This is a genomic window from Streptomyces sp. NPDC047022 (assembly GCF_040644155.1).
Taxonomy (GTDB): Bacteria; Actinomycetota; Actinomycetes; order Streptomycetales; family Streptomycetaceae; genus Streptomyces.
Genome location: NZ_JBEYVV010000007.1, coordinates 85,144 through 142,814, shown reverse-complemented (window position 1 = coordinate 142,814; position 57,671 = coordinate 85,144). Strand labels below are relative to the sequence as shown.

The following is a 57,671-nucleotide window of genomic DNA, read 5'->3' as shown; positions in this document are numbered from 1 at the left end:
ACCATCGCCCTGGCCCTGGCCCCCAAGTCCAACGCGGCGACGACGGCGATCGGCGCGGCCATGGAGGACGTCCGCAAGGGGCTCGCGGGACCTGTGCCCCCGCATCTGCGCGACGGGCACTACAAGGGCGCCGCCAAGCTCGGCCACGCACAGGGGTATGTGTACCCGCACGATCTGCCCGAGGGCATCGCCGCCCAGCAGTACGCCCCGGACGCGCTGGGGGACCGCGAGTACTACACACCGACCCGGCACGGCGCGGAGGCGCGGTACGCGGACGCCGTGGAATGGACCCGCAAGCACCTCGGTCGGAGGCAGTCGTAGCCACCCTGTAGACTTCCTCGAAGCGCTGAGTCCCGTGTCCGGCCCCGGCCGGCACCACCAGAACGGGACAACCAGCCGGAACCCCGCCGCCGCTCGCGGCACGGGGATCCAGGAGCGTCGCGCACCGTCGAACGGTGTCGCGGGCAGCCCACCACCTCCCCGGCGGCGCCGGGGTACGGGTCGGTGGGCCACTCGCGTGCTGCACGTATGTGCCCAGACCAGGGAGCGGCTGCCCGGCAGGTCCCACGCGGACCCGCAGGGTTTCCCCGGCTGCGGATGCGACCTCCCCTAACCCTGGTGAAGCCGTATTCGCATCAGAAACATGAGGTGTTTGGTTCATGGCGAACCAGTCCCGCCCCAAGGTCAAGAAGTCGCGTGCCCTCGGTATCGCGCTGACCCCGAAGGCCGTCAAGTACTTCGAGGCCCGCCCCTACCCGCCGGGTGAGCACGGCCGTGGCCGCAAGCAGAACTCGGACTACAAGGTCCGTCTGCTCGAGAAGCAGCGTCTGCGCGCGCAGTACGACGTGTCCGAGCGCCAGCTCGTCCGCGCCTACGAGCGTGCCTCCAAGGTCCAGGGCAAGACCGGTGAGGCCCTGATCATCGAGCTGGAGCGCCGTCTCGACGCCCTGGTCCTGCGTTCGGGCATCGCCCGCACGATCTACCAGGCCCGCCAGATGGTCGTTCACGGTCACATCGAGGTCAACGGCCAGAAGGTCGACAAGCCGTCGTTCCGCGTCCGTCCCGACGACGTCGTGATGGTCCGCGAGCGCAGCCGCGAGAAGACCCTCTTCCAGGTCGCCCGCGAGGGTGGCTTCGCCCCCGAGGGTGAGACCCCGCGCTACCTCCAGGTGAACCTCAAGGCCCTGGCGTTCCGCCTGGACCGTGAGCCGAACCGCAAGGAGATCCCGGTCATCTGCGACGAGCAGCTCGTCGTCGAGTACTACGCCCGCTGATCACTTTCCCAGCGGACACGGGACTTCCCACGCCTCAGCCCGCCGTCTCCCCGCCCTTCCGGGCGGCGAGCCGGCGGGCTGACGCATTTCCCGGTCTCAGGCCGGTTATTCGGGTACGGACCGGCCCCTGTGGCGCGATAGGCTCGGGAGACGACTTTTCGATGTTCAGACACGCTCTGGTGTTCAGGGCGTTCTGATGTTCAGACACGTTCCAGGGAGCGGGTGCGCACGGTGTCCGGTGGAGAGGTTGCCGGGATTCTCGTGGCCGTCTTCTGGGCGATCCTGGTCTCCTTCCTCGCTCTCGCGCTGGTGAGGCTGGCCCAGACGCTCAAGGCGACGACCAAGCTGGTGGCGGAAGTGACCGACCAGGCCGTCCCCCTGCTGGCGGACGCCTCCACCGCGGTGCGTTCCGCGCAGACCCAGATCGACCGGGTCGACGCCATCGCCTCCGACGTCCAGGAAGTGACGTCGAACGCGTCGGCGCTGTCGACCACCGTCGCCTCCACCTTCGGCGGCCCCCTGGTCAAGGTCGCGGCGTTCGGCTACGGAGTGCGCCGGGCGATCGCCGGCCGCCGCGACAGCACGCCCGCCAAGGCGCCCCGGCGTACCGTCATCGTGGGCCGCACCGTCCCGTCCCCGCGACGGAGGACGCGGAACACCCGGGAAGAGAGAGACTGACCGAGAGATGTTCCGCCGTACGTTCTGGTTCACCACGGGCGTGGCCGCCGGTGTGTGGGCCACCACCAAGGTCAACCGCAAACTGAGGCAGCTGACCCCCGAGAACCTCGCCGTGCAGGCGGCGAACAAGGCACTCGACGCGGGGCACCGGATGAAGGACCGGGCGCTGGACTTCGCGTCCGACGTCCGCGCCGGCATGGCCCAGCGGGAGGCGGAACTCGACGACGCGCTCGGCCTGAACGCGCCCGTCGACGACCGCGAGATCCCCGCACCCCGGCGCCACGCCGCCATCGAGAACCGCAACAGCCCGAAGCACATCGACAGCTCGACGTACTCGTACAACCGGAATGAGGACCACTGATGGAGTCGGCTGAAATCCGCCGTCGCTGGCTGAGCTTCTTCGAGGAGCGTGGCCACAAGGTCGTGCCCTCGGCGTCGCTCATCGCGGACGACCCGACTCTGCTGCTCGTCCCGGCGGGAATGGTGCCCTTCAAGCCCTACTTCCTGGGTGAGGCCAAGCCGCCCGCGCCGCGCGCCACTTCGGTCCAGAAGTGCGTCCGTACGCCGGACATCGAAGAGGTCGGCAAGACCACGCGGCACGGCACCTTCTTCCAGATGTGCGGCAACTTCTCCTTCGGTGACTACTTCAAGGAAGGCGCCATCAAGCTGGCCTGGGAGCTGCTCACCACGTCCCAGGACAAGGGCGGTTACGGCCTTGAGCCGGAGAAGCTGTGGATCACCGTCTACCAGGACGACGACGAGGCCGAGCAGATCTGGAAGGACGTCATCGGCGTCCCCGCCGAGCGCATCCAGCGTCTGGGCAAGAAGGACAACTTCTGGTCCATGGGCGTGCCCGGTCCGTGCGGCCCGTGCTCCGAGATCAACTATGACCGTGGTCCTGAGTTCGGCGTCGAGGGCGGCCCGGCCGTCAACGACGAGCGGTACGTGGAGATCTGGAACCTGGTCTTCATGCAGTACGAGCGCGGCGAGGGCATCGGCAAGGAGGACTTCGAGATCCTCGGCGACCTGCCGAGCAAGAACATCGACACGGGCCTCGGCCTGGAGCGCCTCGCCATGATTCTGCAGGGCGTGCAGAACATGTACGAGACGGACACCCTGCGCGTCGTCATCGACAAGGCCACCGAGCTGACCGGCGTCCGCTACGGCGACAAGCACGACTCGGACGTCGCGCTCCGCGTCGTCGCCGACCACATGCGGACCTCGACCATGCTCATCGGCGACGGTGTCACCCCGGGCAACGAGGGCCGCGGATACGTCCTGCGCCGCATCATGCGCCGCGCCATCCGCAACATGCGGATCCTGGGCGCCACCGGCCCGGTCGTGGCCGACCTGCTCAACGTCGTCATCGAGACGATGGGCCGGCAGTACTCCGAGCTGGTCACCGACCGGGGGCGCATCGAGACGGTCGCCCTCGCCGAGGAGGCCGCGTTCCTCAAGGCCCTCAAGGGCGGCACGAACATCCTCGACACGGCCGTGACGGAGACCAAGGCCGCCGGCCGGACCGTCCTGTCGGGCGACAAGGCGTTCCTGCTCCACGACACATGGGGCTTCCCGATCGATCTCACGCTGGAGATGGCCGCCGAGCAGGGCCTGAGCGTGGACGAGGACGGCTTCCGCCGCCTGATGAAGGAGCAGCGGGAGCGCGCCAAGGCCGATGCCCAGGCCAAGAAGACCGGCCACGCCGACATGGGCGCCTACCGCGAGATCGCCGACGCCGCCGGCGAGACCGACTTCATCGGCTACACGGACACGGAGGGCGAGTCGACGATCGTCGGTCTCCTCGTGGACGGTGTCTCCTCCCCGGCCGCCACGGAGGGCGATGAGGTCGAGATCGTCCTGGACCGTACCCCGTTCTATGCCGAGGGCGGCGGCCAGATCGGCGACACGGGCCGGATCAAGGCCGACTCCGGTGCGGTGATCGAGATCCGCGACTGCCAGAAGCCGGTTCCGGGCGTGTACGTCCACAAGGGTGTCGTCCAGGTGGGCGAGGTGACCGTCGGCGCCAAGGCCCACGCCACGATCGACGCCGGGCGCCGCAAGGCCATCGCCCGTGCCCACTCGGCCACGCACCTGACGCACCAGTCCCTGCGTGACGCGCTCGGCCCGACGGCCGCCCAGGCCGGTTCGGAGAACCAGCCGGGCCGGTTCCGCTTCGACTTCGGCTCCCCGTCCGCCGTGCCGACGGCGGTGATGACGGACGTCGAGCAGAAGATCAACGAGGTGCTCGCCCGGGACCTGGACGTGCGGGCCGAGGTCATGGGGATCGACGAGGCGAAGAAGCAGGGCGCCATCGCCGAGTTCGGTGAGAAGTACGGTGAGCGGGTCCGTGTCGTGACCATCGGCGACTTCTCCAAGGAGCTGTGCGGCGGCACACATGTGCACAACACCGCCCAGCTGGGCCTGGTGAAGCTGCTCGGCGAGTCCTCCATCGGCTCCGGTGTCCGTCGTATCGAGGCCCTGGTCGGTGTGGACGCCTACAACTTCCTGGCCCGCGAGCACACGGTGGTCAACCAGCTGACCGAGCTGCTGAAGGGCCGTCCGGAGGAGCTGCCGGAGAGGGTCTCCTCGATGCTCGGCAAGCTGAAGGACGCCGAGAAGGAGATCGAGCGGTTCCGCGCGGAGAAGGTGCTCCAGGCCGCCGCGGGTCTGGCCGGGTCCGCCAAGGACGTCCAGGGTGTGGCCGTGGTCACGGGCCGGGTTCCGGACGGCACCACGCCGGACGACCTACGCAAGCTGGTCCTCGATGTGCGGGGTCGTATCCAGGGTGGCCGGGCCGCCGTGGTGGCCCTGTTCACGGTCAACAACGGCAAGCCGCTGACGGTCATCGCCACCAACGAGGCCGCCCGCGAGCGCGGACTCAAGGCCGGAGACCTGGTGCGCACGGCGGCCAAGACCCTCGGCGGCGGCGGTGGCGGCAAGCCGGACGTCGCCCAGGGCGGCGGCCAGAACCCGGGCGCCATCGGCGAGGCCGTCGAGGCCGTCGAACGCCTGATCGCCGATACCGCCAAGTAGGAACCGGCCCGGAGCATGAGAAAGCTCACGAACATGAGGCCACGAGCGTGAGGCCAGGAGCATGAGAAGAGGACGCCGGCTCGCGATCGACGTCGGTGACGCCCGGATCGGGGTCGCCTCGTGCGACCCCGACGGGATCCTCGCCACTCCGGTGGAGACGGTCCCGGGACGGGACGTCCCGGCGGCCCAGCGCAGGCTGAAGCAGCTCGTCGAGGAGTACGAGCCGATCGAGGTCGTCGTCGGGCTCCCTCGCTCCCTCAAGGGGGGCGAGGGCCCCGCCGCGGTCAAGGTCCGCGGCTTCGCCCAGGAGCTCGCCCGTTCGATCGCGCCCGTTCCGGTCAGGCTCGTGGACGAGCGGATGACCACGGTGACGGCCAGCCAGGGACTGCGCGCCTCGGGCGTGAAATCCAAGAAGGGCCGCTCGGTGATCGACCAGGCCGCGGCCGTTGTGATCCTTCAGCAGGCGCTGGAATCCGAGCGAGTGTCAGGGAAATCTCCCGGCGAGGGCGTCGAAGTGGTCATCTGATCGCGATACGGTAACGTTCCGCGCGGTGCGATCGCTGTTTCGAACAGCTGACGCACAGCAAAAGAGGCGGAACGCAGGCCGGGCCACCGACGCCGGCATTCGCCGCCTCGCGGCTCTAGGGGATCGATGACTGAGTATGGCCGGGGCCAAGGCTCCGAACCGTGGCATCCGGAGGACCCGTTGTACGGGGACGTCGGATGGAGAGGTCAGCAGCCCGGGGCGGCCCAGTCACCTCACGGTGCGCAGCCGCAGCACTACCCCCAGCAGCCGCAGCAGCAGCACTACGGCGGCTGGGGCGGCGAGCACGCTCAGCAGGGCGCGTACGACCAGAACCACTACGGCCAGAACCACCAGGGCGTCCAGCAGTATCCGGGCCAGGGCCCGCAGTACCCGCAGGGGCAGCCCCAGAACGGCCGGCAGTACCCGCAAGGTGCCCAGCAGTACCCGCAGGGCGGCCAGCAGTACCCGCAGGGCGGCCAGCAGTACCCGCAAGGCGGCCAGCAGTACCCCGGGCAACAGCAGCCGCAGCAGGGGTACGGCGACGCGGGCTGGGGCAGCGGGCCGCAGGGCCAGATGCGCTACCCCGGGGGCCCGCCGGACCCGTACGGAGCACAGGGCGGCACGTACGGCGGTGAGAGGCCCGATCTCTACCCGGCGCCCGAGGCGTATCCACAGACCGAGCCGCCGACCCGGCGCCGTGCCGAGCCCGAGCCGGAGACCGACTGGGATCCCGGCCCCGACCAGGGCGAGCATGCCTTCTTCGCGGGCGAGGGCGGCGATGACGCCGACGACGAGTTCGAGGGCGGCGACGGCGAACGGCGGGGCCGTGGGGGCAAGGGCAAGAAGCGCCGCAACGGATGCGCCTGCCTGGTGGTCGCCCTGGTCATGGTCGGCGGCATCGGCGGAGCCGGATATTTCGGCTACCAGTATTACGAAAATCGTTTCGGCCCGGCCCCCGACTACGCGGGTTCGGGGAACAGCGAGCAGGTCACCGTCACCATCCCGAAGGGTGCCACCGGTTCCGTCATCGGGCAGATGCTGGAGCAGGCCGGTGTCGTCAAGAGCGTCCGCGCGTTCGTGTCCGCGCAGGAGCAGAACCCGAAGGGCAAGGCCCTCCAGGCGGGCACCTACACGCTGCACAAGCAGATGTCCGCGGCGTCCGCCGTCGAGCTGATGCTCAGCCCGGCGAGCAAGGACAACCTGATCATCGCGGAGGGGTGGCGCAACACCAGAATCTACTCGGCGATCGACGACCGTCTGAAGCTCAAGGCGGGCACCACCAAGACCATCGCCCAGAAGGACTGGAAGTCCTTCGGCCTGCCCGATTGGGCAGACACCGGCAAGGACATCAAGGACCCGCTGGAAGGGTTCCTCTACCCGTCCAGCTATGCGGTCGCCAAGGGCATGAAGCCCGAGACCGTCCTCAAGCAGATGGTCGACATGTCCAAGCAGAAGTACGCGGAATACGGCATCCAGGCCAAGGCACAGAGCCTCAACCTGCAGAATCCGCTCCAGGTCCTGACCGTGGCGAGCCTCGTCCAGGCCGAGGGCAAGTACAAGCACGACTTCGAGAAGGTCGCCACCGTCGTGTACAACCGGCTCAAGCCGAACAACACCGAGACCAACGGACGGCTCGACTTCGACTCGACGGTCAACTACCTGCGCGGCCAGTCCAAGCTCGACACGGGTTCCGTCAACGCGCTGCGGCAGATCGACGACCCGTACAACACCTACCGCATACAGGGCCTGCCGCCCGGACCGATCGACAACCCCGGTGAGGTCGCGATCAAGGCGGCGCTCGATCCCGCCAAGGGGAACTGGTACTACTTCGTCTCGATCAACGAGAACGAGACGCTCTTCGCGGAGACCAACGCGGAACAGAACCGCAACCGGGAGAAGTACCTCGAAGAGCAGAAGAAGGGTCAATGACGGGCACCGTCAGCAAGCGCCGGGCCGCCGTCCTCGGCTCCCCGATCGGGCACTCCCTCTCCCCGGTGCTGCACCGCGCCGCGTATGACGCGCTGGGGCTGAAGCACTGGTCGTACGACAGCTTCGAGGTCGACGAGGAGGCGCTGCCCGCCTTCGTGGAGCGGCTCGGGCCCGAATGGGCCGGGCTGTCGCTGACCATGCCGCTCAAGCGGGCCGTCATCCCGCTGCTCGACTCGGTCAGCGACACCGCCGCCTCGGTGGAGGCCGTGAACACCGTCGTGTTCACCGAGGACGGCAGACGCCTGGGGGACAACACCGACATCCCCGGGATGGTCGCCGCGCTGCGCGAGCGCGGCATCGAGCAGATCGACTCCGCCGCGATCCTCGGCGCGGGCGCCACCGCGTCCTCGGCGCTGGCGGCACTCGCCCGGATCTGCACCGGGGAGGTCGTCGCCTACGTCCGCAGCGAGGCGCGGGCCGCCGAGATGCGGCAGTGGGGCGAACGGCTCGACGTGGACGTCCGCACCGCCGACTGGTCGGACGCCGAGCGCGCGCTGCGCGCCCCCCTCGTCGTGGCCACCACACCGGCCGGGACGACGGACGTACTGGCCGCCGTGGTCCCCGAGAGCCCCGCGACCCTCTTCGACGTGCTGTACGACCCCTGGCCCACCCCGCTGGCCGCTCGCTGGTCGATGTACGGCGGCGCCGTCGTCGGCGGCCTCGACCTGCTGGTGCACCAGGCCGTGCTCCAGGTCGAGCGGATGACGGGCATCGGCCCGGCCCCGCTGGACGCGATGCGCAAGGCGGGGGAGCACGCCCTGGCGGCCCGCGGGAACTGAACTCCGGCGGCCCGGCGCAGCCCTGTCCGCGTCCGTCTTATGGACCGGCGACCGGCTGCGCCCGCGGGACGTGGGAGGATCTGAGGTGGCGGGCCGGGACCGCGCACTGGTCGCGCCGTCGCCGTACGCGAGGACACGCGTACGCAGGGCAGTACCAGAGCGCGAAGCAGTGAGGAGCACCGTTGAGCAGGTTGCGCTGGCTGACCGCGGGGGAGTCCCACGGTCCCGCACTTGTCGCGACGCTGGAGGGCCTTCCCGCCGGCGTGCCCATCACCACTGAGATGGTGGCGGACCACCTGGCGCGGCGGCGGCTGGGTTATGGGCGCGGTGCGCGGATGAAGTTCGAGCGGGACGAGGTCACCTTCCTCGGAGGCGTCCGGCACGGTCTGACGCTCGGCTCGCCGGTGGCGGTCATGGTGGGCAACACCGAGTGGCCGAAGTGGGAGCAGGTCATGTCGGCCGACCCGGTGGACGAGGAGACCCTCGCCGGGCTCGCCCGTAACGCACCGCTCACCCGGCCCCGGCCGGGCCACGCCGACCTGGCGGGGATGCAGAAGTACGGGTTCGACGAGGCGCGGCCGATCCTGGAGCGCGCATCGGCCCGGGAGACGGCGGCGCGGGTGGCGCTGGGCGCGGTGGCGCGGTCGTACCTGAAGGAGACCGCGGGCATCGAGATCGTCTCGCACGTGGTGGAGCTGGCGTCGGCGAAGGCGCCGTACGGCGTCTACCCCACCCCCGACGACGTGGAGCGGCTGGACGCGGACCCGGTGCGGTGCCTGGACGCGGACGCGTCGAAGGCGATGGTCGCGGAGATCGACCAGGCGCACAAGGACGGCGACACCCTGGGCGGCGTGGTCGAGGTCCTGGCGTACGGCGTTCCGGTGGGCCTCGGATCGCATGTGCACTGGGACCGGCGGCTGGACGCCCGGCTTGCGGCCGCGCTGATGGGCATCCAGGCGATCAAAGGCGTCGAGGTCGGCGACGGCTTCGAACTGGCGCGCGTGCCGGGCTCCAGGGCGCACGACGAGATCGTCAGCACCGATGAAGGCATCCGGCGCGCCTCCGGCCGCTCGGGCGGCACGGAGGGCGGTCTGTCGACGGGCGAGCTGCTGCGCGTGCGGGCGGCGATGAAGCCGATCGCCACCGTGCCGCGGGCGCTGCAGACGGTCGACGTGTCCACCGGCGAGACGACCCAGGCGCACCACCAGCGGTCGGACGTGTGCGCGGTCCCGGCGGCCGGCATCGTGGCCGAGGCGATGGTGGCCCTGGTCCTCGCGGACGCCGTGGCGGAGAAGTTCGGCGGCGACAGCGTGCCCGAGACCCGCCGCAACGTGCGCTCCTACCTCGAGAACCTGGCGATCCGATGAGCGGGCCGCTGGTGGTCCTGGTGGGCCCGATGGGCGTGGGCAAGTCCACCGTCGGGCAACTGCTGGCCGACCGGCTCGGAGTGGAATACCGGGACACCGACGAGGACATCGTGGCCGACCAGGGCCGCTCCATCGCCGACATCTTCGTGGAGGACGGGGAGCCGGTCTTCCGCGCCCTGGAGAAGGAGGCGGTGCACCGGGCCCTCGCCGAGCACCAGGGCGTCCTCGCCCTCGGCGGCGGCGCGATCCTCGACGGGGAGACCCGCGCCCTGCTCGCCGGGCAGCGCGTCGTCTATCTGTCGATGGACGTGGAGGAAGCGGTCAAGCGGACCGGTCTGGGCGCCGCACGCCCGCTGCTCGCGGTCAACCCGCGCCGGCAGTGGCGCGAGCTGATGGAAGCCCGGCGCCATCTGTACGAGGAGGTCGCGACGGCCGTCGTGGCGACGGACGGCCGGAGCCCCGACGAGGTCGGCCAAGCCGCACTGGACGCACTGGAGTTGAAGGAAGCATGAGCGAGGCAGTGACCCGGATCCAGGTCGGCGGCAGCGCGGGCAGCGACCCGTACGAGGTCCTGATCGGCCGTCGGCTGCTCGGCGAACTGGCCGGGCTGATCGGGGACAAGGCCAAGCGGGTCGCGGTCATCCATCCCGAGGCGCTCGCGGAGACCGGTGACGCGCTGCGCGCCGACCTGGCCGAGCAGGGCTACGAGGCCATCGCCATCCAGGTGCCGAACGCCGAGGAGGCCAAGACCGCCGAGGTCGCCGCCTACTGCTGGAAGGCGCTCGGCCAGTCCGGCTTCACGCGCACCGACGTCCTCGTCGGTGTCGGCGGCGGCGCGACCACCGATCTGGCCGGGTTCGTGGCCGCGACCTGGCTGCGCGGGGTGCGCTGGATCGCGATCCCGACCACCGTGCTCGCCATGGTGGACGCCGCGGTCGGCGGCAAGACCGGTATCAACACCGCCGAGGGCAAGAACCTGGTGGGGGCATTCCACCCGCCCGTAGGCGTGCTGTGCGACCTCGCCGCGCTGGACTCCCTGCCGGTCAACGACTACGTCTCCGGGCTCGCAGAGGTGATCAAGGCCGGGTTCATCGCCGACCCGGTGATCCTGGACCTGATCGAGGAGGACCCGCAGGCGGCCCGGACTCCGGCCGGACCGCACACCGCCGAGCTGATCGAACGCTCCATCAAGGTCAAGGCCGAGGTGGTCTCGTCGGACCTGAAGGAGTCGGGCCTGCGCGAGATCCTCAACTACGGTCACACGCTCGGCCACGCGATCGAGAAGAACGAGCGGTACAAGTGGCGGCACGGCGCCGCCGTCGCCGTCGGTATGCACTTCGCCGCCGAACTCGGCCGCCTGGCGGGCCGCCTGGACGACGCCACCGCCGACCGCCACCGCACGGTCCTGGAATCCGTGGGCCTTCCGCTGCACTACCGCTACGACCAGTGGCCCAAGCTTCTGGAGGCGATGCGGGTCGACAAGAAGTCCCGCGGCGACCTGCTGCGCTTCATCGTCCTGGACGGCCTGGCCAAGCCCACCGTGCTGGAAGGTCCCGATCCGGCGGTTCTGCTCGCCGCGTACGGAGAAGTGGGCGAGTAGCCCCGCCTTCCGGGCACTTGAGGCCGTCCCCGGCCGTTCACACAACGGCGGCCGGGGACGGTACCGTTCGGGAGACACGACACGGTCGCGGCACCAGGCGCCTCGAGCACAGACAGACGAGACGGAGTGGCACCGGATGCAGCACGCAGTGGGAGGACCGCTGCCGCCGCCCCATCAGCCGGGGCATGGACCGGCGAGCCCCTGGTCGGCCGCACACCACCCGGTACCCCCCGGCGTACCGCACCCCCAGGTCCCGCCGCCCCACCCGCCCATGCCACCGGCGGCTGAGAGCACAGGTCATGTCCTCCTGCCACCCGGCGGTCCGGTCGGCATGCCCAGTGCCCCGCCCGCCCCGGGCACGCCCGACCCCTCGTCCGCCACACTCGCCGTGCTGCTCATCGGCCCGGCAGGCGCGGGCAAGACCAGCGTGGCCAAGTACTGGGCCGACCACCGCCGGGTCCCCACGGCCCACATCAGCCTGGACGACGTGCGCGAATGGGTGCGTTCGGGCTTCGCCGATCCGCAGTCGGGCTGGAACGACAACTCGGAGGCGCAGTACCGTCTCGCCCGTCGCACCTGCGGCTTCGCCGCCCGCAACTTCCTGGCCAACGGCATCTCGTGCATCCTGGACGACGCGGTCTTCCCGGACCGCCCGGTCGTCGGCCTCGGCGGCTGGAAGCGCCATGTGGGCCCAGGCCTGCTGCCGGTCGTGCTCCTCCCCGGCCTGGAGGTCGTCCTGGAGCGCAACGCGGAACGCACCGGCAACCGCCGCCTCACCGACGAGGAGGTAGCCCGTATCCACGGCCGCATGGCCGGCTGGTACGGCTCGGGCCTGCCGATCATCGACAACTCACAGCTGGACATACCCACCACAGCCCAAGCCCTGGACAAGGCCCTGTCCCACGCCTTGGCAACCCCCCTGACCTGGTAACCGAAAAGCTCCGACACCCCCGGCACAGACAGACAGGGGCGCGGGGAACTGCGCAAATCCCCACGACGCACGCGCGGCGGACGATGCACGGGCACGGCCCGCTAGGGGCGCGGGGAACTGCGCAAAATCCCACGACGCACCCGCGCCCGACGACGCACGGGCACGGCCCGCTGGGGGCGCGGGGAACTGCGCAAAATCCCACGACGCACCCGCGCCCGACGACGCACCGGCACGGCCCGCTAGGGGCGCGGGGAACTGCGCAAAAACCCACGACGCACCCGCGCCCGACGACCGGCACACACCCCGCACGAAGCGGCCCCCCACCCAGCCGCCGCGCGCCACAAATCCCCGGACGCCCGTCCGGCCCTCTGAACCAGCGACATCCGCCGGACACTCGTAGGCTCGGCTCATGTCAGAGGTGTACGCGGCCCGCCGTGAGCGACTGAGGGATCGCTGCAACGCGAGCGGCAGCGCATCCGCGCTGATCTCCCTCCCCGCCAACGTCCGCTATCTCGCGGGAGCCGCGCCCAAGGGCGCGGTGCTGCTGCTGGGCATCGACCAGGACGTCCTGGTGTGCGCGGGCCCCCCGGACGACGAGCTCGCGGACGGCCGCCCGGACGAGGCACTGCGGCTGCACGCGCTTCCGGTCCCCGCCGGCGACACCGCCGTCGCGGCGGCCGATCTGGCCGCCGGGCAGGGTGCGGACTCCCTCGCCGTCGAGGAGCACCACCTCACGGTGGCCCGCCACCGCGCGCTCCAGTCCGTCGCCCCCCGCCTGCGGCTCTCGGACCTCGGCAGCGCGGTCGAGCAGCTGAGGGTCGTCAAGGACGAGGAGGAGATCGCCCTCCTGCGGATCGGCGCGGAGATCGTCGACCAGGCCCTGAGCGAGCTGCTCGAATCGATCCTCGTGGGCCGTACCGAACGCCATCTCGCCCTCGAGCTGGAGCGCCGCCTCGTCGACCACGGTGCCGACGGTCCCGCCTTCATCACCTCCGTGGCCACCGGCCCCAATTCCGGCCGCCGCGGTCACCGACCCACCGACCGGAGGGTGGAGGAGGGCGACTTTCTCTCCGTCTGCCTGGGGGCCACCTACCGTGGCTACCGCTGTGAGATCGGCCGGACGTTCGTCATCGGCACCTCTCCCGCCGACTGGCAGATCGAGCTGTACGATCTTGTCTTCGCCGCTCAGCGCGCCGGACGGCAGGCGCTGATGCCCGGTGCCGCGTACCGGGACGTGGACCGCGCCGCCCGCCATGTGCTGGACTCGGCAGGGTACGGCGGAGGCCTCGCACCCCTCACCGGTCACGGCGTGGGGCTCGAAATCGACGAGGACCCGCAGTTGGCCCCCGCCGCCATGGGTAAACTGGACGCCTGCGTGCCGGTCACCGTCGAACCGGGGGTCCACCTCCCCGGCCGGGGCGGTGTCCGGATCGATGACACGCTCGTCGTGCGCCCCGAGGCGGACGGCGGACCCGAGCTACTCACCATCACGACCAAGGAGCTGCTCGCGCTCTAGGCGATCCCAGGGAAGTACAGGCACGCACCCGTCCTTCCCCGGCGCCGCTCGGCGCGTGCCCCGTGGTCGTACGTCAGTCCAGGAGATTCCGCAACCGTGGCTTCCACGAACGACCTCAAGAACGGCATGGTGCTCAAGCTCGAAGGCGGCCAGCTCTGGTCCGTCGTCGAGTTCCAGCACGTCAAGCCCGGCAAGGGCCCGGCCTTCGTGCGCACCAAGCTCAAGAACGTGCTCTCCGGCAAGGTCGTCGACAAGACGTTCAACGCCGGTGTCAAGGTCGAAACGGCCACCGTCGACAAGCGCGACATGCAGTTCTCGTACAAGGACGGCGACTACTTCGTCTTCATGGACATGGAGACGTACGACCAGCTGCACATCGACCCGAAGGCCGTCGGTGACTCCGCGAACTTCCTCATCGAGGGCTTCACCGCCGTCGTCGCCCAGCACGAGGGCGAGGTGCTCTTCGTCGAGCTTCCCGCCGCCGTCGAGCTGGTCATCGCCGAGACCGAGCCGGGCGTCCAGGGCGACCGCTCCACCGGCGGCACCAAGCCCGCCACGCTGGAGACCGGCCACCAGATCCAGGTCCCGCTCTTCATCACCACCGGTGAGAAGATCAAGGTCGACACCCGTACCAGCGACTACCTCGGCCGGGTGAACAGCTAACCGTGGCTGCCCGTAACACGGCCCGCAAGCGCGCCTTCCAGATCCTGTTCGAGGGGGACCAGCGCGGGGCAGACGTCCTCACGGTCCTCGGTGACTGGATCCGGCACTCGCGGAGCGACACCCGGCAGCCACCGGTGAGCGAGTACACGATGCAGCTGGTCGAGGGCTACGCGGAACACGCGCGGCGCATCGACGAGCTGATCGGGCAGTACGCGGTCGACTGGACGCTCGACCGGATGCCGGTGGTCGACCGCAACATCCTGCGCCTCGGCGCCTACGAGCTGATCTGGGTCGACGAGACTCCCGACGCCGTGGTGCTGGACGAGATGGTGCAGCTCGCCAAGGAGTTCTCCACGGACGAGTCGCCCTCGTTCGTCAACGGTCTGCTCGGCCGGCTCAAGGACCTCAAGCCGTCCCTGCGCCGCGACGAGGCCTGAGAGGCTCCGACAAGGCAAGACAGCCCACGGAATGCGCCGGAGGGGCCCACAGCACCACGCTGCGGGCCCCTCCGGCGCTTTCCCCGGGCCCGTCTGAGACCTGCTGCGACACCTCTGGACCAAACCCCTGCCCGAGGCGGTCCGAGACCCTCCAGGGCCCCTCACAACGCCGCCGGGGTGGCCCGGACCACACGGTCCCGGCCACCCCGGCGGCACGTTTCTGCAAGGCGGAGCGGTCAGCTCTCCTCGTGGGCTACGGCACGACGCGCGTCGGCGTCCAGCACGCCCCAGCTGATCAGCTGCTCGGTCAGGACCGAGGGCGACTGGTCGTAGATGACCGCGAGCGTGCGCAGGTCGTCCTGGCGGATCGACAGCACCTTGCCGTTGTAGTCGCCGCGCTGGGACTGGATCGTCGCCGCGTACCGCTGGAGAGGGCCTGCCTTCTCCGCCGGCACGTTGGCCAGACGCTCCAGGTCGAGGACCAGCTTCGGCGGCGGCTCGGCGGCGCCCCCGGGCGTGGTGCCGGGCAGCAGCTCCTGCACCGGGACCCCGTAGAAATCCGCCAGCTCGGCGAGACGCTGCACGGTGACGGCGCGGTCGCCGCGCTCGTACGAACCGACCACGACCGCCTTCCAGCGTCCCTGGGACTTCTCTTCCACACCGTGGAGGGAAAGGCCCTGCTGGGTGCGGATCGCCCGGAGCTTGGCCCCGAGCTGTTTGGCGTATTCGCTGGACATATAGCTCCCCGGACACGGTGTCGGCGTGCGGCACAGCCGCGCGGCTGGTGACTCACTGTGAGGTTACGCAGCGTGACTCTTTCCCGTCAAGCCGAATGGTCCGGACCGACCCTTCCGTGGTAGGCGGGCCCCGATGCCGCCATCCGGGTGATGGATGACGCCAGGGGGGTGAACGGGCGCGACCGGTGACCTGGTAGCGTGTATGGCGCAATTTCGACGTCCTTTAAGGTCCGTCCCGTGAGGCGGAGAAGGAGGTCCGTTTCGTATGGACACGCAGCATTCCGATGCCCGCCCAGTCCTCGAAGGCCCTGACATCGCGCGGGTGTTGACCCGCATCGCGCACGAGATCGTCGAGCGCGCCAGAGGAGCCGAGGACGTGGTCCTCCTCGGCATTCCGACGCGGGGTGTCTTCCTCGCCCGAAGGCTCGCCGACAAGCTGGAGCAGGTCACCGGCCGCACGATCCCGGTCGGCTCGCTCGACATCACCATGTACCGCGACGACCTGCGCATGCACCCGCCGCGTGCGCTGGCCCGCACCGAGATCCCCGGTGACGGCATCGACGGCCGCCTCGTCGTCCTCGTCGACGACGTGCTCTTCTCCGGCCGCACCATCCGTGCCGCCCTCGATGCCCTCAACGACATCGGGCGACCCCGCGCGGTGCAGCTCGCGGTCCTGGTCGACCGCGGCCACCGGGAACTCCCGATCCGCGCCGACTACGTCGGCAAGAACCTCCCCACGTCGCTGCGGGAGACGGTCAAGGTGCTGCTCGCCGAGGAGGACGGTCGCGACACCGTGCTGCTCGGTGTGAAGCAGGCCGCCCCGGGCGCGCAGCTGTAGCACTCCGGCGTACGTCATCCCCGTACGCCCCGCGAGTGCGCTCGCATACGCGCCTGTATGCCCGAATCCTCCCGATTGAACTGCCTTACGGAGCCTGAAAGATGCAGCGTCATCTCATCTCGGCCGCCGACCTCACCCGCGACGACGCCGTCCTGATCCTCGACACCGCCGAGGAGATGGCCCGGGTCGCGGACCGGCCGATCAAGAAGCTGCCGACCCTGCGCGGCCGCACCGTGGTCAACCTCTTCTTCGAGGACTCCACCCGTACCCGGATCTCCTTCGAGGCCGCCGAGAAGCGGCTGTCGGCAGACGTGATCAACTTCACCGCGAAGGGATCCAGCGTCTCCAAGGGGGAGTCCCTCAAGGACACCGCCCAGACCCTGGAGGCCATGGGAGTCGACGCCGTCGTCATCCGGCACGGCGCCTCCGGCGCCCCCTACCGGCTGGCCACCTCCGGCTGGATCGACGCCGCCGTCATCAACGCCGGGGACGGCACCCACCAGCACCCGACCCAGGCGCTGCTCGACGCCTTCACCATGCGCCGCCGCCTGATCGGGCCGGACGCCGGCCGGGGCCGCGACCTGGCCGGCAAACGCATCACCATCGTCGGCGACGTCCTGCACAGCCGGGTCGCCCGCTCCAACGTCGACCTGCTGCACACCCTCGGCGCCGAGGTCACCCTCGTCGCCCCGCCGACCCTGCTGCCGGTCGGCGTCGGCTCCTGGCCCTGCGAGGTCTCCTACGACCTCGACAGCACGCTGCCCAAGTCCGACGCGGTGATGATGCTGCGCGTCCAGCGCGAGCGCATGAACGCCGCGTTCTTCCCGACCGAGCGTGAGTACGCGCGCCGCTACGGGCTCGACGGCGACCGCATGGCGCGTATGCCCGAGGACGCCATAGTGATGCACCCCGGTCCTATGGTCCGCGGCATGGAGATCACCGCCGAGGTCGCCGACTCCGACCGCTGCACCGCCGTCGAACAGGTGAAGAACGGCGTGTCGATCCGCATGGCCGTCCTGTACCTGCTGCTCGGCGGGAACGAGCCCGCCCTCAGCTCCGCCCGTACCACCGAGGAGAAGTAACAACCATGAGCAAGATCCTGATCCGCGGTGCGCGGGTGCTCGGCGGCGACCCGCAGGACGTCCTGATCGACGGCGAGGTCATCGAGGCCGTGGGCACCGGGCTGTCCGCCGAGGGCGCCGAGGTGGTCGAGGCCGGGGGCAAGGTGCTCCTGCCGGGCCTCGTCGACCTGCACACCCACCTGCGTGAGCCCGGACGCGAGGACTCCGAGACGGTCCTCACCGGTACGCGCGCCGCCGCGAGCGGCGGCTACACGGCCGTGTTCGCCATGGCCAACACGTTCCCGGTCGCCGACACCGCCGGTGTGGTCGAGCAGGTCTACCGGCTCGGCAAGGAGCACGGCTACTGCGACGTGCAGCCCATCGGCGCCGTCACCGTGGGCCTCGAGGGCCGCAAGCTGGCCGAACTCGGCGCCATGCACGAGTCCGCGGCGGGCGTCACGGTCTTCTCCGACGACGGCAAGTGCGTGGACGACGCGGTGATCATGCGCCGCGCCCTGGAGTACGTGAAGGCGTTCGGGGGAGTGGTCGCCCAGCACGCGCAGGAGCCGCGGCTGACCGAGGGCGCCCAGATGAACGAGGGCGTCGTCTCCGCGGAGCTCGGCCTCGGCGGCTGGCCGGCGGTCGCCGAAGAGTCGGTCATCGCGCGCGACGTGCTGCTCGCCGAGCACGTCGGCTCCCGGGTGCACATCTGCCATCTGTCGACCGCCGGGTCCGTCGAGATCGTGCGCTGGGCCAAGTCCCGCGGCATCGACGTGACCGCCGAGGTCACCCCGCACCACCTCCTGCTCACCGACGAACTGGTGCGCTCCTACAACCCGGTCTACAAGGTCAACCCGCCGTTGCGCACCGAGCGCGACGTGAGGGCGCTGCGCGAGGCGCTCGCCGACGGCACGATCGACATCGTCGCCACCGACCACGCCCCGCACCCGCACGAGGACAAGGACTGCGAGTGGGCCGCCGCCGCCATGGGCATGGTCGGCCTGGAGACCGCGCTGTCCGTCGTCCAGGAGACGATGGTCGACACCGGGCTGCTCGACTGGGCGGGCGTCGCCGACCGTATGTCCGTCAAGCCCGCGATGATCGGCCGCGCCACCGGGCACGGCCGTCCCGTCTCGGCAGGCGAGCCCGCCAACCTCACGCTCGTCGACACGGCATACCGTGGGCCCGTGGACCCCGCGGGCTTCGCCTCGCGCAGCCGCAACACTCCGTACGAGGGCCGTGAGCTGCCGGGCCGTATCACCCACACGTGGCTCCGGGGCAAGGCCACGCTCGTCGACGGGAAGCTCACGTGACACCTCTGAACCTTCCGGCTGCCGCACACGGAGCCGTACTCGCCGCCGGAGAGAAGTCGGCCCCGGTGACCGACTGGTCCGCCCGTATCGGCTGGCTCGTGGGACTCCTGCTGTTCGTCGCGCTCGTCTACTGGCTGATGCGCGAGGGCTGGAAATGGCGAGGCACCCTCCAGAGCGACCTGCCCGAGCTGCCGAGCGCGCCGACGGAGCCCGGCGAGGCGAGACTGACGATGAGCGGCCGCTACCACGGCTCCACCACCGCGGGGCAGTGGCTGGACCGCATCGTGGCGCACGGCCTGGGAACCCGCAGCAGGGTGGAGCTCACGCTCACCGACGCCGGACTGGACGTCGTACGCCCCGGGGCGAGCGACTTCTTCATCCCCGCGGCGCGGCTGCGCGAGGCCCGGCTCGACAAGGGCATCGCGGGGAAGGTCCTCACCGAGGGCGGCCTGCTGATCGTCACCTGGGAGCTGGGCGACAAGCTGATCGACTCCGGGTTCCGCTCCGACCGCGCGGCCGAGCACAACGCATGGGTCGACACCCTGAACCAGATGATCAACACAACGGAAGGCGCACGATGACGACCTCCACCAAGGGGGCCTCCAGGGTTCCCGCAGTACTCGTCCTGGAGGACGGCCGGATCTTCCGCGGCCGTGCCTACGGGGCCGTGGGGGTGACCTTCGGCGAAGCCGTGTTCTCCACCGGGATGACCGGCTACCAGGAGACCCTCACCGACCCGTCGTACCACCGCCAGGTCGTCGTGATGACCGCCCCCCACGTCGGCAACACCGGCGTCAACGACGAGGACCCCGAGTCGAAGCGGATCTGGGTCGCGGGTTACGTCGTACGCGACCCCGCGCGCGTGCCCTCCAACTGGCGGGCCAAGCGCTCGCTGGACGAGGAGCTGCGCCACCAGGGCGTCGTCGGCATCAGCGGCATCGACACCCGGGCGCTCACCCGCCATCTGCGCGAGGGCGGCGCCATGCGCGTCGGCATCTTCTCGGGCAACGCGCTCCCCGACGAGGGCACCATGCTCGCCGAGGTGCGCCAGGCCCCCGAGATGAAGGGCGCGGACCTCTCCGCCGAGGTCGCCACCGAGCGGACGTACGTGGTCCCCGCGATCGGTGAGAAGAAGTTCACCGTCGCCGCGATCGACCTCGGCATCAAGGGCATGACCCCGCACCGCATGGCCGAGCGCGGCATCGAGGTGCACGTACTGCCCGCCACGGCGAGCGCCGACGACGTGTACGCGGTGAACCCGGACGGTGTCTTCTTCTCCAACGGCCCGGGCGACCCGGCCACCGCCGACCACCCGGTCTCCGTCATGCGGGGCGTCCTGGAGCGCGGGACGCCCCTGTTCGGGATCTGCTTCGGCAACCAGATCCTGGGCCGCGCACTCGGCTTCGGCACCTACAAGCTGAAGTACGGCCACCGCGGCATCAACCAGCCCGTGCAGGACCGTACGACCGGCAAGGTCGAGGTCACCGCGCACAACCACGGCTTCGCCGTCGACGCTCCGCTCGACACGGTGTCCGACACCCCCTACGGCCGCGCCGAGGTCTCCCACGTCTGCCTCAACGACAACGTGGTGGAGGGCCTCCAGCTGCTGGACCGGCCGGCCTTCAGCGTCCAGTACCACCCCGAAGCGGCAGCGGGCCCCCACGACGCCGCCTACCTGTTCGACCGCTTCGTCTCCCTGATGGAGGGCCAGCGTGCCTAAGCGCACCGATATCCAGTCCGTCCTGGTGATCGGCTCCGGTCCGATCGTCATCGGCCAGGCCGCCGAGTTCGACTACTCCGGCACCCAGGCATGCCGGGTCCTTCGGTCCGAGGGACTCAGGGTCGTCCTGGTCAACTCCAATCCCGCCACGATCATGACCGACCCCGAGATCGCCGACGCGACGTACGTGGAGCCGATCACCCCGGAGTTCGTCGAGAAGATCATCGCCAAGGAGCGGCCGGACGCGCTGCTGCCCACCCTGGGCGGCCAGACGGCCCTCAACACGGCGATCTCCCTGCACGGCAACGGCGTCCTGGAGAAGTACGGCGTCGAGCTGATCGGCGCCAACGTGGAGGCGATCCACAAGGGCGAGGACCGCGACCTCTTCAAGGAGGTCGTGGCGGAGGTCCGCCGCAAGACCGGGCACGGAGAGTCCGCCCGGTCCGTGATCTGCCACTCCATGGACGACGTGCTCGCCGGAGTCGAGACGCTCGGCGGCTACCCGGTCGTCGTCCGTCCCTCCTTCACCATGGGCGGCGCCGGATCCGGCTTCGCCCACGACGAGGAGGAACTGCGCCGCATCGCGGGCCAGGGACTGACCCTCTCGCCGACCACCGAGGTGCTCCTGGAGGAGTCCATCCTCGGCTGGAAGGAGTACGAGCTGGAGCTGATGCGCGACAAGCACGACAACGTCGTGGTCGTCTGCTCCATCGAGAACTTCGACCCCATGGGCGTGCACACCGGCGACTCGATCACCGTCGCCCCGGCGATGACGCTGACCGACCGCGAGTACCAGGTGCTGCGCGACATCGGCATCGCCGTCATCCGCGAGGTCGGCGTCGACACCGGCGGCTGCAACATCCAGTTCGCGGTGAACCCCGAGGACGGCCGTGTGATCGTCATCGAGATGAACCCGCGCGTGTCGCGCTCGTCCGCCCTGGCCTCGAAGGCGACCGGCTTCCCGATCGCTAAGATCGCGGCCAAGCTGGCCGTCGGCTACACGCTCGATGAGATCCCGAACGACATCACGCAGGAGACCCCCGCCTCCTTCGAGCCGACGCTCGACTATGTGGTGGTCAAGGCGCCGCGGTTCGCGTTCGAGAAGTTCCCGTCCGCCGACAGCACACTCACCACGACCATGAAGTCGGTCGGTGAGGCCATGGCGATCGGCCGCAACTTCACCGAGGCGTTCCAGAAGGCGCTGCGCTCGCTGGAGAAGAAGGGCAGCCAGTTCACCTTCGTCGGCGAGCCGGGCGACAAGTCCACCCTGCTCGAAGAGGCGGTGCGCCCGACCGACGGCCGTGTCAACACCGTCATGCAGGCCATCCGCGCGGGCGCCACGCCCGAGGAGGTCTTCGAGTTCACGAAGATCGACCCGTGGTTCGTGGACCAGCTTTTCCTGATCAAGGAGATCGCGGACGAGCTGGCCGGGGCCGAGCGCCTGGACGCCGGACTGCTCGCCGAGGCCAAGCGGCACGGCTTCTCCGACCAGCAGATCGCCGAGATCCGCGGACTGCGCGAGGACGTCGTTCGCGAGGTGCGCCACGCGCTGGGCGTACGCCCGGTCTACAAGACGGTCGACACCTGCGCCGCCGAGTTCGCCGCGAAGACGCCGTACTTCTACTCCTCCTACGACGAGGAGACCGAGGTCGCCGCCCGGACCAAGCCGGCCGTCATCATCCTGGGCTCGGGACCCAACCGGATCGGCCAGGGCATCGAGTTCGACTACTCCTGTGTCCACGCCTCCTTCGCGCTCAGCGACGCGGGCTACGAGACCGTGATGGTCAACTGCAACCCCGAGACCGTCTCCACCGACTACGACACCTCCGACCGCCTCTACTTCGAGCCGCTCACGCTCGAGGACGTGCTGGAGATCGTCCACGCCGAGCAGCAGGCCGGACCGGTCGCGGGCGTCGTGGTCCAGCTCGGAGGCCAGACCCCGCTCGGCCTGTCCCAGGCGCTCAAGGACAACGGTGTGCCGATCGTGGGCACCTCCCCGGAGGCGATCCACGCAGCCGAGGACCGCGGAGCGTTCGGACGGGTGCTGGCCGAGGCGGGTCTGCCCGCGCCCAAGCACGGCACCGCGACGACCTTCGCCGAGGCCAAGGCGATCGCCGACGAGATCGGCTACCCGGTCCTCGTGCGGCCCTCGTACGTGCTCGGCGGGCGCGGCATGGAGATCGTCTACGACGAGACGCGGCTGTCCTCCTACATCGCCGAGTCCACCGAGATCAGCCCCTCGCGGCCGGTGCTCGTGGACCGGTTCCTCGACGACGCGATCGAAATCGACGTCGACGCGCTCTACGACGGCACCGAGCTCTACCTCGGCGGCGTCATGGAACACATCGAGGAAGCCGGCATCCACTCCGGCGACTCGGCCTGCGCCCTGCCCCCGATCACGCTCGGCGGGCACGACATCAAGCGGCTGCGCGCCTCCACCGAGGCCATCGCGCGCGGTGTCGGCGTGCGCGGTCTGATCAACATCCAGTTCGCGATGGCGGGCGACATCCTCTACGTCCTGGAGGCCAACCCGCGCGCTTCCCGGACCGTCCCCTTCACCTCGAAGGCGACCGCGGTCCCGCTGGCGAAGGCGGCCGCCCGGATCTCGCTGGGCGCGACCATCGCCGAACTGCGCGCCGAGGGGCTGCTGCCCGCGCACGGCGACGGCGGTGAACTGCCCTTCGACGCGCCGATCTCCGTGAAGGAGGCCGTGATGCCGTGGTCGCGCTTCCGCGACATCCACGGACGCGGCGTGGACACGGTCCTCGGCCCGGAGATGCGCTCCACCGGCGAGGTCATGGGCATCGACTCCGTCTTCGGCACCGCCTACGCCAAGTCGCAGGCGGGGGCGTACGGACCGCTGCCGACCAAGGGACGAGCCTTCATCTCGGTGGCCAACCGGGACAAACGCTCGATGATCTTCCCGGCGCGTGAACTGGTCGCCCACGGCTTCGAGCTGCTCGCCACCTCGGGCACCGCCGAGGTCCTCAAGCGCAACGGCATCCACGCCACGATCGTGCGCAAGCAGTCCGAGGGCACCGGCCCGAACGGTGAGCGGACCATCGTCCAGCTGATCCACGACGGCGAGGTCGACCTGATCGTCAACACCCCGTACGGCACCGGCGGCCGGCTCGACGGCTACGAGATCCGCACGGCGGCCGTGGCACGCGGCGTGCCGTGCCTGACGACGGTCCAGGCCCTCGCCGCGGCCGTCCAGGGCATCGACGCCCTCAACCACGGCGACGTAGGAGTGCGTTCGCTCCAGGAACACGCCGAACACCTGACCGCGGCCCGCGACTAGCAGCCCCGAGGGGGACACCGGAAACGGTGTCCCCCTCTTTGTGAGGACACTGAGATGTACAAGATTTTCTTCCGTCTGGTCTTCCAGCGGATGGACCCGGAGCAGGCACACCACCTCGCCTTCCGGTGGATCCGCCTCGCCGCCCGCGTCCCCGTGCTGCGCACCTTCGTCGCGGCCGCCCTCGCGCCGCGCCACAAGGAACTGCGCACGGAGGCGTTCGGGCTGCGGATGCACGGCCCCTTCGGGCTCGCGGCGGGCTTCGACAAGAACGCGGTCGCGATCGACGGGATGTCGATGCTGGGCTTCGACCACGTCGAGATCGGCACGGTGACCGGTGAGCCGCAGCCCGGCAACCCGAAGAAGCGGCTGTTCCGCCTTGTCGCGGACCGCGCGCTGATCAACCGCATGGGTTTCAACAACGACGGCTCCCTGGCGGTGGCGGCCCGTCTCGCGTCGCGCAGCCCGGTCTTCAGGACGACCGTCGGCGTCAACATCGGCAAGACCAAGGTCGTACCGGAGGCCGAGGCCGTCGCCGACTACGTGAAGTCGGCCGAGCGGCTCGCGCCCCACGCCGACTACCTGGTGGTCAACGTCTCCTCCCCGAACACACCGGGCCTGCGCAATCTCCAGGCGACCGAGGCGCTGCGCCCCCTGCTGAGCGCGGTGCGCGAGGCCGCCGACCGTACGGTCACGGCCCGCCGCGTGCCGCTGCTGGTGAAGATCGCCCCCGACCTCGCCGACGAGGACGTGGACGCCGTCGCGGACCTCGCCGTGGAACTCGGCCTCGACGGGATCATCGCCACGAACACCACCATCGCGCGCGACGGACTCGGCCTGAAGTCCGACCCCGCCCTCGTCAAGGAGACCGGCGGCCTGTCGGGCGCTCCGCTCAAGGAGCGCTCCCTGGAGGTGCTGCGCCGCCTCTACGCGCGCGTGGGCGACCGCATCACCCTCGTGGGCGTCGGCGGCATCGAGACCGCGGAGGACGCCTGGCAGCGCATCCTGGCCGGCGCCACGCTCGTGCAGGGCTACAGCGCGTTCATCTACGAGGGGCCATTCTGGGGCCGCGCCATCCACAAGGGCCTCGCGGCGCGCCTGCGCACCAGCCCGTACGCCACCCTCGCCGACGCGGTCGGCGCCGATGTGAGGAAGTCCGCATGACCCTGGAACTGGAACCCTTCGGTGCCCGGCTCCGTCGCGCCATGAACGACCGCGGCCCGCTGTGCGTCGGCATCGACCCGCACGCCTCCCTGCTCGCCGCCTGGGGCCTGAACGACGACGTCGCGGGCCTGGAGCGGTTCAGCCGCACCGTGGTGGAGGCCGTGGCCGGGCGGGTCGCCGTCCTCAAGCCGCAGAGCGCCTTCTTCGAGCGCTTCGGGTCGCGCGGCCTCGCCGTCCTGGAGAAGACGGTCGAGGAGGCGCGGGCGGCCGGAGCACTCGTGGTCATGGACGCCAAGCGCGGCGACATCGGCTCCACCATGGCCGCCTACGCCGAGTCCTTCCTGCGCAAGGACTCCCCGCTGTTCTCCGACGCGCTCACCGTCTCCCCGTACCTCGGCTACGGGTCGCTGAAGCCTGCCGTGGACCTCGCGCGGGAGAGTGGCGCCGGGCTCTTCGTGCTCGCCCTGACCTCGAACCCGGAGGGCGGCGAGGTGCAGCACGCGGTGCGGCCCGACGGCCGGAACGTGGGGGCGACGATGCTCGACCACCTCGCGGCCGAGAACGCGGGCCAGGAGCCCCTCGGCTCCTTCGGGGCGGTCGTGGGCGCCACGCTCGGCGATCTGTCGTCGTACGACCTCGACATCAACGGTCCTCTGCTCGCGCCCGGTATCGGAGCCCAGGGGGCCACTCCGGCCGATCTTCCCGGGGTCTTCGGGACGGCGGTGCGCAATGTGGTGCCGAACGTCAGCCGGGGCGTGCTGCGTCACGGTCCCGATGTCGTCGCGCTCCGTGACGCCGCGGAACGCTTCGCGGAGGAGATCCGGACCGCCGTGGCGGGCCATTGAGCCTTGCGCGGGCAGCGTCCGAGTCCTGCGAAGAGTCCCGCGACATGGGTCTCCGGGGCGGCCTGAGTCTGAATACAGCCTCAAATCCGGGGCAATATGTCCAAAAAGTCCGGCTCAGCGGAGGCTGACCAGGACTTTTCCGCTGTTCTCGCTGACTCAGGCGCACTTGACCGCTAGTCTCCGACGAGAGTCCACGGGCGAGCGTGTTGTTCGTGGCTCCCCAGGTGTGGGGCGACTAGGTTCCTCACCGGTCCGTATCCGATCAGTTCGACATCCGAGGTGACGTAGGCGTGGCTCTTCCGCCCCTTACCCCTGAACAGCGCGCAGCCGCGCTCGAAAAGGCCGCCGCGGCTCGCCGGGAGCGGGCCGAGGTCAAGAATCGACTCAAGCACTCCGGCGCCTCCCTGCACGAGGTCATCAAGCAGGGCCAGGAGAACGACGTCATCGGCAAGATGAAGGTCTCCGCCCTCCTCGAGTCCCTGCCGGGCGTCGGCAAGGTCCGCGCCAAGCAGATCATGGAGCGGCTCGGCATCTCCGAGAGCCGCCGTGTGCGTGGCCTCGGTACCAACCAGATCGCCTCCTTGGAGCGCGAGTTCGGTGGCACCGCCGGCTGAGTCCTGGGGACTCCGGGATTGCTGGAATAATCGCTGCATGAGTGAACGTCCGCGGCTGACCGTGCTCTCCGGCCCCTCCGGGGTCGGTAAGAGCACGGTCGTCGCTCATATGCGCAAGGAACACCCCGAGGTCTGGCTCTCGGTGTCGGCGACGACCCGCAAGCCCCGTCCCGGTGAGCAGCACGGAGTCCACTACTTCTTCGTCACCGACGATGAGATGGACAAGCTGATCGCCAACAGCGAGCTCCTCGAATGGGCCGAGTTCGCCGGCAATCGGTACGGCACGCCGCGGGCCGCGGTGCTGGAACACCTGGAGTCGGGTGTGCCGGTGCTGCTCGAGATCGACCTCCAGGGCGCCCGGCAGGTCCGTGAGTCCATGTCCGAGGCCGCGCTCGTGTTCCTGGCTCCCCCCTCCTGGGAGGAGCTCGTGCGCAGGCTCACCGGGCGGGGCACCGAGCCGCCCGAGGTGATCGAGCGCCGTCTGGAGGCGGCGAAGACCGAGCTGGCGGCCGAGCCCGAGTTCGATGAGACCCTGGTGAACACCTCGGTCGAGGATGTGGCCCGCGAGCTGCTAGCCTTGATGAACGTTGTGTGATCAGGGTTGTGTGATCAGGTCTGATCTTTCCCATCTTTCGGAAGGTAGAGCGTGTCCTCTTCCATCACCGCGCCCGAGGGCATCATCAACCCGCCGATCGACGAGCTCCTCGAGGCCACGGACTCGAAGTACAGCCTCGTGATCTACGCGGCCAAGCGTGCCCGCCAGATCAACGCGTACTACTCGCAGCTCGGCGAGGGCCTCCTCGAGTACGTCGGTCCTCTCGTCGACACCCACGTCCACGAGAAGCCGCTCTCGATCGCCCTGCGCGAGATCAACGCGGGCCTGCTGACCTCCGAGGCCATCGAGGGCCCGGCGCAGTAAGTGCGACGCGGAGCGTCAGTGGAGTAAGTCATATCTGCGGACCGCAGGTGGTTTTGTCCATAGGCCCGACAGCCCGGCTGTCGGGCCTGTGGTCTGCTTTGAGGGCGGGGCCGTCCCCGCGGTGATGCAGCATGGATGGCGTACGCCGACGAGCCGCGGCGTACGGATGTCGAGTGCGGGGAGGCCCGGTGGGCAAGCCGAAGGTCGTTCTGGGTGTCAGCGGCGGGATCGCCGCCTACAAGGCGTGTGAGCTGCTGCGCAGACTCAGCGAGTCCGGACACGACGTCCGCGTGGTGCCGACCGCCTCCGCGCTGCACTTCGTGGGCGCCGCCACTTGGTCCGCCCTCTCCGGCAACCCCGTCTCCACCGAGGTCTGGGACGACGTCCACGAGGTCCCGCACGTGCGCATCGGCCAGCAGGCCGACCTGGTGGTCGTGGCCCCGGCGACGGCCGACACGCTCGCCAAGGCGGCGCACGGACTCGCCGACGACCTCCTGACCAACACGCTCCTGACCGCCCGCTGCCCGGTCGTCTTCGCCCCGGCGATGCACACGGAGATGTGGGAGCACCCGGCCACCCAGGAGAACGTGGCGACTCTCAGACGCCGTGGCGCACTGGTGATCGAACCGGCCGTCGGCCGGCTGACCGGCGTCGACACCGGCAAGGGCCGGCTGCCCGACCCGGCCGAGATCTTCGAGGTCTGCCGCAGGGTGCTGGCCCGGGGCGTGAGAGAGCCCGACCTCGTCGGACGCCATGTCGTGGTCAGCGCGGGCGGCACCCGCGAGCCCCTCGACCCCGTTCGCTTCCTCGGCAACCGCTCCTCCGGCAAGCAGGGCTACGCCCTCGCCCGCACCGCCGCCGCCAGAGGCGCGCGGGTGACCCTGATCGCCGCGAACACGGGTCTGCCCGACCCGGCCGGAGTGGACGTGGTCCAGGTCGGCACCGCCGTCCAGCTGCGCGAGGCGGTGCTCAAGGCGGCCGCGGACGCGGATGCCGTGGTGATGGCGGCGGCGGTCGCGGACTTCCGCCCGGCGGTCTATGCCTCGGGGAAGATCAAGAAGAAGGACGGCCAGGACCCCGAGCCCATCGTCCTGGTCAGAAATCCAGACATTCTCGCGGAGGTCTCGGCCGACCGTGCCCGGCCCGGCCAGGTGGTCGTCGGCTTCGCCGCGGAGACGGACGACGTGCTGGCCAACGGCCGCGCCAAGCTGGAGCGCAAAGGGTGCGACCTGCTCGTGGTGAACGAGGTGGGGGAGCGCAAGACGTTCGGCTCCGAGGAGAACGAGGCGGTCGTGCTGGGCGCCGACGGGGGCGAGACCGCCGTGCCCCACGGTCCGAAGGAGGCACTGGCCGAAACCGTGTGGGATCTGGTCGCCCGCCGTCTGGCCTGAAACTTGTCTTCGCCCGGGGAAGTGCGCATGGCGTGGACATTCACGCGTGGCGACCCTGGAAAAGAGCGTGTGCCATTGGGCAGAATGCCCGTGCCGCAGGTCACAGCGCTCTCGCGAAGCGAGACGCCTGGACCGGTGGCCGAGCGCGACCGATAAACTGTTTCTCGGACGACGGCGGGCGCAGCCCCCGTCCCGTCCGCCCATGATCAGCCAGCAGCCGCTGCAACCACAGGGAGCGTTGTGTCCCGTCGCCTGTTCACCTCGGAGTCCGTGACCGAGGGTCATCCCGACAAGATCGCTGACCAGATCAGCGACACCATTCTCGACGCGCTTCTGCGCGAAGACCCGACGTCCCGCGTCGCCGTCGAGACGCTGATCACCACCGGCCTGGTGCACGTGGCCGGAGAGGTCACGACCAAGACCTACGCGGACATCGCGACCCTCGTCCGCAACAAGATCCTCGAGATCGGCTACGACTCCTCGAAGAAGGGATTCGACGGCGCGTCCTGCGGAGTGTCGGTCTCGATCGGCGCCCAGTCCCCGGACATCGCGCAGGGCGTGGACACGGCCTACGAGTCCCGGGTCGAGGGTGACGAGGACGAGCTCGACCGCCAGGGCGCCGGTGACCAGGGCCTGATGTTCGGCTACGCCTCCGACGAGACGCCGACGCTGATGCCGCTGCCGATCTTCCTGGCGCACCGCCTGTCGAAGCGCCTGTCCGACGTCCGCAAGAACGGCACGATCCCCTACCTGCGCCCTGACGGGAAGACCCAGGTCACCATCGAGTACGACGGCGACAAGGCGGTCCGCCTGGACACCGTCGTCGTCTCCTCGCAGCACGCGAGCGACATCGACCTGGAGTCCCTGCTGTCGCCCGACATCCGCGAGTTCGTGGTCGAGCCGGAGCTCAAGGCGCTGCTGGACGAGGGCATCAAGCTGGAGACCGACGGCTACCGCCTCCTGGTCAACCCGACCGGCCGCTTCGAGATCGGCGGCCCGATGGGCGACGCCGGCCTGACCGGCCGCAAGATCATCATCGACACGTACGGCGGTATGGCCCGCCACGGCGGCGGTGCCTTCTCCGGCAAGGACCCGTCCAAGGTGGACCGCTCGGCCGCGTACGCGATGCGCTGGGTCGCGAAGAACGTGGTCGCCGCGGGCCTCGCCTCGCGGTGCGAGGTCCAGATCGCGTACGCGATCGGCAAGGCCGAGCCGGTCGGTCTGTTCGTGGAGACCTTCGGCACCAACAAGGTCGAGACCGAGAAGATCGAGAAGGCGATCGACCAGGTCTTCGACCTCCGTCCGGCCGCGATCATCCGCGACCTCGACCTGCTGCGCCCGATCTACGCCCAGACCGCGGCCTACGGCCACTTCGGCCGCGAGCTTCCCGACTTCACCTGGGAGCGCACGGACCGCGTGGACGCGCTGCGCGAGGCGGTCGGGCTGTAGGCCCTTCCCGCACCACTCGTCTTGCGAGGCCCGGCGCCCTTCTGGGGTGCCGGGCCTCGGCGCGTCGTGGACGGCGGCGACGGGCCCCACGGCCGGAGGGTGCGGGATCCGGGGCCGGGGCGACTTCGCGCAGGCGACGGTGTCAGTGCCATTTGGTAAGAATGCAGGCGTGAGCAGCGGGAACGGACAGCAGCCGGCGGGCGGGGGAGAGGCCGCACCGCCCGAGCAGCTTGCGCTGATCCGTGAGGCCGTGCGTAAGGCCAAGGAACCCAGGGCCAAACCCCGGACGTGGCGGGGGGCCGAGCTGGCCGGGGAAATGCCCGTCGCCCGGGTGCTGGTGGACAAGGGCGTGCTGCACCTGGACCGGTACTTCGACTACGCCGTACCGAAGGAACTCGACGCGGTGGCCAAGCCCGGGGTGAGGGTGCGGGTCCGCTTCGGCGCCGGAGGGCGCTCTGTGCGTGAGGGTCGGCGTGAGGGCGGCGGACTCATCGACGGCTTCCTCGTCGAGCGGATCGCCGAGTCCGACTACACAGGGCCCCTGGCCGCCCTGGCGCAGGTCGTCTCACCCGAGCCCGTCCTGACGCCCGAGCTGCTCAGCCTTGCCCGTGCCGTCGCCGACCGGTACGCGGGCAGCATCGCCGATGTGCTCCAGCTCGCCGTGCCGCCACGGCACGCCAAGGCCGAGGCCACCGAGACGGGTGCACCGCTTCCGCCGCCTCCCGCCCCGGCTCCCGGCTCCTGGCAGCGGTACTCAAGGGGGCCGGAGTTCCTGCGGTCGCTGGCATCGGGCGGCGCCCCCCGGGCCGTGTGGACCGCGCTGCCCGGCCCCCAGTGGGCCGAGGAGATCGCCCGGGCCGTGCAGGCCACGCTCGCCTCGGGACGGGGCGCCCTGGTCGTCGTGCCCGCCGGGCGGGCCGCCGCGCGGGTCGATGCCGCGCTCAGGGAGCTGCTGGGGGAGGGGCTGCACGCCGTTCTGACCGCCGACGCCGGGCAGGAGCGGCGGTACCGGGAGTGGCTCGCCGTGCTGCGCGGCACGGTGCGTGCCGTCGTAGGGACGCGGGCGGCCATGTTCGCGCCGGTGCGCGACCTGGGTCTCGTCGTCGTCTGGGACGACGGGGACGCCAGCCACAGCGACGACAACGCCCCCTTCCCCCATGTCCGCGAGGTGCTGGAACTCCGGGCGACACGCGACAAGTGCGCGTTCCTGCTGGGCAGCCGCGGCTGCACCGTCGAGGCCGCCCAGCTTGTCGAGAGCGGCTGGGCCGCAGCGCTCGTGGCCGACCGCGAGCAGGTTCGGGCCGCCGCGCCCCTCGTGCGGACCGTGGGTGACGGGGACCTTGCGCGGGACGAGGCCGCGCGGGCGGCACGCCTGCCGACGCTCGCCTGGGAGGTCATACGGGACGGACTGCGGCAGGGACCCGTGCTGGTGCAGGTGCCACGGCGGGGCTATGTGCCCCGGCTGGCCTGTGCGCGGTGCCGCGCCCCCGCCCGGTGCCGGCACTGCGCGGGGCCGCTGGCCGCCCAGGAGGCGGGGGAGCTGTGCTGCGGATGGTGCGGGCAGCCGGAGAGCGCCTGGCACTGCCCCGAGTGCGGCGCGTTCCGGCTGCGCGCCCAGGTCGTCGGCGCACGGCGGACCGCCGAGGAGCTGGGGCGGGCCTTTCCCGCCGTCCCGGTGCGGACCTCGGGTCGTGAGCAGGTGCTGGACACGGTGCCGGGGACCCCTGCCCTGGTCGTCAGCACCCCCGGCGCCGAGCCGGTCGCCGAGGGCGGGTACACGGCGGCGGTGCTCCTCGACGCGTGGGCCATGCTGGGGCGTCCGGACCTGCGGGCGGGCGAGGAGGCTTTGCGGCGGTGGATCGGCGCCGCCGCGCTCGTACGGCCCCAGCCGGCCGGCGGAACCGTCGTGGTCGTCGCCGAGCCGACGCTGCGGCCCGTTCAGGCGCTCGTGCGGTGGGACCCCGTCGGGCACGCGGTGCGGGAGCTCGCCGAGCGGGCCGAGCTGGGATTCCCTCCGGTGTCCCGGATGGCGGCGGTGACCGGGCCGGTCGGGGCGGTGACGGAGTTCCTGGGCGGGGTGCGGTTGCCGCAGGACGCGGAGGTGCTGGGGCCGGTTCCGGTGTCCGGAGGCGTAGGGGCACAAGCGCGGGGTGTTGCTCCGGCGTTGCCGGGGGAGCGGGCGCTGGTGCGGGTGCCGCCGGGGAGCGGGGCGGTGTTGGCTTCGGTGCTGAAGGCCGCGGTGGCCGCGCGGATGGCGCGGGGGGCGCGTGAGGCGGTGCGGATCCGCATCGATCCGCTGGACATCGGCTGACGGGCGCCTGCGGGGGCTGGAGGATGTGCGCGTCTCCTGTCGCCTACAGGGGCTGACCCGCCGTGCTCCGGCCCTGGGTTCGTCGTGTCCGCCCGCGCCCGCGCGGCGGAGCCGCATGCCGATGGAGATCCGCGCCCCCTTCAAGCGCGCTGGGCGCGCTCTCCCGTGCGGCGGGGCCACAGAGCGACAGTGCCCCGCGTCCCTTCCCGGGGCGCGGGGCGGTGGAGGCGGTCAGCCGTTGCGCGGGCTGGGGAACGGCGTGGGGGTGGAGGCTGAGGGCTGGGTCGGCATGGCGCGGGCTGCCGGGACCGTGGGCAGGCCCGCGCTCGCGTTGAGGGTGCGGGTGCCGGTTGGTTCGGGCGCACGTTCGGTCTCCGGGGAGGGTGGGGTGGCCGCGCGACGGGCGCCGTAACGCCGGTGGACGGCCTGCTTGGTGACGCCGAGGGCCGATCCCACCGCGTCCCAGGAGAAGCCGAGCGAACGGTCGAAGTCCACGGCCGCCGTGACCAGCGTCTCGACGCTGTCCCGCAACTCCTGGGCGAGGCGGACCGTCGGGGCGGGGGCGCGTCCGTAGACGACGAAGCCCGTGGACGGGCCGGAACGACGCGGGCGGTAGACGTTGCCCAACTGGGCGGTGAGGGTGCGCAGTGCGTCCACCTGCCGGCGGACCCGCTCGATGTCCCGCACCAGCAAGTGCAGGCTCGCCCGGGCCTGGGCGTCGTGGGTTGCGTGGTCGGCCATGAACAAGCCTCTCGAACCGGCGTTGAAAAGGATCGGGCCGCCGTCGCGGCCCGCTGTGCGGTCAACTCTTTCTTGACCAACGCGCTTTTGGGTCTGTGGTCACGGTGCGGGGGCGCGAGGGCATATGCCGTACGCCCCCATTCACCCCCCGGCCCTCATAGACTGGTGTGCTGCCCGACCGACCCGGCGCCGCCGGAGAGGTGCGGGTCCGTCAGAACTCCCGCCCGAGAGGCCGTCACCCACCCATGAGGCTCGTCTTCGCAGGTACCCCCGAGGTCGCCGTTCCCGCCCTGGACGCCCTGATCGCGTCCCAGCGGCACGAGGTGGCAGCCGTCGTCACACGGCCCGACGCTCCGGCGGGGCGCGGGCGCAGGCTGGTCGCCAGCCCCGTGGCCGAACGGGCGGCCGAGGCGGGGATCGAGATCCTCAGGCCGAGCAAGCCCCGGGACGAGGACTTCCTCGCCCGGCTGCGGCAGATCGCGCCCGACTGCTGTCCCGTCGTCGCCTATGGAGCGCTCCTGCCGCGCGTGGCCCTCGACGTCCCCTCGCACGGCTGGGTCAACCTCCACTTCTCCCTGCTTCCCGCCTGGCGCGGCGCCGCCCCCGTGCAGCACTCGATCCTGGCGGGCGACGAGATCACCGGCGCCTCCACCTTCCTCATCGAGGAAGGACTCGACTCCGGCCCCGTCTACGGCACCGTCACCGAGCGGATCCGGCCCACCGACACCAGCGGCGACCTGCTCACCCGCCTCGCCTTCGCCGGCGCGGGACTGCTCGAGGCCACCATGGACGGCATCGAGGACGGCAGCCTCAAGGCCGTGCCGCAGCCCGCCGACGGCGTCACGCTCGCGCCGAAGATCATGGTGGAGGACGCGCACGTCGACTGGTCCGCGCCCGCCCTCCGTGTCGACCGCATGGTGCGCGCCTGCACTCCCGCCCCCGGCGCGTGGACCGCCTTCCGGGGCGAGCGCCTCAAGCTGATCCAGGTCGTCCCCGTGCCCGAGCGCACCGACCTCGCCCCCGGGCAGCTGGCCGTCGGCAAGAACGACGTGTACGCCGGAACCGGCTCCTACGCCGTCGAACTGCTGTGGGTGCAGGCCCAGGGCAAGAAGCCGATGCGGGCCGCGGACTGGGCGCGCGGGGTGCGGATCGGCGCCTCGGAGAACCTGGGGAGCTGACCTCCCCGGCCCTCCCGACAGCCAGGGACGTACGCTTGAGGCGCACGTCATCCAACACCCGGAGCACATTCTTCGTGAGCGACCAGCCCCGTCGTCCCCGCAAGCCGTACCGCAGGCCCAAGAAGGACCCCGTCCGCATCCTCGCCTTCGAGGCGCTCAGGGCCGTCGACGAGCGGGACGCGTACGCGAACCTCGTCCTCCCGCCCCTGCTGCGCAAGGCACGGGAGAACGACGACTTCGACGGGCGCGACGCGGCGCTCGCCACCGAGCTGGTCTACGGCACGCTGCGCCGGCAGGGGACGTACGACGCGGTCATCGCGGCCTGTGTCGACCGGCCGCTCGGTGATGTCGACCCGCCCGTGCTCGACGTTCTGAGCCTGGGCGTCCACCAACTGCTCGGGACCCGCATCCCCTCCCACGCGGCGGTCTCCGCCACCGTCGAGCTCGCCCGGGTCGTGCTGGGTGACGGGAGGGCCAAGTTCGTCAACGCCGTGCTGCGCAAGGTCGCGCAGGACGACCTCGACGGCTGGCTGCGGCGCGTGGCACCGCCGTACGACGAGGACCCCGAGGAGCACCTGGCCGTGGTGCACTCGCACCCGCGCTGGGTCGTCTCCGCCCTGTGGGACTCCCTGGGCGGCCCCCGCGCCGGGATCGAGGACCTCCTGGAGGCCGACAACGAGCGGCCCGAGGTCACGCTCGTCGCCCGTCCCGGCCGGTCCGGCACCGAGGAACTGCTGCGTGAGGAAGCCGCGATGCCGGGGCGCTGGTCCCCGTACGCGGTCCGGCTCACCGAGGGCGGTGAGCCCGGTGCCGTGGACGCCGTGCGCGAAGGGCGCGCGGGCGTCCAGGACGAGGGCAGCCAGCTCGTCGCGCTGGCCCTCGCGAACGCGCCCCTGGAAGGGCCCGACGAGAAGTGGCTCGACGGATGCGCGGGACCCGGCGGCAAGGCGGCCCTGCTCGCGGCGCTCGCCGCCGAGCGCGGGGCGGTGCTGCTGGCCTCCGAGAAGCAGCCGCACCGTGCCGGCCTGGTGGCGAAGGCACTGGCCGGGAACCCCGGCCCGTACCAGGTCATCGCCGCCGACGGCACCCGTCCGCCGTGGCGGCCCGGCAGCTTCGACCGGGTCCTGATGGACGTGCCCTGCACCGGACTCGGGGCGCTGCGCCGCAGGCCCGAGGCCCGCTGGCGACGCCGTCCCGAGGACCTGGACGGCTTCGGACCGCTCCAGCGCGCCCTGCTGCGCACGGCCCTGGAGGCGGTACGTGTCGGAGGTGTGGTCGGGTACGCCACCTGCTCGCCGCATCTCGCCGAGACCCGTGCCGTGGTCGCCGACGTCATCAAGGAGTTCCCCGGCGCCGACCTCCTCGATGCCCGGCCCCTCCTCCCGGGCGTCCCGGCGCTCGGCGAGGGCCCGGACGTCCAGCTGTGGCCGCATCTGCACGGCACCGACGCGATGTATCTGGCGCTCGTGCGCCGTACCGCCTGAGGCGGCCGGAGGCCGAGGAACGCCTCGAAGCGGTCCAGGGGGCGGACCGGCGGCAACAACCGGCCCGGGGCATGGCAGGCTTGGGTCATGGCCGTGCAGATCAACCCCAGCATCCTGTCCGCCGACTTCGCCCGCCTCGCCGAGGAGGCGAAGGCAGTGGAGGGCGCCGACTGGCTCCACGTCGACGTCATGGACAACCACTTCGTCCCGAACCTCACGCTCGGCGTACCGGTCGTAGAGTCTCTGGCCCGGGCGACGGACACTCCGCTGGACTGCCACCTCATGATCGAGGACGCCGATCGGTGGGCACCGCAGTACGTCGAAGCGGGTGCCGGATCCGTCACCTTCCACGTCGAGGCGGCCGCCGCACCCGTGCGGCTCGCCCGCGAGATCCGGGCCAAGGGTGCCAGGGCCTCCATGGCCCTGAAGCCCGCGACTCCCATCGAGCCGTACGAGGACCTGCTGCCCGAGCTCGACATGCTGTTGATCATGACGGTCGAGCCCGGCTTCGGCGGACAGGCCTTCCTGGACATCATGCTGCCGAAGATCCGCCGTACCCGCGAGCTCATCAGCAAGCACGGCCTCGAGCTGTGGCTCCAGGTCGACGGCGGTGTCTCGGCCTCCACCGTCGAACAATGCGCGGAGGCGGGAGCAGACGTCTTCGTGGCGGGTTCGGCCGTGTACGGGGCGTCCGACCCGGCCGCGGCGGTACGTGCACTGCGCACCCAGGCGGAGCGGGCCAGTGCCCGAGCGTCATGGGCTTGCGACGACTGAGACAACGGAACCTGAACGCCGTCCGTCCGGGCTGATCAAGCACGCCGGATCTGCAAGGATGAACGGCGTATGCAGAGTGTGAACAGCAGTGAGGAGATGGCCGTGTCGGGTATGTCGGCGGGCCGGTCAGCCATGCGGATGGGACCCGCTGAGCTGGTGCAGGCGGCGGCCATGGCCCGTCGCTTCTATCTCGAGGGCAAGTCCAAGATCCAGATCGCTGAGGAGTTCGGCGTCAGCCGCTTCAAGGTGGCCCGGGTCCTGGAGACCGCCCTCGAACGGGATCTCGTGCGTATCGAGATCCGTGTTCCGGCCGAGCTGGACGCCGAGCGCTCCGACGCGCTGCGCGCCCGGTACGGCCTCAGACATGCCGTCGTGGTGGAGTCCCCGGCCGAGGCCGAGGAGTCGCCCGACCCCGAGAACCTCGGTGAGGTGGCCGCCGACCTGCTCGGCGAGCTGGTCGCCGAGGGTGATGTGCTGGGCCTGGCCTGGGGACGCTCCACCATCCACATGGCGGCGGCTCTCGACCGGCTGCCGCCGTGCACGGTGGTGCAGCTGACCGGCGTCTATGACGCGGGCACCTCCGAGCGGGGCTCGGTGGAGGCCGTGCGCCGTGCCGCGCAGGTCTCCGGCGGCGACGCCCACCCCATCTACGCGCCGATGCTGCTGCCCGACGCGGCGACGGCCGCGGCGCTGCGCAGTCAGACGGGGATCGCCCGCGCCTATGAGTACTTCGACAAGGTCACGGTCGCCTGCGTCTCCATCGGCTCCTGGGAGCCCGGTATCTCGACGGTGCACGACATGCTCAGCGACGAGGAGCGCGCGCACTACGCCTCGCTCGGTGTCGCCGCCGAGATGGCCGCGCACCTCTTCGACACCGAGGGCCGCCGGGTCGGACGGGACCTGGGGGAGCGGTGCATCACCGTAAAGGCGGACCAGCTGCGCCGTATCCCCGAGGTCGTGGCGATCGCGGGCGGACAGCGCAAGGCCGCCGCGATCGACGCGGTGCTGCGGTCCGGGCTCGTCACCAGCCTGGTGACGGACACGGCCGCGGCGGACTATCTGATGACGGCGGGACCAGCGCCCAAGCCGGCCCTGCACCGGGCGGACCCGGACGGGTCGTGACCTGCCGTTACCGGGCACGCGGGGGCCGCGGCGGCATGCATGCCGTGCCGCGGCGGTATGTCCTCTCGCGTGCCCTGTGCCCGGGCGCTCCCTACCACGCCTTCAGGGAGTACTGAGATGTCCGACGACCTCGCCTGCCGGCTCCTGGTCACGCTGGACCTCCAGGGGGCCATGGACAAGGCCGCGTTCATGGAGCGGGTCGTCGTCGCACTCGGCCTTCCGGGCTGGTTCGGCCGCAACTGGGACGCGCTCGCCGACTCGCTCACCGACCACACGGTCTGGCCGGGCGGTGCCGCGGACAAGGGCCTGCTGCTCGCGGTGCGGGGCTGGCAGCAGTACGCGAAGGCACGGCCCGAGGAGTGGGCGATGGCCCGGGAGGTGTTCGCCGAGGCGATGGACCGGATGCCGGCTCTCGCGGTGGCCCTCGTCCTCGGGGGAGCCCACGAAGACCCGGCCGACGTACCCGCGTGATCCGGGCGGGGGCCGCACGCCCCCTGAGGCCGACCAGGTGTTCCCGTGTGCGGACCCGGGGGTTTACCCCATGGTCGCGCGGTTTGCGACGGCGATAGTGTCGTTGAGCGTTCAGGCCACAACGGCCTCGGACCAGCGCTTGTTTCACGCCCGCTCAGGCGACTCTGCATCAGAACCGGGGGACATTCATGCGTCGGTCACTTCGCCGCTCAGGGATCTTCGCGGTGGCCGGTATCGCCATCGGCGCACTCGCCGCGTGCGGTCTGGTGGGGGAGAAGACCTACGAGGACGACAGCACGCTCTCGGGGAAGATCACCTCGATCCGGCTGGACATCGGGTCGGGCGGTGTCACGGTCAACGGCGTCCCGGGCGGCGGCCCCTTCTCGCTGCACCGCAAGATCGGCTACCGGGGCGACGAGCCCCGCGGAGCCACTCACCGGATCGAGGACGGTGTGCTGATCCTCGGAGGCTGCGGCAGCCGCTGCTCGGTCGACTACACCGTGGACGTGCCGGCGGGAATCCCGGTCGTCGGAGAGGCTTCCAGCGGGTCCGTCCATCTGGCCAGGGTCGGCGCGGTCAAGGTGACGACCAGCTCCGGTGACATCGAGATGAACGGCGTGACCGGCACGGTGGAGGCGAGGACCAGCGACGGCGAGATCACCGGCAAGGGCATGAGGAGCGACCGCATCGAGGCCCGGACCTCCAACGGCAGCATCAGCCTGACGCCGGACACCCCGGCCGACGTGCGTGCCAAGACGTCCAACGGCGCCGTCACCCTGGCCATGCCGCGGGCCGGCTATCGGGTGAGCGCCCAGACGGACAACGGCGGCAAGCACATCGATGTCCCCGACGACCCGTCCGGCAGATACGCGCTCGCAGTGGAGACCGGCAATGGGGACATCACCGTGAAGAGCGGCTGAGCCGGAGCCGGGCCCGACCGCCCGCGGGATGGCCGGACTCCGGGCACGCGATGGCCCTCCTCCTTGGAGGATCCCACGAAGGCCCGGCTGACCTGCCTGGACGATCCGTCCAGGGACCGCACACCCCCTGCCATGGGACAATGAAGTACGTGCTCTCCCCCTGGCTGACCTGTCCGGGGGCCGCCTCTGATCGACTGGGATGTGCAGCACGTGCGTTTCCTCAATGACATCCGGCCCGCGTACGACCTGACGTACGACGACGTCTTCATGGTGCCGAGCCGCAGCGCCGTGGGTTCCCGCCAGGGCGTGGACCTCGCCGCCCCGGACGGCACGGGCACCACCATCCCGCTGGTCGTCGCCAACATGACCGCCATCGCCGGCCGCCGTATGGCGGAGACGATGGCCCGGCGCGGTGGTCTGGCCGTCATTCCGCAGGACATCCCGATCGACGTGGTGACCGAGGTGATCTCCTGGGTCAAGAGCCGCCACCTGGTGCTGGACACCCCGATCGTGCTCGCCCCGCACCAGACCGTGGCCGACGCGCTCGCCCTGCTGCCCAAGCGGGCGCACAACGCCGGTGTGGTCGTGGACGACGAGCACCGGCCCGTCGGCGTGGTGACCGACGCCGACCTCTCCGGCGTGGACCGCTTCACCCAGCTCGAAGTCGTGATGTCGAGGGACCTGCTGCTCCTAGACGCCGGCATCGACCCGCGTGAGGCCTTCAACACCCTCGACGGCGCCAACCGCCGCTACGCGCCCGCCGTCGACAAGGACGGCAAGCTCGCGGGGATCCTCACCCGCAAGGGCGCCCTGCGCGCCACGCTCTACACCCCGGCCACCGACGCGGGCGGCAGGCTGCGCATCGCCGCCGCCGTCGGCATCAACGGCGATGTCGCGGGCAAGGCCAAGCAGCTGCTCGACGCGGGCGTCGACACGCTTGTCATCGACACCGCGCACGGTCACCAGGAGTCGATGCTCAACGCGATCAGGACCGTGCGGGCGCTGGACCCGCAGGTACCGATCGTGGCGGGCAACATCGTCGCCGCCGAGGGCGTGCGCGATCTGGTCGAGGCCGGCGCGGACATCATCAAGGTCGGTGTGGGCCCCGGCGCCATGTGCACCACGCGCATGATGACGGGCGTCGGCCGCCCGCAGTTCTCGGCGGTCCTGGAGTGCGCCGCCGAGGCGCGGAAGTTCGGCAAGCACGTGTGGGCCGACGGCGGTGTCCGCCACCCGCGTGACGTCGCGATGGCGCTGGCCGCCGGTGCGTCCAACGTGATGATCGGCTCCTGGTTCGCGGGCACGTACGAGTCCCCGGGCGACCTCCAGCAGGACGCGAACGGCCGCCTCTACAAGGAGTCGTTCGGCATGGCGTCGGCGCGCGCGGTGCGCAACCGCACGTCGGAGGAGTCGGCGTACGACCGCGCCCGCAAGGCGCTGTTCGAGGAGGGCATCTCGACCTCCCGCATGTTCCTCGACCCGGCCCGTCCCGGTGTGGAGGACCTGATCGACTCGATCATCGCGGGTGTCCGCTCCTCGTGCACCTACGCGGGCGCCAACTCCCTCGAGGAGTTCGCCGAACGGGCCGTCGTGGGCATCCAGAGCGCGGCGGGCTACGCGGAGGGCAAGCCGCTGCACGCCAGCTGGAGCTGACCCGGATCCCCGGATCCCCGGATCCCCGGATCCCCGGATCCCCGGATCCCCGGATCCCCGGATCCCCGGATCCCCGGATCCCCGGATCCCCGGATCCCGGGATCCCCGGATCTCCGAATCCCTTGACCGCGGCCCTTGTTCCGCCTTCGGCGGGCGCGACAAGGGCCGCGGGCGTGTGCGGACGAAAACCAGAGGACCGCGGCGACGCCGGGCGCCTACGGTCGCGTGCATGGAGATCACTGTCTGCCGGGCGGCCGATGTGGTGCTGCTCGACCGTTACATCGGCTCACCCGGAGTCGCCTCCTCCCACGCCCGCCGTTTCGGGTGCCAGGAGGCGGGGGAGGGCACCTACCTGGTCGCCTGGGCCGAGGGGCGGCCCGTGGGGCACGCGGAGGTCCGCTGGGGCGGCTGCGACGCGCCCGAAGTGCGCGCCGCCCGGCCCGGCTGCCCCGAGATCAACGGGCTCGCCGTCTGGCCCGAAGAACTGCGCTCGCGCGGCACAGGCAGCGCCTTGATCCGTGCGGCGGAGGAACTGGCGCGGGAGCGTGGCCGCCCGGTGATCGGCCTCGGCGTCGACGAGGCCAACACGCGCGCCGCGGCCCTGTACGCACGGCTCGGCTACCGGCCGCTCATCCCGTATGTGAACTGCTGGTCGTACGAGGACGCGGACGGTGTCACGCATGAGCAGGCCGATCCCTGCACATTCCTCGTCAAGGACCTGGCCCCGGACCCGGAAGCGCAGCTGGAGCCGGGCCACGAGGCCAGGTGCTGACGAGCCCCGGCGCCTCTGAGCCCGGACCGGCGCGGACGGCCCGTCCGCTCATGGTCTACTTCCTGTATGGCCACCGCCGCTCCCGGCCCGCCGCCGCGGAGCCCGCGTCGACCGCAGTCATCACAGGTCATCACAGAGAAGTGAACAGCCCGCCTTGCTGAACGATCTCGACGAACGCATCGTCCACGCCCTTGCCGAGGACGCCCGCCGCTCCTACGCGGACATCGGGCAGATGATCGGCCTGTCCGCCCCCGCGGTGAAGCGGCGTGTGGACCGGCTGCGCGCGACCGGCGCCATCACCGGGTTCACCGTGCGGGTGGACCCGGGCGCGCTCGGCTGGGAGACCGAGGGGTTCGTCGAGATCTACTGCCGGCGCAACACCTCGCCGGAGACCATCCAACGGGGCCTGGAGCGCTACCAGGAGGTCGTGGCCGCATCCACCGTCACCGGGGAGGCGGACGCCGTCGCCCAGGTCTTCGCCTCCGACATGCGCCACTTCGAGCGCGTGCTGGAGCGCATCGCCGGGGAGCCGTTCGTGGAGCGCACCAAATCGGTGCTCGTCCTGTCGCCGTTGCTGCGCCGGTTCTCCTCGGGCTCACCTACGTAGCCCCCTCCGGGGAGGGGGCCCCTCTCGGGGAGCGCGTTCATCCTGCCGTCTTGCGCGCCAGCGCGTTGTTCCCGATCGAGTTGCGCACGCTGAAGCTCACGGCGTCCGAGCGGTAGCGGTCGTCCGACCACTCCACCGGGCGCCCTTCGCGGGTGGTGGTGACCCGGCGGACCCGCAGCAGTGGGCTGGTGCGACGGACGCCGAGCAGTTCGGCGTCCTGGGCGCCTGCCGAGACCGCGTCGATCACATGCTCCCCGTACGCGAACACCAGGCCCGTGTTCTCGTAGAGCCGCTGGGTGACGGAGGGGCAGTCGGGCTCTATCGACTCCACCGCCGTGGAGATCCAGTCCGCGTAGACGGTCCGCTCCAGCAGGACGGGTTCACCGTCGAGACCCCGCACCCGCAGGACGTGCAGCACCCGGCTGTCCGAGGGCAGTTGGAGACGCCCGGCGTCCTCCTTCGTGGCCTGCCGGTACTCCTGCGCCACCACGTGCCCCGACGCCTCGCGGCCCATCGCCCGCGCCCACTGCGCGAAGCTGCGCAGTTCCGCGAAGCTCTGGCTGCGGCGGCTGGCCAGGACCACCCGGCGGGCACCCTGCCGCGAGCCGATGAGTCCCTCCGCGGTCAGGGCAGCGACGGCCTGGCGGACCGTGCCGCGCGAGACGCCGTAGTTGGCCGCGAGGTCGGTCTCCGGCGGCAGCAGGGCACCCACCGTGTACTCCTCGCGGTCGATCGCGCGTCGCAGTTCGTCCGCGATCTCCTCATGTCGGGCCGTCATGCTTCCCCTCGGATCGGATGGCTGTGTACGCCTATGGACAGCCTGACCAGCGTAATCGAGACCTGAGCGTGATCTGGGCCGATCGCGAATGTGCAGGCAAGAAGGGTCCAGGGTTTTGCCGCTGTTCACGATCTAGACACCAGCGGCGGGCGTACTGTAATCAACTTGTTCAGACAAGTCCTCCCCACCCCCCGTGAGTCTTCATGCGTACTCCTGGAGAGACCGTGACCGTGTTCCAGCCGAGAACCGTCGTCATCGCCGGTGGCCTCGTCGTCGCCGCGCTCGCCCTCAGCGCCTGTGGCGCCGCCCCCGACAACAAGTCGACCACCGCGGACGGCAAGAGCGCGGCCACCGCCGCCTCGGCCGCGGACTTCGGCGGCCTTGACGCCCTGGTCAAGGCCGCCAAGAAGGAGGGCACGCTGCACGCGATCGCCCTGCCCCGCGACTGGGCCAACTACGGCGCCCTGCTCGACGGCTTCCAGAAGAAGTACGGCATCAAGGTCACGGTCGAGAACCCGGACGGGACCAGCGCGCAGGAGATCCAGGCCGTCAGCACCCGCAAGGGCCAGGACCGCGCCCCCGACGTCCTGGACATCGGCAGCTCCTTCACCGCCAGCGCCGCACAGCAGGGACTGCTCGCCTCGTACAAGGTGGCGGGCTACGACGACATCCCCGCCGCGCAGAAGGACGCGCAGGCCCGCTGGTTCAACGACTACGGCGGCTACGTCTCCATCGGCTGCGACGCCAAGCGCGTCAAGGTGTGCCCGACCACGTTCAAGGACCTCCTCAAGCCGGAGTACAAGGGCCAGGTCGCGCTCAACGGCAACCCGACCAAGTCCGGTTCGGCCTTCGGCGGCGTCTTCGCGGCGGCCCTTGCCAACGGCGGCTCCTTCGACAACATCCAGCCCGGCATCGACTTCTTCGCCCAGCTGAAGAAGAGCGGCAACTACACGCCCGTCGAGTCGACCCCGGCCACCGTCGAAAAGGGCGAGACCCCGATCAGCATCGACTGGGACTACCTGAACGCCGGCTACGCGGACGAGTTCAAGTCCAAGGGCCTGGACTGGAAGATCGCCGTCCCGAGCGACGGCCAGTACGCCCAGTACTACTCGCAGGCCATCAACAAGGACGCCCCGCACCCGGCCGCCGCGCGCCTGTGGGAGGAGTACCTGTACAGCGCCGAGGGCCAGAACCTCTGGCTGAAGGGCTACGCCCGCCCCGTGCTGATGCCCGCCCTGGACAAGGCCGGCACGCTGGACAAGACCGCCGCCGCCGCCCTCCCGCAGGTCACCGGCACCCCCTCGTTCCCGACCAAGGCTCAGCAGGACAAGGCCAGCTCGGTCCTGACGCAGGGCTGGGGCAAGGCCGTCTCCGGATGACCGCCGTCCTCACCGAGACCGAGCCGGCGTCCGCCGCTGCTTCGCAGCAGCGGCGGCGCCGCCGCTCGTTCGGCGCACTCGCCGTCCTCCCGCTGCTCGCGTTCACGGCGATGGCCTTCGGCATTCCCGCGTTCGCGATGTTCAACGGCGCCTTCACCGTCAAGAACGATGCCACCGGCGCCGTCTCGTACACCATGGCCAACGTGACCGGCTCCCTGCACGGCGCCTATCTGACGGCCCTGATCGGCAGCGTCAAGCTGTCCGCCATCTCGGCCGCGATCGGTACCGTGTCCGGCCTGCTGCTCGCGCAGGCCGTGGTCACCTCCCGCTTCCGGGCCGTGCGCGAGGCCGTGCTCACCGGGTCCGGGGTCCTCGCCAACTTCGGCGGTGTCCCCCTCGCGTTCGCCTTCATCGCCACGCTCGGCAACAACTCCGGAGTGGTGACCCAGTACTTCGGCCTCAAGGACAAGGGCTGGGACCTCTACAGCTTCTGGGGTCTGGTGGTCGTCTACCTGTACTTCCTGATCCCGCTGATGGTCCTCACCATCACCCCCGCCCTCGAGGGCCTGCGCGTCCAGTGGCGCGAGGCCGCGCAGAACAACGGAGCCACCACCTTCCAGTACTGGCGGCACGTGGCCCTGCCTGTGCTGATGCCCTCGCTGCTCGGCGGTTTCGTACTGCTCTTCGGCAGCGCGTTCGCCGCGTACGCGACCGCCGCGGCCATGGTGGGCAGCACGGTCCCGCTCGTGACGCTGCAGATCGCCGACGCCCTGGGCGGCAACGTCCTGGTCGGGCAGGAGCACGTGGCGCTCGCCCTCAGCCTCGACATGGTCGTTGTCGCCGGCCTGGTCATGGCCGTGTATCTCCCCCTGCAACGACGGAGTAGCCGATGGCTCGCCTGAACCTGTGGCGCTGGGCCGTCTGGGCCTTCGCCGGGCTGTACTTCCTGGTCCCGCTCATCGCCTCAGTGATCTTCACGGTGGACGTGCCCGGCCAGGGCATCACCTTCGACGCCTACAGCAAGATCCTCACTACCCCCGGCTTCACCTCCAGCCTGCTGCTCTCGCTGGAACTGGCCGCCGCGACCATCGCCCTGGTCCTGCTGCTGATGGTGCCCGCGATGGTCGCGCTGCGGCTCGGCGCGCCGAAGCTCAGGCCGGTCGTGGAGGTGGTCTGCTCGCTGCCACTGGTCGTGCCGCCGATCGCGTTCGTCGCAGGCATCGCGACCGTGCTCAAGTGGGGCCCCGACTACTTGTCCCGCACACCGCTGTTCGAGACGTTCGTGGCGATCCAGAACCCGGACTTCCCGTTCGTGCTGGTTCTCGCCTACGTCGTGATGGCGCTGCCGTTCGTGCACCGGGCGCTGGACGCGGGCCTGCGGGCCATCGACGTGCGCACCCTGGTCGAGGCGGCCCGCAGCTGCGGGGCGAGCTGGCCCAAGGCCCTCGTCCAGGCGGTGCTGCCCAATCTGCGCGGCGCCCTGCTGAACGCCTCGTTCCTCACGCTGGCCCTGGTCCTCGGTGAGTTCACCGTCGCGCAGCTGCTCGGATTCACTCCCTTCGCCGTGTGGATCTACAGCATCGGCGGCGAGCAGGCCCAGTTGTCCGTCGCCGTCTCCGTGCTCAGTCTGCTCGTCACCTGGGCCCTGCTCCTGTCGCTCGCCACCTTCGGCGGACGCTCCCGTACCGCCTCCCGTACCGCCGCCAAGGGATGAACCGCATGACCCTCGACAAGGCCGCCACCGTAGAATTCCGCGGACTGCGCCGGGAGTTCGGCCCGACCGTCGCGCTCGACGGACTCGACCTGACCGTGCAGCCCGGAGAACTCCTCGCCCTGCTGGGCCCGTCCGGCTGCGGCAAGACCACCGCGTTGCGCATGCTCGCCGGGTTCGAACACCCCGACTCCGGTGAGGTGCTCGTGGACGGGGAGGACGTCACCCGTGTCCCGGCACACCGCCGCGACGCCGGGATGGTCTTCCAGTCCTACAGCCTCTTCCCGCATCTCAGCGTCCTCGACAACGTGGCGTTCGGGCTGCGCATGCGCAAGGTGGGCACGGCCGAGCGGCGCTCCCGGGCCGCCGAGCTGCTCGACCTGGTCGGTCTCGGCGACAAGGGCGCGCGCTTCCCGCACCAGCTCTCCGGCGGGCAGCAGCAGCGCGTCGCGCTGGCCCGCGCCCTGGCCCTGCGCCCCCGCGTGCTGCTGCTGGACGAGCCGCTGTCCGCGCTGGACGCCAAGGTGCGCCTCACGCTGCGCGAGGAGATCCGGCGGCTCCAGCAGGAGCTCGGCATCACCGCCCTGTTCGTCACCCACGACCAGGAGGAGGCGCTGTCCATGGCGGACCGGGTCGCGGTGATGCGGGCCGGGAAGCTGGAGCAGTGCGCGGCCCCCGCCGAGCTGTACGGCCGCCCGGCCACCGCCTTCGTCGCCGAGTTCGTCGGCACGATGAGCCGTATCCCGGGCAGCCTCTCCTCGGGGACCGTCGAGGTACTCGGGCAGCGGCTGCCCGTCGACGGGGACGCGCCCGCCGCGACCGACGTGGACGTGCTGGTGAGGCCGGAGGCCGTCCGGGTGACCGTGGACGAGAAGGGCGGCGCGCGCGTGGTCGCCACGGCGTTCCTCGGTGCCACGATCCGGCTGACCGTACGCCTCGCCGACGGAACCGAGGTGAAGGCCGACCGGCCGGCCCACGAGGCCGCCGAGCTGTCCGCCGGCGCCGCGGTGTCGGTGTCGCTGCCGGAGCGCCCGGTCCTGGTCGCCGAGCGCGCCCACTGATACCTCGTCCGTCCCCTCACCCCCCGTATGAAAGAGACAACCGTGACTCAACTGCCTCTCCAGGCTGTCCTGTTCGACATGGACGGCACGCTCGTTGACACCGAGCGGCTGTGGTGGGAGGCGGTGGAGCGGGTCGCGTCCTCACTCGGCAGGGCGCTGAGCGAGCAGGACCAGCCGGAGGTGCTCGGCCGCCCCGTCGAGCACACCGCGGCATGGCTGGCCGGTGTCACCGCGGCCGTGGAGACGGACGTCGCCGCCGACCTGCACCGCGAGTTCGCCGAGCGGGTGCGCCTCGGCATCGTGCCCCGCCCGGGCGCGCTGGAGCTGCTCGACGCCCTCGCCCGCGAGGGCGTCCCCACCGCGCTGGTGACCGCGTCCCCGCGGTCGGTCGCCGACACCGTCCTCGACGCCCTCGGGCCGGGACGCTTCGCGGTCACCGTCACCGCCGACGACACCCCGCACACCAAGCCGGCCCCCGACCCCTACCTCGCCGCGTGCAGCGCCCTGGGCGTGGACCCGGCCGCCTGCGTCGCCGTCGAGGACACCCCGACGGGGGTCGCCTCCGCCGAGGCGGCGGGCTGCGCCATGCTCGCGGTTCCTTCGCTCGCGCCCATCGAGGCGGCGCCGGGACGAACCGTGCTGGACAGCCTGGAAGGTGTCACACCCGAGCTGCTCGCTTCCCTGCCGCCGTACGAACTGAAGGTGATGAGCTGGAACCTCTGGTTCGGCGGCAGCATGGTGGACGAGCACCGGGCCAAGCAGCTCAAGGTCCTCCTGGAGACCGGCGCGGACGTCGTGGGCCTGCAGGAGACGGGCGGCACCGCTGCCGAGGAGCTCGCCGAGGCGCTCGGCTGGTACCACCACCGGGCCGGGGAGAACCTGGGAGTGATCAGCCGCTATCCGATCACCGCCCGCTTCGGCGACCCGGACGTGGGCTTCTACGGAGCGGCGGGTGTGCGGATCCGGGTCGGCGGCGGACACGAGGTCGACGTCTGGACCGCGCACCTGGACTACACGCCCTACGGGCCCTACGAATCGGTCTTCGACGGGCTGCCCGCGGCCGAACTGGTGGCGCATGAGGCGGTTCGGCTCGCGCAGATGCGGGACACCCTCGGGCGGATCGAGGCAGCGCACGGCCCCCGCGTTCCCGTCGTGCTGGTGGGCGACTTCAACTGCCCCTCCCATCTGGACCGGCCGGACGTCGAGTGGCCGGTGACGAAGGCGGCCGAGCAGGCGGGCCTGCGCGACTCCTACCGTGAGGCGCACCCGGACCCGGCCGCCGAACCGGGGCACACCTGGTCCCCGGTCCACCCCGTGCACGAGGACGGCAGCGGACGCCCGGAACCGCAGGACCGCATCGACTACGTCCTGCACCGGGGCCTCACGGTGCTCGATTCGCGAACGTACGTCAGCGGCACGCCTCGCCCCTGGCCCGACGTCAGCGGCAACGACTGGCCCTCGGACCACGCGGCGGTCGTCACCACGTTCGCCGTGCCCCGCACGGAGCGGCCCATCGACACCTTGTGACGATATGTCGACATAGCGAGGTGGCGATGTGGTGCCGCGGCATCCGGGCCGGTCGGACCGGCCCGGTGTTACCGGCGGCAACCATTGCGGTTTCCACAGGCGATCCCGTAGTTTGTGCGATCTCGCTACCAGTGGGTAATACCTGCGGGTGGTTTGATGCCTGGTCGATGCCTGGTCGATGCCTGGTCGATGCCCGCCCCAGTCACCCGATCGTCCTGCCGTTCTGGGGAGTTCATGCGCCGGTCCTTCGGTCGTCCCACCACGGTCCGCGCACGGATCGTGGCACTGACGCTTGCCCCGGCGGTCGCGCTGATGACGCTGTGGAGTTTCGCCATGGTGTCCGTCACCGGCGAACTGCGCGCCCTCATACGGGTGCAGGGCGTGTACGTGGACTTCGCCTCGCCCGTCGACACGGCGGTCGGGCAGATCCAGATCGAACGGCGCCTCGCCGCCGCCTATCTGGGCGGGGGCAGCGGCACCGGAGCGCCCGTCGCCCTGCTGGAGCAGGAGCGCCGTACCGACACTGCCGTGAGCGCCATGCGCGACGCGATCCGCGGCGGTGACCGCAGCCGGCTGACCGAGCGCCAGCAGCAGGTGCTCGACTCCGCACTGACCGCCGCCGACAAGCTCGAAGGGCTGCGGCAGCACGTGCTGTCCCGCGACATCTCCTTCGACCGCGCGGTGGCCGAGTACAGCACCCTCGTGGAACCGGGCTTCGCCGTGCAGTCCGCGCTCACCGCTCTCCAGGCCGGGCAGCTCGCCAGGGAGGCGCAGGTCGTCAGTGAGCTGGTGCGGGTACGGGAGTTCGTGTCACGCGAGGACGCGCTCGTCGCCGGGGCCCGGGCAGCCGGGCGGGTGACGGACGCTCAGTACGACGTCCTGACGGCGACGATCGAGGACCGCCGCGTCTTCGAGCAGACGTATGTGCCCTCTCTGCCCGCCGATTCGCGGGCGCTCTTCGAGAACTTCCAGCGCGGCTCGGTGTACCGGTCGCTGACCGACGGCGAGGACGCCCTGCTGAGGGCCGGTGCCGACCGGGCGGGCCGGGCCGTCGCGGCCGCCTCGTGGCGTACGACCACCGATCGCGCGGTCAAGCAGTACCGGGTGCTGTGCACTCAGTCGGCGGAGAATACTGCCGCGCGGGGCCGGGCCTTCGCCTACCGTGAGCTGACCAAGGCGGCCGTCGAGGGAGCGCTCGGACTGGCTGCCGTGGGCCTGTCGCTGTGGCTCACGGTGCGCGGAGCCCGTCGTATCTCCCGCAGGCTGGAGACGCTCCGGGACGCGGTCGACGTGCTGAGCACCCGTCAGCTGCCGGACGTCATGGAGCGGCTGAGCGCCGGAGAGGAGGTGGACGCCCTGGCAGAGGCGCCACCCATCGCCGACGCCGAAGCGGGCTACGACGAGATCGGGCAGGTCAGCCGGTCCTTCAACGCCGCCCGTCTGGCGGCGGTCGAGGCCGCCGTGAAGCAGGCCACGCTGCGCCGCGGCCTGTTCGCGGTGCTGCTCAACATCGCCCGGCGCAACCAGGCGCTCGTGCACCGCCAGCTCAAGCTCGTCGACACCCTGGAGCGGCGCACGGAGGACCCGGACATCCTCCAGGAACTGTTCCGCATCGACCACCTGACCACCCGGATGCGCCGCCACGCCGAGAGCCTGATCATCCTCTCGGGCGCGGCACCCGGCCGCAGATGGCGGCGGCCCGTGCCGATCGCCGACGTGGTGGCCTCCGCGGTCGGCGAGATCGAGGACTACGCGCGTGTCGTCGTCCCGCCGATGCCGGAGGTGGGCATCGCCGCCGACGTCGTCGCCGACATCGTGCACCTGATCGCCGAACTCGTCGAGAACGCCACCGTGTTCTCACCGCCGCACACCCAGGTCACCCTCCGCACTGGCCGCGCCCACGGCGGTTTCGTCCTGGAGATCGACGACCGGGGCCTGGGCCTGAACCCCGAGGAGATCGACGAGGCCCACCGCACCCTCACCTCGCCGGACGACTTCGACCCGACCCGGCACAACCGCCTCGGGCTGTATGTGGTGGGGCGGCTCGCCACCCGGCACGGCATCAGGGTCACCCTGTGCCGGTCGCCCTACGGCGGTACGACGGCGGTCGTGCTGCTGCCGCAGACGGTGCTGGCCGAGACGGAACCGGAGCCTTCGGCGCGACAGGACCACGCGCCGGTGCACGCACTGCCGCTGCGGCGCAAGACGACCGCGCCCGCGCCCGAGCGCGAGCGCGAACGGGAGGGCGCCCGCGAGCACGGGCGCCTGACACCCGTCCCCGCCGAGGACCTTCCGGAGGGGAACCTCCCAGAGGGAGTCCTCCCAGAGGGGCAACTCGTGAAGGACCCGGTGCACGGCCGCCCAGGAGACGCCGTTCACGCCCGGCCCGAGGAGCGCCCGGCGGACGGCGCAGCGATCCCCGGGCAGGCCGCGCCCAGGCCGGCCGACACCGGCCTGCCCAACCTGCCCCCAGGTGTGCCCACCCTGCCCACCCGCGTCCGCCAGGCCTCCCTCGCTCCCGGACTGCGCACCGAGGCGCCGTCCGCCGGGGCCTCCCCGGCGCGCGAGACCAGCGCAGAGGATATGCGGGCCATATTCGGCGCCTTCCAGCGCGGCCTGGACCGTGGCCGCAAGGGCGTCCCCACCAGCGCCGCGCCCGCCGAGCGGACCGGTACCCCCACGGAGCGAACCACCACCGAGGAAGGGACGGACGCCGACGATGCGCCGTGACCAGAGCCCCGAGTACATGGAAGAGGACGCCCAGCCGCCCGGCACGGACCTCGGCTGGCTGCTTGACGATCTCGTGGCGAGGACCGGCCATGTACGCCAGGCCGTGCTCCTGACGGCGGACGGCCTCCCGCTGAGCTGCTCGGAGGGCATGCGCAGAAAGGACATCGAGCACCTCGCCGCGGTGTGCTCCGGCTTTCACAGCCTCGCGCACTCGGCGGGGGAGCGGTTCGGCGCCGGACGGGTACGCCAGACCATGGTGATGCTCGACGACGCGTACCTCTTCATCACCCCGGCCGGAAACGGGAGCCGGCTGGCCGTGATGAGCGAGGTGCAGACCGACGTCGGCCAGCTCGCCCACGAGATGGAACTGCTCGTGCGCCGCGTCGGCCGCCACATGGACGCGGCCGTCCGCTCGGCCGCGGACACCGGGGCTCCCTGATCCGCCGGTGACCGACGACCACTGGTACGAGGACGAGACCGGGTCGATGGTGCGGCCCTACACCGTCACGCGGGGCCGCACCCGGCCCTCGGACCGGCACACCATCGATCTGATGTCCCAGGTCACCGCCCTGGAGGCGGAAGACGGACGGCAGGGCCTCGACCACGCCCCCGCCGCCCTGCTGGAGCTTGTGCGCCGCGGCCCCCGGCCGGTCGTGGAGCTCGCGGCGGACGCCGACCTGCCCCTGACCGTCGTACGCGTCCTGCTCGGCGACCTCGCCGAGGCGGGCCTGGTACGCATCGACGCGCCGCGCCGGTCCCCGGTCGGCGGACCTGCCGCGGACCCGGAGCTACTGCAGGAGATCATGGCGCGACTGCGGGAGATCTGAGAGCCGTGAGGCTGGAGCGCCCTGGGCGGCCACACCCCCTGTGACCTGCGTCTCAGCGATGCCGGGCCGGTGGTGCGGCGTGCAACGAATCGCCGCCGCACCCCTCACGGACGCAATGAACCGCTCACCCGCGCGCAACGGCTCCTCCTTGTCCGGCCAAGACCGCCGACCGTACCGTCTAACAGGCCCCCAAACCCCCCTTCGGTACCGGTGGAGAACCCGCATGCGCACCGCCCTGCTCCAAAGCTCCGGACGCCCCGGCTCGGTCGCCGAGAACCTCAAGGTCCTCGACGGCGCCGCGGGCCGTGCCGCCGCCGCGGGCGCCGGGCTGCTGGTCACACCGGAGATGTTCCTCACCGGCTACGCGATCGGCGACGCCATCGCCGGCCTCGCCGAGCCCGCCGCCGGGGGCTCCGCCGACGCGATCGCCGAGATCGCCTCGCGGCACGGCCTCGCCATCGCCTACGGCTACCCGGAGCGCGAAGGCGAGACCGTCTTCAACTCCGTCCAGCTGATCTCGGCGGACGGAACCCGCCTCGCGAACTACCGCAAGACCCATCTCTTCGGCTGCTTCGAGCGCGACCACTTCACGCCGGGCGAGCAGCCGGTGGTCCAGGCCGGGCTGAACGGACTGACCGTCGGCCTGATGATCTGCTACGACGTCGAGTTCCCGGAGAACGTCCGCGCCCACGCCCTGGCCGGCACCGACCTCCTGCTCGTCCCGACGGCGCAGATGCACCCCTTCCAGTTCGTCGCCGAGAACCTGGTCCCGGTGCGGGCCTTCGAGAACCAGATGTACATCGCGTACGTCAACCGGGTCGGGCAGGAAGGGGAGTTCGAGTTCGTCGGGCTCTCCACCCTCGCCGGTCCCGACGGGATCGCCCGTGCCCGTGCGGGCCGCGTGGAGGAACTCGTCTTCGCCGACGCCGACGCCGCGCACCTGGCCGCCTCGCGTGAGGCGAACCCGTACCTCAAGGACCGCCGTCCCGGCCTGTACGGGTCCCTCGTCTGACGCCCGGTCCTCGCCGGCCCTCCCCAGCCCCTCAGCCCCCAGCCTTCCCCACAGCTTTTCCCGCGCAAGGAGTCCGTACCCCATGACGTCCACGGTGCCCAACGCCGCCCAGCACACCGACGGGCAGCAGCCGCCGATCACCATGTTCGGCCCGGACTTCCCCTACGCCTACGACGACTTCCTCGCCCACCCGGCGGGCCTCGGCCAGATACCCGCCACCGAGCACGGCGCCGAGGTCGCGGTCATCGGCGGCGGACTGTCCGGCATCGTGGCGGCGTACGAGCTGATGAAGATGGGCCTGAAGCCCGTCGTCTACGAGGCCGACCAGATCGGTGGCCGGCTGCGCACCGTCGGCTTCGAGGGCTGCGACCCCTCGCTCACCGCCGAGATGGGCGCCATGCGCTTCCCGCCGTCGTCCACGGCACTGCAGCACTACATCGACCTGGTGGACCTGGAGACCCGGCCGTTCCCCAACCCGCTGGCCGAGGCGACCCCCTCGACCGTGGTCGACCTGAAGGGCGAGTCCCACTACGCCGAGACGCTGGACGACCTGCCGCAGGTCTACCGCGACGTGGCGAACGCCTGGAACGCCTGCCTGGAGGAGGGCGCGGACTTCTCCGACATGAACCGCGCCCTGCGCGAGCGTGATGTGCCGCGTATCCGCGAGATCTGGTCGAGGCTCGTCGAGAAGCTGGACAACCAGACCTTCTACGGCTTCCTGTGCGAATCCGAGGCGTTCAAGTCCTTCCGGCACCGCGAGATCTTCGGCCAGGTCGGCTTCGGTACCGGTGGCTGGGACACCGACTTCCCCAACTCCATCCTGGAGATCCTGCGCGTCGTCTACACCGAGGCCGACGACCACCACCGCGGCATCGTCGGCGGTTCCCAGCAGCTGCCGCTGCGCCTGTGGGAGCGGGAGCCCCGGAAGATCGTGCACTGGACGTACGGGACGTCCCTGCAGTCCCTGCACGAGGGCGGCGTGCCGCGTCCCGCGGTGACCCGTCTGCGCCGCACCGCCGGCAACGCGATCACCGTCACCGACGCGAACGGCGACATCCGCACCTACCGAGCGGCGATCTTCACCGCCCAGTCCTGGATGCTGCTGTCCAAGATCGACTGCGACGACGAGCTGTTCCCGATCGACCACTGGACGGCCATCGAGCGCACCCACTACATGGAGTCCAGCAAGCTGTTCGTGCCGGTGGACCGGCCGTTCTGGCTGGACAAGGACGAGGAGACCGGCCGTGACGTCATGTCGATGACGCTCACCGACCGGATGACCCGTGGCACCTACCTGCTGGACGACGGTCCGGACAAGCCCGCGGTGATCTGCCTGTCCTACACCTGGTGCGACGACAGCCTGAAGTGGCTGCCGCTGTCCGCGAACGAGCGGATGGAGGTCATGCTCAAGTCGCTCGGCGAGATCTACCCGAAGGTCGACATCAGGAAGCACGTCATCGGCAACCCGGTGACGGTCTCCTGGGAGAACGAGCCCTACTTCATGGGCGCGTTCAAGGCGAACCTGCCGGGCCACTACCGCTACCAGCGGCGCCTGTTCACGCACTTCATGCAGGACGGGCTGCCCGTCGACAAGCGGGGCATCTTCCTCGCGGGCGACGACATCTCCTGGACGGCCGGCTGGGCCGAGGGCGCCATCCAGACCGCGCTGAACGCCGTGTGGGGCGTGATGCACCACTTCGGCGGCGCGACCGACGCGACCAACCCCGGTCCCGGCGACCTCTACGACGAGATCGCGCCGGTCGAACTGCCGGAGGACTGAGCAGGACCGTGCACAGGGGCGGGCGCCGGAGCACCGGCGCCCGCCCTTTTGCGCCCGGACTCAAATACCGGCCGCCCGCGCCGCCGTGTACAGCTGCGCGGCCACGTCCTTGAGTTCCTCCGCGTCCCGCACCGAGAACTGGAGGTCCACGAGGATCTCGGGGATGCCGACCTCGGCGTGGGCCGCGAGGTCCTCGACGATCTGGTCGACACTGCCCTGGAAGGGCGCCCGGTCCGGGCCGTCGTACGCCTTGCGCGAGTAGTCGGCGTTGGTGCGCAGTACGGCCTGGAGGGGTGCGGTGCGGCCACGCTCGGCGGCCAGATCCTGCAACTCGCGCCACTGCGCGGCCAGTCGTTCGGCGCCCATGCCCATCGGCATCCAGCCGTCGGCCTTGTCCACGAGCCGCCGCCGGGCCGCCCCGCCGGCCGCGGCCAGCAGAATCGGGATCGGCCGGGCGGGCTTGGGGGCGACGACCGCCGAGGAGATCTGGGCCAGCACGCCCTCATGGGAGACCGGGTCGGGTCCCCACACCGCGTGGCAGACGTCGAGCACCTCGTCCAGCACCTTGCCGCGCTCCTCGAAGGGGCGGGGCGACGCCGCCGCGTACTCGTCGAGGGACCAGCCCGTGCCCAGGCCCGCCACGACCCGGCCGCCCGCGGCGGCGTCCAGCGTGGCGAGCGCCTTCGCGAGCTGGAAGGGCAGATGCAGGGGCGCCACCAGCACGCTCGTGCCCAGCCGGGCACGCGACGTGGCCGCGGCGGCGAGCGTCAGCGTGACCAGGGGCTCGGCGACCCCGCGGTAACTGTCGGGCCAGGGCAGCCCCTCGATGCCGTACAGGCCCTGGGAGGTCTCCAGCGGGAACAGCGCCCGCTCGTAGACCCACAGGCTCTCGTACCCCATCTCCTCGGCGGCGCGGGCGACATCGGGCACATCGCGCCCGATGTCGTACTGCTTGTTCTGCGGGAGGCCGAGTCCGAGCCGGGTCGCCATAGCCGTCGCTCCTTCACGGGGGATGTACAGCCGGTTCAACGTACAACGATCTTGAGGGAGGTGCCGCTGCGACGGACGCGGATGGCCGGATCAGAGCGGCAGCGGTGTGAGCAGGACGCGGTTGGTGAACCCGACCGTCGCGTCCAGCCGCTCGGCGAACTCCCCGGCCAGCCCGGGAAGTCCGCGCAGTGCCCACAGGGCGCGCGCCGCCGACCAGGCCGCCTCGCGTGCCTGTTCAAGGCTCCATGCGCCGATCAGATGGGTGAGGGGGTCGGCCACCTGGAGCAGGTCGGGGCCGGGCATCACATCCTCCCGGATGCGTTCCTCCAGCGCGACGAGGATCATGCCCACCTGTTCGAACTCGTCCTCCAGGTCGCCCGGTTCGCAGCCGAGCGCACGGCAGGTGTCCACTACGGCGAGCGCGAGGTCGTGCCCGATATGGGCGTTGATGCCCGCGAGCGCGAACTGGAGCGGCCTGACCCCAGGATGGCGACGGGACTGCACCAGCGGACGCCAGCAGGCCGGAACGGATCCCTGCCCGGCGCGCTCACCCGCACGCTCCTCGGCGACCGACAGATATCGCTCGGCGAACCGCACGTCCAGCGCCGTCGCGGCCCGCCTGTCGGGGAAGTACCCGCCGTCCAGACGGCGGCCGACCTCCTCGGTGACCGTGAGATAGACGCGGTTGAAGACCGCGAGACCGTCGTGCTCCGGCCAGGACTCGCCGAGCGCGCGCATGCGTGAGACGACCGTGTCCACCCCGGCCGTGCACTGCTCCAACCACACCATGGCGGCAGAGTCCCAGGCCGGGCCCGGCCCGAGGGCCACCGGCCCGCGGGCTTCCCCGGAACGGGGGAACGCGTGGGTGGTCCGGACGGGCGACGCGGACCGGCGACGGGGGAACCGGGTGAGGGGCCTGAGATGCGGCTGAGCGACCGCTTATTATGGGTCCCTCCAGCGCCGCAGTGTCGCGAGCGCCTCACCAGGTCCGTACGAGGAGCCCCGCCCGTGACCACCGAAGCCCACACCGTGCCCGCCGTCTCGTACGGGCGGCTGATCCCCGTCACCGTCCACTTCGACGACCTCGACGCGCTCGGCCTGCTGCACAACGCCCGCTATCCGGTGATGGTCGAGCGCGCCTGGACCACCCTGTGGCACGAGGAGGGCTTCGTCTTCGAAGGCGACTGGGCGACGGCGGGGGACTTCTGCAACGCCGTGAAGGAGCTGCGGATCACCTACGAGGCCCCGGTGACCAGGCCGGGCGTGTACGCCGTGCACCTGTGGCTCGAACGGCTCGGGAACACCGGCCTCACCTACGGCTTCCGCTTCTGCTCGGCGGACGGGGCACTGACGTACGCGCAGGGCACCCGGGTCCTCGTCCGGCTCGACGCCGAGACCCTGCGCCCCACCTCGTGGAGCGAGCAGCTCAGGACCGTGGGCCGGGAACTGCTGCGTCCGGCCGACTGACCCCCGGCCGGCCGCGGTCGCCCTGGCGCAGCACGCCGGCGAACCCCGTCAGCCCGCACGCAAGCACCGTCACCAGGCCGAAGGAGACCACCAGACTGGTCGCCTGGGCGAGCCCGCCGAGCACGCCAGGCGCGATCAGGCCCGAGGTGTAGGTGATCGTCGCGACGCCCGCGATCGCCTGGCTGGGATCCGTGCCGCTGTGCCCCGCCGCCGCCAACCACACCCGCACCGCGA

Annotated in this window: 54 protein-coding genes and 1 pseudogene (1 of these 55 running past the window's edge); 49 read left to right on the top strand and 6 right to left on the bottom strand. The window is 71.0% G+C overall.

Features of this window, described 5'->3' with window-relative positions; genetic code table 11:
- The 15 genes from ABZ845_RS10955 to nusB all read left to right on the top strand — a co-directional run.
- A protein-coding gene (locus ABZ845_RS10955; protein ID WP_360976157.1) for a replication-associated recombination protein A crosses the window boundary here: on the top strand, positions 1-321 show its end. It extends 1,035 nt beyond the left edge of the window; only the last 321 of its 1,356 coding nucleotides appear in the window; its start codon lies off the left edge, out of view; the stop codon is at positions 319-321.
- A gap of 338 nt (positions 322-659) precedes the next feature.
- Positions 660-1,274: a 30S ribosomal protein S4 gene (gene rpsD, locus ABZ845_RS10950; RefSeq protein ID WP_360976154.1), complete on the top strand. Its 615-nt coding sequence runs from the start codon at positions 660-662 to the stop codon at positions 1,272-1,274.
- Between the two features lie 222 nt (positions 1,275-1,496).
- The gene (locus tag ABZ845_RS10945) at positions 1,497-1,952 is read left to right on the top strand and encodes a DUF948 domain-containing protein (RefSeq protein ID WP_360976151.1); all 456 of its coding nucleotides are present in this window, start codon (positions 1,497-1,499) and stop codon (positions 1,950-1,952) included.
- 7 nt (positions 1,953-1,959) lie between these two features.
- Positions 1,960-2,313: a hypothetical protein gene (locus tag ABZ845_RS10940; protein ID WP_360976148.1), complete on the top strand. Its 354-nt coding sequence runs from the start codon at positions 1,960-1,962 to the stop codon at positions 2,311-2,313.
- A complete protein-coding gene (gene alaS / locus ABZ845_RS10935; RefSeq protein WP_360976145.1) occupies positions 2,313-4,985 on the top strand; it encodes an alanine--tRNA ligase in 2,673 nt (890 codons plus the stop codon). Before ABZ845_RS10940 ends, alaS begins: the two co-directional genes overlap by 1 nt.
- A gap of 61 nt (positions 4,986-5,046) precedes the next feature.
- Positions 5,047-5,511 carry a Holliday junction resolvase RuvX gene (gene ruvX, locus ABZ845_RS10930; protein WP_360976142.1) on the top strand — a complete coding sequence of 155 codons (465 nt, stop codon included), beginning with the start codon at positions 5,047-5,049 and terminating at the stop codon, positions 5,509-5,511.
- Positions 5,512-5,637: 126 nt separating this feature from the next.
- Positions 5,638-7,440, top strand: coding sequence for an endolytic transglycosylase MltG (gene mltG / locus ABZ845_RS10925; RefSeq protein WP_360976139.1), 1,803 nt, complete (start codon positions 5,638-5,640; stop codon positions 7,438-7,440).
- Entirely contained in the window at positions 7,437-8,279 is an 843-nt protein-coding gene (locus tag ABZ845_RS10920; RefSeq protein WP_360976136.1) for a shikimate dehydrogenase, read from the top strand. The genes mltG and ABZ845_RS10920 overlap by 4 nt, the downstream gene beginning before the upstream one ends.
- Before the next feature lie 182 nt (positions 8,280-8,461).
- Positions 8,462-9,646: a chorismate synthase gene (gene aroC / locus ABZ845_RS10915; RefSeq protein ID WP_360976133.1), complete on the top strand. Its 1,185-nt coding sequence runs from the start codon at positions 8,462-8,464 to the stop codon at positions 9,644-9,646.
- Positions 9,643-10,158: a shikimate kinase gene (locus ABZ845_RS10910; protein ID WP_360976130.1), complete on the top strand. Its 516-nt coding sequence runs from the start codon at positions 9,643-9,645 to the stop codon at positions 10,156-10,158. The genes aroC and ABZ845_RS10910 overlap by 4 nt, the downstream gene beginning before the upstream one ends.
- Entirely contained in the window at positions 10,155-11,246 is a 1,092-nt protein-coding gene (aroB, locus tag ABZ845_RS10905; RefSeq protein WP_360976127.1) for a 3-dehydroquinate synthase, read from the top strand. The genes ABZ845_RS10910 and aroB overlap by 4 nt, the downstream gene beginning before the upstream one ends.
- A 136-nt stretch (positions 11,247-11,382) precedes the next feature.
- Entirely contained in the window at positions 11,383-12,177 is a 795-nt protein-coding gene (locus ABZ845_RS10900) for an AAA family ATPase (protein WP_360976125.1), read from the top strand.
- A 409-nt stretch (positions 12,178-12,586) separates the two neighbouring features.
- A complete protein-coding gene (locus ABZ845_RS10895) occupies positions 12,587-13,693 on the top strand; it encodes an aminopeptidase P family protein (protein WP_360976123.1) in 1,107 nt (368 codons plus the stop codon).
- 96 nt (positions 13,694-13,789) lie between these two features.
- Positions 13,790-14,356, top strand: coding sequence for an elongation factor P (gene efp / locus ABZ845_RS10890; RefSeq protein WP_360976120.1), 567 nt, complete (start codon positions 13,790-13,792; stop codon positions 14,354-14,356).
- Positions 14,357-14,358: 2 nt separating this feature from the next.
- Positions 14,359-14,793, top strand: a complete 435-nt coding sequence (gene nusB / locus ABZ845_RS10885; protein WP_360976117.1) for a transcription antitermination factor NusB — start codon at positions 14,359-14,361, stop codon at positions 14,791-14,793.
- A gap of 236 nt (positions 14,794-15,029) precedes the next feature.
- On the opposite strand, the gene bldD is transcribed toward nusB, so the two are convergent.
- Positions 15,030-15,530, bottom strand: coding sequence for a transcriptional regulator BldD (bldD, locus tag ABZ845_RS10880; RefSeq protein WP_360976114.1), 501 nt, complete (start codon positions 15,528-15,530; stop codon positions 15,030-15,032).
- Positions 15,531-15,795: 265 nt separating this feature from the next.
- On the opposite strand from bldD, the gene pyrR reads away from it, so the two are divergent.
- The 14 genes from pyrR (at position 15,796) to ABZ845_RS10810 (ending at position 32,453) form a co-directional block, all read left to right on the top strand.
- Positions 15,796-16,368 carry a bifunctional pyr operon transcriptional regulator/uracil phosphoribosyltransferase PyrR gene (gene pyrR, locus ABZ845_RS10875; protein WP_360976111.1) on the top strand — a complete coding sequence of 191 codons (573 nt, stop codon included), beginning with the start codon at positions 15,796-15,798 and terminating at the stop codon, positions 16,366-16,368.
- A 101-nt stretch (positions 16,369-16,469) separates the two neighbouring features.
- Positions 16,470-17,450, top strand: a complete 981-nt coding sequence (locus tag ABZ845_RS10870) for an aspartate carbamoyltransferase catalytic subunit (protein WP_360976108.1) — start codon at positions 16,470-16,472, stop codon at positions 17,448-17,450.
- 5 nt (positions 17,451-17,455) lie between these two features.
- Positions 17,456-18,742 (top strand): dihydroorotase, encoded by a 1,287-nt coding sequence (locus tag ABZ845_RS10865; protein ID WP_360976105.1) that lies wholly within the window; start codon positions 17,456-17,458, stop codon positions 18,740-18,742.
- Entirely contained in the window at positions 18,739-19,323 is a 585-nt protein-coding gene (locus ABZ845_RS10860) for a hypothetical protein (protein ID WP_360976102.1), read from the top strand. The genes ABZ845_RS10865 and ABZ845_RS10860 overlap by 4 nt, the downstream gene beginning before the upstream one ends.
- A complete protein-coding gene (gene carA / locus ABZ845_RS10855; protein ID WP_360976099.1) occupies positions 19,320-20,462 on the top strand; it encodes a glutamine-hydrolyzing carbamoyl-phosphate synthase small subunit in 1,143 nt (380 codons plus the stop codon). The genes ABZ845_RS10860 and carA overlap by 4 nt, the downstream gene beginning before the upstream one ends.
- Complete coding sequence (gene carB, locus ABZ845_RS10850; protein ID WP_360976095.1) at positions 20,455-23,763, top strand: carbamoyl-phosphate synthase large subunit; 3,309 nt, start codon at positions 20,455-20,457, stop codon at positions 23,761-23,763. The genes carA and carB overlap by 8 nt, the downstream gene beginning before the upstream one ends.
- Positions 23,764-23,817: 54 nt before the next feature.
- The gene (locus tag ABZ845_RS10845; protein WP_360976092.1) at positions 23,818-24,924 is read left to right on the top strand and encodes a quinone-dependent dihydroorotate dehydrogenase; all 1,107 of its coding nucleotides are present in this window, start codon (positions 23,818-23,820) and stop codon (positions 24,922-24,924) included.
- Complete coding sequence (pyrF, locus tag ABZ845_RS10840; RefSeq protein WP_360976089.1) at positions 24,921-25,769, top strand: orotidine-5'-phosphate decarboxylase; 849 nt, start codon at positions 24,921-24,923, stop codon at positions 25,767-25,769. The genes ABZ845_RS10845 and pyrF overlap by 4 nt, the downstream gene beginning before the upstream one ends.
- A 290-nt stretch (positions 25,770-26,059) precedes the next feature.
- On the top strand, positions 26,060-26,383 hold the full coding sequence (locus tag ABZ845_RS10835; protein WP_360976086.1) for an integration host factor: 324 nt from the start codon (positions 26,060-26,062) through the stop codon (positions 26,381-26,383).
- 37 nt (positions 26,384-26,420) lie between these two features.
- Positions 26,421-26,978 (top strand): guanylate kinase, encoded by a 558-nt coding sequence (gene gmk, locus ABZ845_RS10830; protein WP_360976083.1) that lies wholly within the window; start codon positions 26,421-26,423, stop codon positions 26,976-26,978.
- A gap of 51 nt (positions 26,979-27,029) precedes the next feature.
- Positions 27,030-27,302: a DNA-directed RNA polymerase subunit omega gene (rpoZ, locus tag ABZ845_RS10825; RefSeq protein WP_005319902.1), complete on the top strand. Its 273-nt coding sequence runs from the start codon at positions 27,030-27,032 to the stop codon at positions 27,300-27,302.
- A 188-nt stretch (positions 27,303-27,490) separates the two neighbouring features.
- Positions 27,491-28,693, top strand: a complete 1,203-nt coding sequence (coaBC, locus tag ABZ845_RS10820) for a bifunctional phosphopantothenoylcysteine decarboxylase/phosphopantothenate--cysteine ligase CoaBC (protein WP_360976080.1) — start codon at positions 27,491-27,493, stop codon at positions 28,691-28,693.
- A gap of 240 nt (positions 28,694-28,933) precedes the next feature.
- Entirely contained in the window at positions 28,934-30,142 is a 1,209-nt protein-coding gene (gene metK, locus ABZ845_RS10815) for a methionine adenosyltransferase (protein ID WP_360976077.1), read from the top strand.
- A gap of 169 nt (positions 30,143-30,311) precedes the next feature.
- Complete coding sequence (locus ABZ845_RS10810) at positions 30,312-32,453, top strand: primosomal protein N' (protein WP_360976074.1); 2,142 nt, start codon at positions 30,312-30,314, stop codon at positions 32,451-32,453.
- Between the two features lie 231 nt (positions 32,454-32,684).
- Here ABZ845_RS10810 and ABZ845_RS10805 read toward each other — a convergent pair whose 3' ends face one another.
- The gene (locus ABZ845_RS10805) at positions 32,685-33,194 is read right to left on the bottom strand and encodes a hypothetical protein (RefSeq protein ID WP_360976071.1); all 510 of its coding nucleotides are present in this window, start codon (positions 33,192-33,194) and stop codon (positions 32,685-32,687) included.
- 245 nt (positions 33,195-33,439) lie between these two features.
- On the opposite strand from ABZ845_RS10805, the gene fmt reads away from it, so the two are divergent.
- The 9 genes from fmt (at position 33,440) to ABZ845_RS10760 (ending at position 42,175) form a co-directional block, all read left to right on the top strand.
- A complete protein-coding gene (gene fmt, locus ABZ845_RS10800) occupies positions 33,440-34,372 on the top strand; it encodes a methionyl-tRNA formyltransferase (protein WP_360976068.1) in 933 nt (310 codons plus the stop codon).
- Between the two features lie 74 nt (positions 34,373-34,446).
- Entirely contained in the window at positions 34,447-35,856 is a 1,410-nt protein-coding gene (locus ABZ845_RS10795; RefSeq protein WP_360976065.1) for a transcription antitermination factor NusB, read from the top strand.
- A gap of 87 nt (positions 35,857-35,943) precedes the next feature.
- Positions 35,944-36,630, top strand: a complete 687-nt coding sequence (rpe, locus tag ABZ845_RS10790; RefSeq protein WP_360976062.1) for a ribulose-phosphate 3-epimerase — start codon at positions 35,944-35,946, stop codon at positions 36,628-36,630.
- Positions 36,631-36,708: 78 nt separating this feature from the next.
- Complete coding sequence (locus ABZ845_RS10785; RefSeq protein WP_360976425.1) at positions 36,709-37,752, top strand: sugar-binding domain-containing protein; 1,044 nt, start codon at positions 36,709-36,711, stop codon at positions 37,750-37,752.
- A gap of 117 nt (positions 37,753-37,869) precedes the next feature.
- Positions 37,870-38,223, top strand: a complete 354-nt coding sequence (locus ABZ845_RS10780; protein ID WP_360976059.1) for a barstar family protein — start codon at positions 37,870-37,872, stop codon at positions 38,221-38,223.
- A 188-nt stretch (positions 38,224-38,411) separates the two neighbouring features.
- On the top strand, positions 38,412-39,143 hold the full coding sequence (locus tag ABZ845_RS10775; protein WP_360976056.1) for a DUF4097 family beta strand repeat-containing protein: 732 nt from the start codon (positions 38,412-38,414) through the stop codon (positions 39,141-39,143).
- 210 nt (positions 39,144-39,353) lie between these two features.
- Positions 39,354-40,796: a GuaB1 family IMP dehydrogenase-related protein gene (locus ABZ845_RS10770; RefSeq protein WP_360976053.1), complete on the top strand. Its 1,443-nt coding sequence runs from the start codon at positions 39,354-39,356 to the stop codon at positions 40,794-40,796.
- Between the two features lie 229 nt (positions 40,797-41,025).
- Positions 41,026-41,568: a GNAT family N-acetyltransferase gene (locus tag ABZ845_RS10765; protein ID WP_360976050.1), complete on the top strand. Its 543-nt coding sequence runs from the start codon at positions 41,026-41,028 to the stop codon at positions 41,566-41,568.
- Between the two features lie 154 nt (positions 41,569-41,722).
- On the top strand, positions 41,723-42,175 hold the full coding sequence (locus ABZ845_RS10760; protein WP_360976047.1) for an Lrp/AsnC family transcriptional regulator: 453 nt from the start codon (positions 41,723-41,725) through the stop codon (positions 42,173-42,175).
- A 37-nt stretch (positions 42,176-42,212) separates the two neighbouring features.
- On the opposite strand, the gene ABZ845_RS10755 is transcribed toward ABZ845_RS10760, so the two are convergent.
- Positions 42,213-42,953: a GntR family transcriptional regulator gene (locus ABZ845_RS10755; RefSeq protein WP_360976044.1), complete on the bottom strand. Its 741-nt coding sequence runs from the start codon at positions 42,951-42,953 to the stop codon at positions 42,213-42,215.
- A 224-nt stretch (positions 42,954-43,177) separates the two neighbouring features.
- Between ABZ845_RS10755 and ABZ845_RS10750 the strand changes: the two genes are divergently transcribed.
- From ABZ845_RS10750 to ABZ845_RS10705, 10 genes are all read left to right on the top strand, one after another.
- Positions 43,178-44,332, top strand: coding sequence for an extracellular solute-binding protein (locus ABZ845_RS10750; RefSeq protein WP_360976041.1), 1,155 nt, complete (start codon positions 43,178-43,180; stop codon positions 44,330-44,332).
- Positions 44,329-45,234, top strand: coding sequence for an ABC transporter permease subunit (locus tag ABZ845_RS10745; RefSeq protein ID WP_360976038.1), 906 nt, complete (start codon positions 44,329-44,331; stop codon positions 45,232-45,234). The genes ABZ845_RS10750 and ABZ845_RS10745 overlap by 4 nt, the downstream gene beginning before the upstream one ends.
- Positions 45,222-46,046 (top strand): ABC transporter permease subunit, encoded by an 825-nt coding sequence (locus tag ABZ845_RS10740; RefSeq protein ID WP_360976035.1) that lies wholly within the window; start codon positions 45,222-45,224, stop codon positions 46,044-46,046. The genes ABZ845_RS10745 and ABZ845_RS10740 overlap by 13 nt, the downstream gene beginning before the upstream one ends.
- Before the next feature lie 5 nt (positions 46,047-46,051).
- Positions 46,052-47,104: an ABC transporter ATP-binding protein gene (locus ABZ845_RS10735; RefSeq protein WP_360976032.1), complete on the top strand. Its 1,053-nt coding sequence runs from the start codon at positions 46,052-46,054 to the stop codon at positions 47,102-47,104.
- Between the two features lie 42 nt (positions 47,105-47,146).
- Positions 47,147-48,631 (top strand): HAD-IA family hydrolase, encoded by a 1,485-nt coding sequence (locus ABZ845_RS10730; protein ID WP_360976029.1) that lies wholly within the window; start codon positions 47,147-47,149, stop codon positions 48,629-48,631.
- 234 nt (positions 48,632-48,865) lie between these two features.
- Positions 48,866-51,361, top strand: a complete 2,496-nt coding sequence (locus ABZ845_RS10725; RefSeq protein ID WP_360976026.1) for an ATP-binding protein — start codon at positions 48,866-48,868, stop codon at positions 51,359-51,361.
- Positions 51,351-51,800 (top strand): roadblock/LC7 domain-containing protein, encoded by a 450-nt coding sequence (locus ABZ845_RS10720; RefSeq protein WP_360976023.1) that lies wholly within the window; start codon positions 51,351-51,353, stop codon positions 51,798-51,800. Before ABZ845_RS10725 ends, ABZ845_RS10720 begins: the two co-directional genes overlap by 11 nt.
- A 7-nt stretch (positions 51,801-51,807) precedes the next feature.
- The gene (locus ABZ845_RS10715; protein ID WP_360976020.1) at positions 51,808-52,188 is read left to right on the top strand and encodes a DUF742 domain-containing protein; all 381 of its coding nucleotides are present in this window, start codon (positions 51,808-51,810) and stop codon (positions 52,186-52,188) included.
- A gap of 223 nt (positions 52,189-52,411) precedes the next feature.
- Entirely contained in the window at positions 52,412-53,200 is a 789-nt protein-coding gene (locus ABZ845_RS10710; protein ID WP_360976017.1) for a carbon-nitrogen hydrolase family protein, read from the top strand.
- A gap of 82 nt (positions 53,201-53,282) precedes the next feature.
- Positions 53,283-54,980 (top strand): NAD(P)/FAD-dependent oxidoreductase, encoded by a 1,698-nt coding sequence (locus ABZ845_RS10705; RefSeq protein ID WP_360976014.1) that lies wholly within the window; start codon positions 53,283-53,285, stop codon positions 54,978-54,980.
- 60 nt (positions 54,981-55,040) lie between these two features.
- On the opposite strand, the gene ABZ845_RS10700 is transcribed toward ABZ845_RS10705, so the two are convergent.
- Entirely contained in the window at positions 55,041-55,970 is a 930-nt protein-coding gene (locus ABZ845_RS10700; protein WP_360976011.1) for an LLM class F420-dependent oxidoreductase, read from the bottom strand.
- 90 nt (positions 55,971-56,060) lie between these two features.
- Positions 56,061-56,759 carry a DUF5995 family protein gene (locus tag ABZ845_RS10695; RefSeq protein ID WP_360976008.1) on the bottom strand — a complete coding sequence of 233 codons (699 nt, stop codon included), beginning with the start codon at positions 56,757-56,759 and terminating at the stop codon, positions 56,061-56,063.
- Between the two features lie 219 nt (positions 56,760-56,978).
- On the opposite strand from ABZ845_RS10695, the gene ABZ845_RS10690 reads away from it, so the two are divergent.
- Complete coding sequence (locus ABZ845_RS10690; RefSeq protein WP_360976005.1) at positions 56,979-57,437, top strand: thioesterase family protein; 459 nt, start codon at positions 56,979-56,981, stop codon at positions 57,435-57,437.
- Here ABZ845_RS10690 and ABZ845_RS10685 read toward each other — a convergent pair.
- Positions 57,397-57,671, bottom strand: a pseudogene (locus ABZ845_RS10685) (MFS transporter); the annotation flags it as partial. The gene ABZ845_RS10690 and the pseudogene ABZ845_RS10685 overlap by 41 nt on opposite strands.

Bases quoted from the DNA above. Each gene is read 5' to 3' on its own strand.
- ABZ845_RS10735 (WP_360976032.1), top strand. From the start codon at position 46,052: ATGACCCTCGACAAGGCCGCCACCGTAGAATTCCGCGGACTGCGCCGG.
- rpe (WP_360976062.1), top strand. From the start codon at position 35,944: ATGGCCGTGCAGATCAACCCCAGCATCCTGTCCGCCGACTTCGCCCGC.
- ABZ845_RS10700 (WP_360976011.1), bottom strand. From the start codon at position 55,970: ATGGCGACCCGGCTCGGACTCGGCCTCCCGCAGAACAAGCAGTACGAC.
- ABZ845_RS10765 (WP_360976050.1), top strand. From the start codon at position 41,026: ATGGAGATCACTGTCTGCCGGGCGGCCGATGTGGTGCTGCTCGACCGT.
- ABZ845_RS10745 (WP_360976038.1), top strand. From the start codon at position 44,329: ATGACCGCCGTCCTCACCGAGACCGAGCCGGCGTCCGCCGCTGCTTCG.
- ABZ845_RS10895 (WP_360976123.1), top strand. From the start codon at position 12,587: ATGTCAGAGGTGTACGCGGCCCGCCGTGAGCGACTGAGGGATCGCTGC.
- mltG (WP_360976139.1), top strand. From the start codon at position 5,638: ATGACTGAGTATGGCCGGGGCCAAGGCTCCGAACCGTGGCATCCGGAG.
- ABZ845_RS10870 (WP_360976108.1), top strand. From the start codon at position 16,470: ATGCAGCGTCATCTCATCTCGGCCGCCGACCTCACCCGCGACGACGCC.
- rpsD (WP_360976154.1), top strand. From the start codon at position 660: ATGGCGAACCAGTCCCGCCCCAAGGTCAAGAAGTCGCGTGCCCTCGGT.
- ABZ845_RS10705 (WP_360976014.1), top strand. From the start codon at position 53,283: ATGACGTCCACGGTGCCCAACGCCGCCCAGCACACCGACGGGCAGCAG.
- ABZ845_RS10900 (WP_360976125.1), top strand. From the start codon at position 11,383: ATGCAGCACGCAGTGGGAGGACCGCTGCCGCCGCCCCATCAGCCGGGG.
- pyrR (WP_360976111.1), top strand. From the start codon at position 15,796: ATGGACACGCAGCATTCCGATGCCCGCCCAGTCCTCGAAGGCCCTGAC.
- ABZ845_RS10695 (WP_360976008.1), bottom strand. From the start codon at position 56,759: ATGGTGTGGTTGGAGCAGTGCACGGCCGGGGTGGACACGGTCGTCTCA.
- ABZ845_RS10920 (WP_360976136.1), top strand. From the start codon at position 7,437: ATGACGGGCACCGTCAGCAAGCGCCGGGCCGCCGTCCTCGGCTCCCCG.
- ABZ845_RS10845 (WP_360976092.1), top strand. From the start codon at position 23,818: ATGTACAAGATTTTCTTCCGTCTGGTCTTCCAGCGGATGGACCCGGAG.
- ABZ845_RS10725 (WP_360976026.1), top strand. From the start codon at position 48,866: ATGCGCCGGTCCTTCGGTCGTCCCACCACGGTCCGCGCACGGATCGTG.
- ABZ845_RS10940 (WP_360976148.1), top strand. From the start codon at position 1,960: ATGTTCCGCCGTACGTTCTGGTTCACCACGGGCGTGGCCGCCGGTGTG.
- ABZ845_RS10740 (WP_360976035.1), top strand. From the start codon at position 45,222: ATGGCTCGCCTGAACCTGTGGCGCTGGGCCGTCTGGGCCTTCGCCGGG.
- ABZ845_RS10775 (WP_360976056.1), top strand. From the start codon at position 38,412: ATGCGTCGGTCACTTCGCCGCTCAGGGATCTTCGCGGTGGCCGGTATC.
- carA (WP_360976099.1), top strand. From the start codon at position 19,320: ATGACGACCTCCACCAAGGGGGCCTCCAGGGTTCCCGCAGTACTCGTC.
- ABZ845_RS10710 (WP_360976017.1), top strand. From the start codon at position 52,412: ATGCGCACCGCCCTGCTCCAAAGCTCCGGACGCCCCGGCTCGGTCGCC.
- ruvX (WP_360976142.1), top strand. From the start codon at position 5,047: ATGAGAAGAGGACGCCGGCTCGCGATCGACGTCGGTGACGCCCGGATC.
- bldD (WP_360976114.1), bottom strand. From the start codon at position 15,530: ATGTCCAGCGAATACGCCAAACAGCTCGGGGCCAAGCTCCGGGCGATC.
- gmk (WP_360976083.1), top strand. From the start codon at position 26,421: ATGAGTGAACGTCCGCGGCTGACCGTGCTCTCCGGCCCCTCCGGGGTC.
- ABZ845_RS10780 (WP_360976059.1), top strand. From the start codon at position 37,870: ATGTCCGACGACCTCGCCTGCCGGCTCCTGGTCACGCTGGACCTCCAG.
- ABZ845_RS10755 (WP_360976044.1), bottom strand. From the start codon at position 42,953: ATGACGGCCCGACATGAGGAGATCGCGGACGAACTGCGACGCGCGATC.
- ABZ845_RS10805 (WP_360976071.1), bottom strand. From the start codon at position 33,194: ATGGCCGACCACGCAACCCACGACGCCCAGGCCCGGGCGAGCCTGCAC.
- alaS (WP_360976145.1), top strand. From the start codon at position 2,313: ATGGAGTCGGCTGAAATCCGCCGTCGCTGGCTGAGCTTCTTCGAGGAG.
- ABZ845_RS10720 (WP_360976023.1), top strand. From the start codon at position 51,351: ATGCGCCGTGACCAGAGCCCCGAGTACATGGAAGAGGACGCCCAGCCG.
- fmt (WP_360976068.1), top strand. From the start codon at position 33,440: ATGAGGCTCGTCTTCGCAGGTACCCCCGAGGTCGCCGTTCCCGCCCTG.
- aroB (WP_360976127.1), top strand. From the start codon at position 10,155: ATGAGCGAGGCAGTGACCCGGATCCAGGTCGGCGGCAGCGCGGGCAGC.
- pyrF (WP_360976089.1), top strand. From the start codon at position 24,921: ATGACCCTGGAACTGGAACCCTTCGGTGCCCGGCTCCGTCGCGCCATG.
- ABZ845_RS10865 (WP_360976105.1), top strand. From the start codon at position 17,456: ATGAGCAAGATCCTGATCCGCGGTGCGCGGGTGCTCGGCGGCGACCCG.
- ABZ845_RS10910 (WP_360976130.1), top strand. From the start codon at position 9,643: ATGAGCGGGCCGCTGGTGGTCCTGGTGGGCCCGATGGGCGTGGGCAAG.